Below are 52186 nucleotides of genomic sequence, written 5' to 3' on the forward strand. Positions count from 1 at the left end.
TCTGAGAGACGCATTTCGCCAATATCCGTTAACGGTTTCATATGAGTTCCTTGAATGCCATTTTCGGGGCCACCGATAGATAGCCCCTGAAATGACTATCAGGTAATAGTCACGGTATGGATTGCTGCAAAGTTTCCATCTTCGGTATTCACGACAATTTGCGCGGATCCTGATGCCACGCGATTTACCGTTACAACATTACCAGCTTTGGTGGCAGTTGCTTTCGCCGGGTCAGTGCTGGAAACAGTAAATTCTTTATTTGTCGCGCCAGTCGGAGCCACAGTAACTGTAAATGTACTGGTTCCAGCCGCCGCGCCAGTACTGGTTGCAGGAGTCAACGTTACCCCTGTCACCGCCACCACATTGTTCTCGGAAACTTCTACCGTACTTGCATCGGCAACCTTGAACTCAGTAGAGAAAGTTACGATGTCGTTTGTGCCGCCATCTGAGCTAAGGGCGTTGATGATCATGTAACCAATAAAGGTTACCGGGCCAAAGCTCATACGCACCCAAAGAGATGGCTGGCGCGCAGCTTTGATTTCATCGGTGAAATACTTGATGAACTTGCCAACGCCGTACTGATCTAGCTTGTCCTGCTTGCGAACTTCGCCTTCGAAACTAAGGGTAAAGTCAGCATTGGTGACGATATTCTCAACGAAGCCCTGCGTATCATCGGCCTCACTTGTTACTGAGTTTGGTGACATATCAAAAGACTTTGAGGTCCCAGCGGCCAGCGCTTGCCATTCACTCTCAAGTGGTACTGTGTCAGCGCAACCATCGGCAACCTCAAGCACAATAGCCCGGCCGAATAGTTTGCTGTTGTCGGTTTGGCAGATAGCCATAAACGTCATTCCTCTTTCTTTAGGCAATAAAAAACCCGCACTATGCGGGTCTGTTTGTTAAACCATCGCTATCTGCCATGGTTTTCGTGATATCCGTACTTAATTTCAGCAAGTTTCCTGGCTGATAAGGCATCCTCTAGTGTTTGATATTGACCTAGGTTCACCTTTTTTACGCCGTCACTAATGAATGCGTAATATTTACCATTATCTTTTCGCTTATGAACCCCAACGAAGCCACTGGTATTGTTGTTATATTTTTTCGCATTCCGGGTATTTTCTTCGTTGCTTACGATGCGTAGGTTTTCAATCCTATTATCAGATCTTTCACCGTTAATATGGTCAACGAACCCATTAGGTTGAACCCCATGGTGTATCGCCCACACAAGGCGATGGACAATGTATACTTTACCCATCAACCTGGTGAGGAGGTATTTCCGATCGTTTAGGGAGCCAACATTTTTACCCGCATTGTCACGATTGAAGTTAACGTAAGCTGCTTTGCTTTTGAAGTGATGTTCTGGCCTATGCTTCCACAGCATAACGCCGGATTCTGCTTCATATAAAAAGCATTCACGCAAAAATTCAATGGGTAATTCTTTATTCTTATCAATTTCCATTACAACCTCGTCAAAGTTGCTCGTCGTTTGATGGGTGTGGCAACCCGGCGACGAAACCGGGCTTTCGGGGATCAGCCTAGCCACTGGTTAATTATACAGATTATTCCCCGTATAAACACGCAAAGAGTAGGCTGTAAACCACTCGACCCTCAGCGGAAAGCATTGGCCTTGGAAAGCCACCCACATTTTCGATATGACCGATGCAGTCATTAGGCATTGGGTTATCCTGGACAAATGAAAGTATGAGGTTAGCAATTTCATCAGCCACAGAATCACTATCCTTGGGACCAATAACATCAACCTTGACCATGTATTCAGAGCCAAGATCCTTTCTAATTGCCGAACCACCTGAAGGGCTAAACACTACGAATGCCGCCTTTGGTTGCTTGGTGTCCCTCCAGTATCTTGGTTGAGTAATTACGGTTGCTGGCAAGACCTGAGTTACCATCATGTCTCGCACCCTTTCGTACATTAAAGGTGTCATAGCGACATTTCCTGAATGATTGCCTTCCTTACCTCGTTTTCACTGTCTTTGGCAGGCCAGTACAGGAATTTAGGATTCCCATTCGGCCCCCAGATAACACCGCGAGAGCCTGGCGTTTCTCCGCGACCAACGGGACGGTCTGTTTGGGTGTTCAGGTATTTCCCAGGAGCTTCGTGGACAGCAGCGGCATAAGCAACTGAGTAGCCAACCCTCCCGAGAACCACCCCCCCCTTTGCCTCCACCTCACGGAATTGAGAGTTAACAAGGGTGGAAGTATCGCGTGGCACTTCTTTGGCAGAAGCAGCGCCAATGATGAACAGTGCAGAGTAAATTGCTCTTACCGACTTCTTGCTTTGAATGTTGTCGATGAGTTTATTGAGGTTCTGCTGAGCTTCTCGAATCCCCCTGACTTTAGCCACCATAGTTACACCCCGGTAATTATCGCGTAATCATCTGCAATTCTGTCGAACGTATCGGCATAGCGAATGACTTGCATGATTTCATCAGCTCCGGCGTTTAATGGGTCTGGGTCAACACTGGTTCCGATGAGAATGTAATCGCCTGTGGTGGCGTCAGCGTACTCGCTCCAAATCGTGTTCTTAGCGACTATCTCAGCGCCGATGCTGCCAATGCGCTTGCTTAGACTACCTTCGTAGTCGCATAGAATCGCGACCGGTGCCGAGTATCCGAGGTTGTCACCGCTTTCGCTGTAACCAAGCGTTTTCCAGAATGTGGCCGCCGCTGTATAACTCCAATTAGCTGCTGCTGACATCAACCCTCCCTCCAACTAACCACTACCGCGCCCGTAGCGCGAATGGTCACGCAGTTGATAACCCACTCACCGTTAGATTTCAGATAGCCGGTTGTTTCCCGGCCGGTATCCGTTTTCACCCATACTCGAGCGAATGGCTTCGGCAGGCTTTCGTTTATGGGCTTCCACATCAGCAGTCACCCACAACCATAAACAGCCCCACCGAGTTACCCACGCTAATCGGCAACTCGCCAGTGCATCCGCTGGTATCCAGTTGAGCCAGTGAATCACGCAGCCAGACAGTGCCGTCCTCGCCGTAATCAAACGAGCGTGACGCGCCAGAAGGTGCGCCCTGCGATTTGATGCGACGAGCACCGGATGATGTCGCCATGAGAGCCGCCGCATACATCAGGATGAGCTTTGACGTGCAATCGTCATAGCCAGCACCTTCGAGACACGGAATGATTTTGTTTACCAGGCAGAGAATAGGAGTCAGCAGAGCATCAGGAATGGCATACCCAAGCTCAGCGAGGAAGCCTTTTACATCATCTGCCGTGATTGGGTCAGCCATGGTTATTTCACCTTCTTCTTGAGCTCGGCGATCTGGTTTTGCGCTTCAGTCAGGTCAGCTTGCAGTTTCTGATTGTCATCCGTCAGTTCTGAAACCTTCCCGGTCGCTTCAGTCAGGTCAGCTTGCAGCTTTCCCAACTCATCAGGAGTAGCCACCTCAAAGGTGCGTGCTGCCAATGGCTTCGCTTTACCAGCTAACCACAGTGGAAGCTTCTCACCTTCGTAGATGTCGCCTTTCTTCAGATCGTGGCTATCGTGAGTCAGTAGCCACTGTTGTTTTTTATCAGTCATATATATTCCTGTCAGGTTGCCAGAATGCCAGCGGTGCGAAGTTTTGCGAGCAGGCCATTGAAGTCCTGTTGCGTTGGGGCGGCTGCCGCATCGGTAACTGCGGTTTGCTGCAATACGCCACCACGCTCTGTTGCAGTAGGGATTTTATTGCCAGCCATTGCGGTAGCTCCGGTGGTGCCGATAGCTACAGCGCCAATGGCTGTGCGAGCGGCGGCGGCATCAGCAGCGGTAAGCACTGATTTGCCAACGGTAGTGGCGTCGGTGATTTGGTCGCTCGTTACAGTGCCACTGCCACCGGCTGGCTCAGTGAACTGACCTCGCTCATCGAGATATTTCTTAGCCATCATTTGCCTCATTACGGGGCCGAAGCCCCATCGGTTAGGATTTGGTGGTCTGCACGTAGCCAGCCTGGCCAGTTGCGTCGAATTTCAGTTCGACAGCAGCAGCGGCAATGACGGTGAACACGTAATCATCTTCAGGGTTCTGGCGAACCTTCGGACGAACGGTCATCGGCATGCCATTCAGCACCTGAACAACATCAGGACGCTTGCACACGCCGAGGATTTCGTTAGCTGGCACTTTTGATGCAGGGATGATTGCGGCAATGCCTGGGATTTCCATCAGAGCAGCAAGGATCTTCTTCGGATACGTCGCCACATACTCAGTTGAGGATGCGTAGAACCAGTCTGAGTAATTCAGATAGATGGTTACTGGCGAGTAGAAGTTCTTGGCATGCAGGGCAGCGATGGTTTTCTTAATCGCATCAGTCCACGCGGCGCCATCGGCACCATTCAGATCGACACCATGCGTTGCGGTGGCACGATTAGGTGCATTACGCAGGCCCGTGAGCGTAGCGCCACCAACGTTGATATTTGCGTCACCATTCAGTGCGATATCTTCCAGCTTCTCAGCCACTTTGCGCATGTGGTTGTAGCGCGCTGCGGAGTCCAGAGAATAACCTTCGCTCTGCGCGGCTAACATCTGGCGCCAGCCGAAAGAGAACTCGCTGTCGATGATCGGCAGTGGCGTACCGTGGTAATCGATGACCGGCGCGTCATTTTTGGCTTTTCCGCGACCATCCAGGCTGATATTCACATCACCAGAGTCGGATACCGTCTGGAAGTAGTGAATAAGTTTGCCGAGGTTCATCGGGCGGCTGTTAGTTGCTGCGAGGTCAGAGAACACCGCCAGCACATCTTTCTGCACCAAAATGGCATCACGATCCCACTCACCCCAAACATCTTTAGGCAGAGTTGAGGCGTTACCAGCCAGCGCATTACCAGCCATCACAGCGCCAGCCACTTCGCTTAAATCGAAGCCATTCATCTGCGCCATGCGGCGATGCTGAGCATCCCAGTTTCGGCGCGAATTGAGGATGAACGCCTGTTGTTCTTTCGTAAAACGTAACATTGATTATTCCTTATGCTTTGGCGTATGGAGTAGAGAGGATCACCACATCGCCGAAACCTTCAGCAGCCAATGTGCGACCTGCTTTTTCGTCGAAGGTAGCAATAACCTGGTTGCCAGTTGCGGCAGCCTTGAACACACCGCCAGCACCAATAGTGATTTCCTGACCAACGGTGTAAGCCGCAGCCGCCAGGCGAACGTTGTATTCCTGCTCGCCTTCAACGCGATAGGCCACGCCAGTTTCGTTTGCTGCGTATGCGGTATCGATGGTCTGACCGGAGAAGCGACGGTTGCCGAGAATTAACCAGCGGCCTGTTGCGTCGGTTGATGCAGCCAACTTTCCAGAGGCAATCTTGACGGCGATGCCTGGTGTTGACGCAGCTGTTACTGGCAGGTTGATGGTTTCCGGTTCACGCTCTACCGGCCCACGATAAATGACGTTAGCCACCATTATTTGTTCTCCTCAATTGCGGCGTTCATGTCGTAGTCTTTCCAGGTGTCGCTTTCAGCGTTAGCCTGGAATTGACTGTTCAGGCCAATGCTTGTCTGGCACTGAGCGAACATGTCATTCAGTGCGTCGCCAGTCAGCGAGTTGATCGCCGATTCAGTCATGAACGGGAACTTCGCTTTCACAGCCTGACGTTTTTCACCAAGCTCTTTGTTGGCATTACTCTGCAACTGCTCTTGCAAAGGTTTCACTGCAGCGTTTACGGCGGTAGTGATCATGTCCTGCAATTGCTGATTGGTTGCAGGTTCGGCTTTCACTTTGGGCTTGCCGGTTGCCGGGTCGATTTCCTCATCGCCTGCAGCGGGTTTCTTCGCTTGTTGGTTGAAGGCATCCCAGACCTGATCGTCGGTCAGCCCGTCGGTTTTAACGCCAGCGGCATTGAGCGCGGCGATCATCTTTTCTTTCATCGGGTTTAATTCTCCGTTAGTAATGACTTCGTACTCAGTTGGTTTGCGCACGACTTCAACCGCATCTCCGACAAGCGTTACTTCGCTGTCATCAATGAGGTATTTCTGCTGGAAGAGTTTTGCCCCTTCCTCGTAAATGAATTTGTCAGGCCAGACGCTGACGATGTAACGCCAGATATCGCTGCCTTGTGGCGCGCGAATGGCATCGCAGAGCATTCGGTGGACTTCATCGAATGAAGCGCCTGAGTTGTGGAAGAGATAGAACTTGGCCTTATTGAAAAGGCCATCTTTCATGCTGTTCGCGGCATCGATCAGGTTCACCGACTCAACATCGCTGCTGGTTCCGTCTGCGTTAACAAACATCCCCACGCCTTCATCTGGCGTACCGGCTCCAGGCTCATCAAGCAGAATGGCTACGTGGTCAAATTGCATGTTGTGGGCGATATGCGTGTGCTTTTTGCCCTTCGACTCGCCTGACTTCTGCTCTTTGTTCAGCAGCAGGCCGGTTGATACGTGAATTGGCTCGGCGTTATTACCGGCGATCATGTCATCAAGGCGCTGAATCAGGCGCTTGCCGCCTGGCTTTGAATCAGCAACGGACTTGTTAACGTAAACGTCCATCACGACTTTATCGCCAGCCTTACTGACGTTCTGAGCCCAGGCACCTACGTGATATTCATTCACCGCGCGCGGGTCGTTAGCGCTGACGTAATTGCCGTCTACTTTCGGATGAGACAGAGGCATAAGCTTCCGTTCCATCGTTGCGTAGCTGTTGTTAATCTCCTCAGCCGGGTACAAAACGCTGTTCATCACAATGTCATCGACGATCGGAACCGCACCACGAATGACGTAGTGTTCCTGCCCGTTGATAGTGGTCGTTGAGATGTTTGAAGCGTTGATGGCCAAGGATTTCACATGAATGCTCGACAGCTTCATGCTGAGTCCTCATTGGTGGATTTCAGGCAATAAAAAAGGCCGCTATTTGCGACCTGTGTAGATTAAGTTGATGGTTTCCAATCCTCTCGCTCTTTAGCGAGTTTTTCAGATAGCCCTTCGTTGTAGAGATTGCCGTCATCATCAAGCAGGCAAGGGACATTGGCGCAGAAGCAATTGTATGAGTTGCCACCCTGAGAGTAGAAGTCTGCAACCTCTTCCGTTGAGTACGTTTTGCCATGCCTTGCCCGGTGCCACGCCCTTGTTGTCGGCTTTAAAGCTGATAACCAGAGAATTGCCGTGTTCAGACCAAGCCGATCCTTTGCCCAATCCGTTTCATTGCGCTGCGCCTGCCTTAAGGCACCAACTTGCTCTGACTGGGCGATGGTTTTTGCTTTGGACATCGATACATCTAATCGCTTACTAATGATGGATGCGGTTTCTCTCGGGTTAACACCTCTGCCAATCGAATCAGCAATCACATTAGCCAGGTCAACACGGGCAGCATCGCTTATGCCCTTCCAGTCGCTGTACGTGGACACGAAAGCCGATGCGACCTGATTCTGGTATGCCGGGGTGCTTAAAAGCTGCTGTAGCGTCGTTTGGCTGGCGTAGATTGGTGACTGCACCGAAAGGTTTGTGAAAGCGTTCAGTGTGCCGCGCTGATATTCCTCGGCGACGTAATCAAACGCCCACAGGTTCTGGCTGCCACCCTCGAGCAAGTGGTCATCCAGTATCGTCTGCACCACCTGCAACAGGTCGGCTAACTGCACCGCTGTCATGTCGTAGATAAACGTGCCAGCGTTCACCTGGTAGAGCGTGTCAGGCTGATTACCATTGCGAGCAAGGATATAACCGTACATCGAATTACTGGCCCGTTCGCGCCCGGTTAAACGCATATCGAATAACTGCTTCAGCGCGACCTTGATGTCGTAGTAGCGCTGCTCGATGTCTCGGTACATCCGGTTTACTGCGCGGTAGGATTGAGTCGGGTCAGCTTTGTTGCGCGGTATTATCGGGCTGCCGGGTTTCGGTTGGTTGTTCAATTGGCTTACCTGTCAGCGGGTCGATGTTCTTCGCCGATTCATCAGCGCCCTTTGGCTTCTCTGCCTCTGGCAATGGGTCATAACCGCCAACTTCGCGGATCTCATCCTCAGTGAATGCCGGAGTTCCGTAAGCTGATTGGGTGTCCTTCGCAACCGTCGCCATGTCTTTCATGTTGGCAATCTTCTCTTTCTCACCCGGAGCCAGAAGATCAGCCCATGAGACTGTAACCTCTTCGCCCGCTGGCGGCTCGATGATGCCAATTTGCCAGAAGCGGGTTAGTAGCTCAGTGATGCGGTCAGTGAGGAAGCCATTGCGACGACCGTTACGGCGAATCGCCCAATCTGTTTTGTCCTCATCACTCGCCAGGCGTCCGGTCTGCTGACCAAACAGGATAGTGAATGGCATCTGAACCGATGCGGCCAGTTCGTTTGCGGTGACTGTCCATGTTGGCGCGGGGTCGCCTGGGGTTACTGACAGAACATTCAGACGCCCTGCCTGCATCACTGCTGCTGCGTCAGTGCCACGGTTAAGCCGAGTGAACTTGTCATTCATCGCCTCGCCAAGGTCTGCATATCCAGCTTTCTTAGCCTGAGCATCAAGGGTTCCGATGTCGGTTTCCTTGTCGAACTCAGCGGCCATTTGTCGGCTGGCATTCTTCAGGAACCCTTCGGCACCGCCACCTGAGATTTTTTCGAGGTCGAGCAGCTTGTTATATCCAGACTCAAGCAGCGGGATACCAGACAGTGCACTCTCATCCTCCGCGCCTTCACAGAAGATGATCACCCGACTCGGATGCACAGGCTCACCGCGCGTTGGGCCAACAAATTTGTTATCACCGACAGGCATCTCGTTGAAGTTGAACATTTTAGGCTGTCCAAAATCATCAGATAACCGGTCATTCTCCCACTCGGCGACGGTCAACTGTTGTTCCCATACCGGAATGAGCTTAACCAGGGCTTTATCTTTCAGGCTTTTTACGAGCGCCGTGTTAATCGGCTTGTCCCATGTCTGATTGTCCCGAACCTGAATCAAAAGTGCAGAGTAGCGACCAACCATATTTCGGCGGTCAGCATCCTTCACCTTTGCCCAGTGTTTTTTCATCAGCCTGGTGACATTTTTTTCCCATGCCGTTGTCTCGCGGGCCTCGTTTGCCTCTTCACCTTCAACGATAACCGGCAAGTCCTGCCAGCAACCATCAAGCAGGCGATGCACAACTGCAAAGCCAGCGGCATTGCGGCGGTAAATCCGGTAGAAGTCATTGAACTCTATCTGCTGCGGGTAACCGAACTCCTGATAAAGCATTGGCCGCTTGGTGTTACCAGACATTCCGGTAATGGCCTGAATGTAGCTGTTTCGCCGCATTTCGGTGGCGAGGCTATTCACAGCCATTTCCAGGCTGTTGTTTTGTTCGCTCACGGCGATTACTCCTTAGAAATAGAATGCCCCGACCTGCTTCCGGTTGTTCTTGGCTACAGCGAAGTAGCGGAACCCATCAGAGCCGTGCGATGTTTTGTCGTGAAGCGGTTTGTCTTTCCAGCATCCGCGCTTGTCGTCCCACTCTTTTCGATAAGCTTCGAGGTGGGATATGCCTTCAGCGCACTTATCTTCATCGAATACGCACCTGGGTAAGACTTCGCGCACCGACTCAATGCCGGTATCAACGCCAGTTTTAGGCACAACCTTGAATGTCATCGAGTAAACCTGACCGTCAATTTCGTAACCTTCCCGCGCTAACTCTTTGCGGGATTTAGCATCCGATCCGAACTCACGGTTTTCGATGTCATGCGGCCCCCAGTGCTCACCGTATTCATAGCCACGGTCTTTCAGCACCTTCATATAATGGCGCAGGCCTTCACCTGAGTTTTCGTAGTAGTCGATGACGTGGAACTCTTCACCAACCTCTCGCACGAACCAGATAGCCGTTGAGTCACCCACGCCGATATCCCAGAACGTGTGAACCGGTAGATGTGAGTTATCAGGCAAGGTGCCAATGCGTTTGTTGGTGTAGAGCCAACGGAATTGTTTGGCGTAATACGCGCCTTCAACTGACTGCTGGAATGCCTCGGCGGGGATAGTCGGATATTCCCGCTTCATATCATCGCCGAGTGTTTTCTCTTTGGCGTAGTACCAGGCCTTTTGGCGCTCGTTGAGAGTTACACCTTGCTTGGCTTCCATCTCCGCAAAGTAATCAACCAGGCGCTGCGGTAATGGCTCTACCGGGTCAATTGCATACTGCGGATTCTTCCACCAGGAGAAGAAAAAGAATTTCCAGTCGAGCGCGGACAACCGCTTGCCTTGCAACTGAGCTTTCTCAGCCGTCTGGCAGTAATCGAAGAAGTAACCGGCGCGACCTTCTGCCGTGCTCTCGATAGTGGCAAAGCATCCGGTTGATACCGCTTCAAACGCACCAGTGACAATCTCACGTGCTTTGTCTGGATACTTAGCGCATATCTTGCCGAACTCTGAAACGTGCAGGTAACGCAGCGTACCGCCACGGAATGACGTGCTTACGTAGAGTGATCCGCCCTTCTTGAATACCAGCTCGCCCGCCGAGTCATTGCTTGCCGGGTTAGCGGCTTTGATTTCATCGGGCAGGTTGTCGTATGCGTACTTCACCTTTTCACGAAACAGGCGCTTTGCGTCGTTCAGCGTGTGGGCTATCAGTGCGCACTTGGCAGACTCGAACAGCGCCGCATCCAACTGGATAATGCACACCTCAGTCGTGAAACCGAGCTGGCGAGCTTTAAGGATGATATTGCGAGTGTGGATACCTTCGAAGTATTCGCGCTGCTCAGGCGTCATCCTGAAGCGTATCGGCTTGCCTTCTTTGTCGGTGATCCAGTAGAGATTATTTAATCGGAAATCTTTATCGCTCAGTAGCGCAAGATGCTCTGCTTTCATGCTCGCGAACCCTCTTACACTCTCTGGACACAACATCGCGAGAGCGTCCGGTTTCCTTTTCTATTTGCCTATAGCTCATCCCTGACTCCCGCATTTTTAGCCATAGCGAAACCTCTTCATTGATGAAAGACGTTCTGGCAGCAACTGATGCTTTCACCCCATTTATTGAAACAGGCCTGCCGCATAATGCTTTGCTAATGTTCTGCCTGGTTTTATCTGAAACAGGAGGCATAAATCGACCAGTAAGTCTTTCTGAATGAGCCAATCTCTGCTCTTTAGACCACTCATTCTTTTTCCTTGTCCCTTTCGCGATGGCTTCACGTTGAGACAGTGACCTTGCCAACCTTTCTTCACGACCCTGAACCCTGCCAGTGTTAGCTTTTGCAGCTGCGAGGGCTGAGTCTGAAACATCTACCGCATTAAGAAGCCCTGGGCCGACTCGCCAGATATGAAATTGCTCCCGGCACAACATAAAATTCAAATCATCGACAATTTCAATAACCTCGAAGACGAATGACTCCTCTCCGTATTTATCGAAGCAGCGTTGAAAATGACGAGAGTGATGCTTCCCATTTCTTAACAGGTGGAGGTGCTCACTGCGCCTTTGCTTTTCCGATCTCACAGTTGAACCGACATAACGCTTACCATTTTCGGTGCAAGTGAATTGATAAATCTTACCGGTTCTCATTAAGCCCCCTGAGACAATGAATCCATCAGGTCAGAAAGCTTGCCAACCACGTTATCTGTTTCTGGCCCGCCAATGTCATATGCCTGGCGCTCAAGCCCGATCAGGTTCTTCAGCGTGTCGGATAAGTCTTTCATCGACTTAACTCGGCCCGGCATGCTGATAACTTTGTTGTACAGGTCATTAAGCTTATCCATGCCTTTGTCGTCTTCCCGGCGCAGTAGCTCGCCAAGTTGCTCCAATGCGGCAACATCAGTGCATTCAGCCTCAAGCTCTGCAAGCAAAGAATTGGCAATGTTACGCGCGCGACGAATATCGCCACGATGTTCCATGCGGACGTTGGCAATGACTTCGGCGTTAGCCTCAATCAGTATCCGTTCGTTGGTAGCCGTTTCAGTGGATACCTTGCTGGATACCTCGCGTTTGGATACCAGCGCGTCAGCCTTGGCTTTTATCTTCGCCTTGAGGTCACGTTCCCATCCATCACGCTTTGCTCGCTTATTCACAGCGCCGTGAGTGATGCCATGTAACGAGGCAATTTCTCTTATGGACATCAAGCCAGCCCGGTAAGCCGATTCGATGGCCTCCCAATCTGGTTTTGCCATAACTGTTATCCCTTGGTTTCTTCTTCCACTACCGACTCAACTTTTCTGAGCATTGGCATCCGATGGCATGATGGGAAAAAGTTGAGAGCGCATACGCCATCAAACTCGACCACTCTCCCGCAGGTTAAGCACCTGTAGGTTGTCTTACTCATCGGTCTTCTCTTCCACCACCGGTACGAAGTGGAATTGCTCAACACTCTCTGGCTTGAAGAATCGCCACTCGCCATTGTCCTGCGCTAACGCTACGAAGCCGTTAACCAGTTCAGGTTGCTTGCGCGTCATCTTTCCGGTGAATGTTTCTTTGTTGGTAGTGGTGATAGTGATTTGGTATATGTCGGACATTTGGTAGTCCTCTGGTTGTCATTATCGAAGCCACTGCTCGAATGGCTTCTGTAATGGCTAACGATAATCACGATAATATTCGCCGTGATATTTCTCTCGATACTCGTTAGCTACTAACTCTGCAAGCTCAAGATCCTGAAATGTTCCAAGGTATGCTTTCTTGTTGCCAACGCCATATTGCACATACCACTTCCTGGACGCCTTATGCCAACAAACACCTCTCACGCCAGAGGTATTCCTGGCTGGCATTTTGATGTTGTACTGATTTTTAGCGCTGGTTGTTTCTCGAAGATTCTCGATGTGATTATCATCACGAACGCCATTTATATGATCTATTTCGATAGGCCAAATGTTGTGATGCAGAAAATATATCAGGCGGTGAGCCCTAAACTTCTCACCGCAAATAGAAACATCTATATATCCATCTTGGCGCATCCAGCCAGCTTTCTTGCCCGCCTTTTTCCCATTAATCCAACCGAGCTGCCCAAGGTCATTATCGTAATAATACCTGGATAATATTTCCGCTCTTGTTGGAAGCCATGCGCGGTCAGACTTATTAGCCATTGCGTTATACCTTTTAGAAAGATGAGCCTGTTCGCACAGAAAAGCCGCCCCGAGATGGTCGCCACCATATACGGCAGTTCTCAGGCTCAGCTTTCTGAAAGACTCGGGAGTGTTATGCGCTGCGACGCGCGGAGGTTATTGAAGGGTTGATTCCAGTTTCATTCTGCCATGGCACTGGTTGCCACCATGAGCGCTCAAACCCTGCTGGTTGCTACAGCAGGAAAACACGCGGCATTACTCGTTACGTGGAATACAGCACACTCGTCAGAGGGAGTCCTCAATGGAGGCTGAGTCGTCGTTAATGCTGTCACGGGTTTACGTGGAGACGAGGCGGCTCACACGGTGATTAAGGCATTAAAAAAGGCCGCCGATTGGCGACCTGATTATGTGATGACATTATTTTATGGTGATGAAATTGCCGTTAACTGTAGTGCAGTATTCAAGCGCATCCTCATCAATAAAACTTGGCCGATTTGCCGTCATTGATGGCTCGCCATGCCCGGGAGCGGAGGTATTTGGTGTCATCATAACTATGAGCCTGATGCCACCGAACTCAGCACGGAAGCCATTGGTTATATCAACCACGTCACCCGCATCGTTTATCCAATCGCCAAATGGAAAGTAGACATCCTTCCACTTTACTTTCATTCCCGGCAAAGGCTTAACCTTTTCCTTGGGAATATTCAGTTCGCTCTTGGCGTTACGCCAATCACCTAAATTCATGACTGCCTCGCCTATTTAGCAGGAGTCCAATTACCCCACACCGGCGGCTTGTCGGCAACATCGTAATAATGCTCAATAGCCTTCATTGCGGCATCAGTGCATTCCTCGCAGTGCGACGGATGAAGATGGTTGCCTTTTGAATCCATCGAGCATGAACATCCCTTGCGCCACTCCTCAATTACTTTGAGTGGGTGCATGGGCGTTTTTAATTCGCGCATTTCCATAACAACCTCGTCTTAGTTGCTCGTCAGATAATGAATGGCAGGCGGTGACGATGCCGCTTTTCGGGAGCTACCCTAGCCACTCATTGATTATACCATGTTCGATTGTCGCAGGTTTGTGGTGCTTCACAGCATGACTTCCCCACTTCTCGTCTTTCCGAGCCGCCAAGATTGGATCACTCTCCTTGCGGGGCTACACAATCTGGTTCCTTGTCGGAGGATTCATTTCACATCTGTAATGGAATCGTATGACCGTTCACACGCCAGGCCATTTACTCGCCATTCGTCAGCAGTTGCTGCCAGTTGCTGATTTCTTTCGACAGATTTGCTGAGCACGTCGGCAAGCAATACTCCGGAGTTGGCCCTTGTCGCGCTTGCGTTGGCAATTGCGGAAAGCTTGCTGGTTTCACTTGCTGCGAACTGACGCCGGATGTTTGCGATGGTGAGCTGCAACTTGTCAGCAGCAGACCGAGCGTTAGCAGCATCAAGCCGCGCTTTGTCGAGTTGAGTTTGTGCATCGGCTGTTACCTGGTTGATTTGGTTCTGGCGGCGCTGCTCTTCGGTGCGCTCTTGCTCTTGTCGCCCGGCTAACTCAAGGAGGTCTTTAGCGTCACGCTTGGCCCATTCAAGTTTCCAGTCACGATTAGAGTCGAACTTTCCCGACTCGTAGCTGTTGTGATGAACGCCCCATAGCAGAAGGCCAGCCAGCAAAATTAATGCAATCGGCTTCCAGTTATCTTTCAGGATTGAGGGGATCATGCCACCACCCCGCCAGCCTCTTTGAACTTGCCGATCAGGTCACCAAGTTTGTGTTCGCGCTGGCCATAGCCGGCACCAGGCAGTGACGCCCAGATGTTTGAGCATTTCTGAATTGCCGCTGCAATGTTCCCAGCATCAATATCAGGCAGGGCTTTGCGCTCTTTAATCTGCTGCAATGCGACCGCATCCTGACTCGCAGGAGAGAAGTCTTTCAGGCCGAGTTGTTTGCGATATGCATCCCAGTAACGGGAGAGCAATTGATATCGACCAGCTGCCGTTGATTTGATACCGAGCCGCGGCAGGTCAATGAGCTTTCGAGGATGGTCGGCGTAGCCACTAAACAGTGAGCCACCAACAATCACGTTGTATCCGTTGTCGCTTCCCTTGATGCGACTTGTGCCTTCCGACCAGGCCAGCATATCCAGAAAAGCTTTACGGTTGTTGTTGGTTGGCATTTGCTGCTCCGGCTTTATTCAGAAGACGCGACTCCAGCGCTTTAATCAGTGTCGAACCAGACCAGCCCGCTAATCCGCAGATTGCCCCAGTCACTTCCATTGGCCATTTGTAATGCATTGCCGCAAGCATCATTAGCGAACCAGCAAACAGCGAGATGATTAGCTGCAGTGCTAACATCACCCAGCTAAATCTGGCGCCATTAATGACCCGGTAGGCATAACTGGCCATAGCTCCCAATAACGTCATGAGAGTTGCCAGTAGCAGCGCAAACAGGTCGGGATTATTTCCAGGCATACGCATATCTCTCACCTCGCTATCGTAAGCAGGTGCTGTCTGTGTAATCGGGAAAGCGCCATCCATGCCACGGCACGTTATCTATGAGTGATATTGGTTGCTGGATGGTTGGCGCTAAATAAGAAAGGCCGCCGATTGGCAGCCCTTAAATATCGTACGTTAATGTTTTCATATAGTTACTGCATGGTACCCTCATGAATGAAGGAACCAGAAAAGAGGCTTTGAAGCTACGCAACCGCCAAGAAGCTCACTCCAAAGCCCCTCCACCGCACTCACCACAACTGAAAGAGCATTCCCATCTTTATGGTGGATTCACAGAGCGATAGGCCTATCACTTGGAATGCTCTTACATGATGTGCAGAAACGAAAAAGCCCCGCATCAGCGAGGCCTCTTTTAAATCCACCGTAACAATCAGACGGATTTGTAGTGTTAGGATGAAGATTAGTCTTTTTTTCCGCGATATACAATGGTTAATTTCTACCAAAATCCATATCAGTAGAAATAACTTATCAGTTTGTGACTTTTGACAGCATTAAGTCAGCAATGGCCTCTTCTTTGTGGCATTCGCTAACAAGCATCTCAAAGAATGGCTGCACGTGGTCATAGGCAAATGTTTTCTTCACGTCCCATGCCGTTTGGATTGCCTCCAGAACGGTTGAAAACTTTAGCCTGCGGTAACCACGCCCGGAGCACTTGTCGCAATCTTCCCAGACAGGAATGCCACCGAGTGCTTCAGTCTTATCCTTGTTCACCACTTTTCCTTTCCCGTGGCACCGGCATGAGTTACTAACCACCTTCTTGCCGCCGCATGGTTTGCAGAGAGCGCGAACCACCTCCCGCTTAGGCTTGAGATCGTTACCAGGCATTGGCTTATCGAATCGCACAAGCTTCACATCGGATAGCTGCGTCATCTTCCCCATTGCCGCTTTCATGGTGAAAACTTCGGCCACTATGAATCCTTCCCCAGAGCAGCATTCGCATTGACGAACACTAGCCGCGCTGCGTGAATAATCCTGATAGGCAAAAGTTGCGAGTATTTGCAGAACCCTTTGCTTAATATCTTCATCAAGTTCTGAGATTGTCCGACATTGCCCTGCAAGGCGTTGTGCGATTTCATAAAGTCCCTCTACTGCTTTATCTGGTGCGCTGATGCCAATCTTCGCCAGATACAAATCCAGACCGATGCCGCTTTTAAGTCCTGCAAGACCTAATGCGGCCATCACTTCACTAATGCTCAATGCGTCAGAAGCTGTTGCCCTGGGTGCATCGGTGATGTGTGGGGATTTTGGTGCGAAGTATTTTCCGATCGCTTCAAGTCTCATGCTTCCCCCTGCAACTGGCGTAATGTGAGATTCCCGCAGAACACGGCGCCGGTATCGATGTAGTTTTGATTCCAGTATTTGAGCGGATTCTTTGCCGGGGTATGCCCGAAGATAAACTCGTCTGCACCGGCTATCTGGCTGCCGATCCCGTCCCATGCATTGCTGACTCGCTCACGATTCCATATGACCTGCTCGTCGTTAACCGGCTTGCCAAACTCATATTCGTTGTGCGGATAGTCGGCGTGACAGATGACAATTTTCTGACTTCCGGTTTGTAGTTCGATAATGAGCGGGAGGTTATCGACTTTTTTAATGAGGGTTTTCGCCTGGTGGCTCTTGTCGGCATCAAGATAGTAAAACCAGTCGCCGCCATTGTGCATCCAAAGAGATTCGCGCCAATTATGGAGGACTGCATCAATCATCATCTGCTCATGATTGCCGCGAACAGCCTTAAACCATGGGAAGTTGATGAGGTCCAGGCATTCGATGTTTTCGGATCCACGGTCGACGAGGTCGCCAACGGAGATAAGCAAGTCTTGCGTGGTATCGAATCCGATTCCATCCAGCTTGTTCATCAGTAGCGTGTAGCAGCCGTGAAGGTCGCCAACTACCCAGATATTTCGATAAGCGGAACCGTCTATTCGCTGATAGATTTCTTTCACAGTCTTGCCCTCCGGCGCTGTTTCGCTTTACGGCGCTCTGCTGCTTTGCCGGTGTGACGGCTATTGGTGAGCGGGTATGAGTAGCAAGGTGTTCGCATCGGCTCGGCAATTGGCGTTGGCTGCCAGAGTTGTGCCATCAATGCTGCGCTTATTGCTATTAAGGCGCGTGTTTTCATGCTGCATGCTCCATTGTTCGCTTGCGTAGTTTTTCGTAATGGCGAGCCCGGCGCGTGAAGATGGATTTCACACGTTTCAGGTAGTCGATATCGAACTTGCGTGGTTTGTTGTCGTGCTCAATGCGCTGTACGCGCTCTGGGCCGATTTTCTCGATGAGGTTGATACGGAATGGAATCAGGTTGCCGGATAGCTCCCTGTTGCATCTCACGCAGCCTGCGTGGATGTTGAAAACGTTAAATCTTAAATGTGCTGCCGAGCCTCTTGAGCGGTAATGACTTGCGTCTACTGCCCCACCTCTTACCCCGTAAACCAATGGCTTCCCGCATGCTATGCAAGGCTTACCGTAATCACGCCAGAAGATGAACCGGTTAACGGCTGCCTGAGCCTCTTTGTTCCAGTCGGATGCGGTCTTGAGTTTCTCCCGCCTGACTTTCAGATTGGCGCGTTCCGCTTTGTCTTGCCTGGCTTGCTCTTTTTGCTTGCCGTGGGATATGGCGCAAGGTATTGAGCAGGTTCTTTGGAGTGAGTTACGAGGGGTAAATTCTTTGGTGCAGATGGCGCATGTCTTGGGATTCGGTGGCTTTCGCCGTTCAGCCATGATAAATAACCTCCTAGATAATATGGGGATATAAAATGGCAACTTATAAGCAAATTCAGGAAGATATTAAGAGCTCACATGGTGTATCAGTGAAAACATGCCACATAGCTCATGTGAAACATGATCACAACCTGACAACCAGAACGGCCCCAAACAGAATTGATAGCAATTCCCGAGTTTACCCATGCCCTGATTCGTTCAAGATTTTGATTGAGGAATCGATGCGGAAATTTGGGATGATCCCTTAGTTTCTACATACGCCTTATGAGCGCATTCGTTACATGCGTAAACTTCGCCAGCCTGCAAAGGCCTTGTACACGCTGCGCAATATCCTGCTGCTGCGTTGCTGTTGCGCTCGTATCTGGCTGTTTATGTCGGGCTAAGCATCATCTTTCCTCTTCTGCTTGTTGTAGACAGCCCAGCTGATTGCATCGAGCTTCTTGCGTCCGACAGCGTCGATAAGGTGAATACCTTCGTGACAACTGTGATTGGCTTTCACATCATCTTCGAGTTGCTGCAACTGCTCGTATGTGTGGGTTGATAGCTTGATCCGGTTCCAGCCGAAGTTTCTGGGTAGCGTCGTCATGCTCTTGTCCTTCTCATGCGATCCCATTTAGCGCGCAACAGGACGTAAACGTAGTCATACGTTTTCACCTGGCTTTCGGTTGGGATTGGTTTGGGTTTGTTGCGGGAACGTTTGGTGGGTTTGAATATGGACGCGTCCATTACTGCGACTATGCTGCTCTTTCGCTGGCGCATTCCCCTCTCCCTGCTACTGCGGCACCGTATTCCATCAGCAGGTCACGCTCTACAAAACTGACATTGCAGACGCCCAGCATGTGCGGATTCCAGATCAGCAGCATTGAACCTTTGTTGTTCCCGCTCACTGGTTTGCCGGTATCAGCGCGGACAAACGAAAGTCGGCCGCCAGTGATAAACCGGATTTCACTGCATGTGCGTTTGGCCTCATTGAACCAGCCAACCGATGTATCTGCAGGAACCAGCATCACCGCGCCATGCTCGTCGCTATCTATCTGCGAGGCTTTTCTCACCCATGGAGTGATGTCGCTGTATGGTGGGTTAATCCAGATATAACCAGGCGGGAAATAAATATCCCATTCGGTTTCCAGAGCGCTCTGCTCTTCGGTCAGGTAAAGCGGATAAAGGTGGTTCGCGTCGCTGGCGGCTGCATCACCAACAAAGTGAAATTCTTTGTTTAGCGCGGCGGCTATTTCCGGTGGCGTTTGCCATAAATTGCGGATGTCGATCGGAGTGTTACTACCGGTGTAATCGCTCATGAATAGCGTCCCTCTGTGAATTTAATCCCCTGCCCAACTGCCCAGGCCGTGACATATTCGATAAGACTCGCCATGCGGCTGACGCTCATCTCTGCGCTGCTCTCGCGGATGTTTACGAACTCACCCTCAATGCCCGGCACAATCTCGGCCTGCTGCTTTGTGGCGACGGTGTGACCGCTGATAAGCAATACCTTCCACTGTTCAGGTTTCAGCTTCTTGCCGCACCATTCAGCCTGGCGAGCAATGTCACCTAATAGCGCGTGGAATTTTGCATTCTGGTCGAGGTTTCGTTTGTAGTCGGAGATGCGGATTGTTACGGGTCGATCTTTGTCAGTCAGGAGGGAGTTGATGATGTTTATTGCGTTCTGCCTGATTCGTTCGTCACGAAGCATTAGCGTTTGCTTCATCGCTATCTCCTTTAACGGTTATGCCAGCGGCGCGGAGAGTGACTTCGCAGTATTCGATTGCATCATCCCACACCGATTCTTCACCGTTGTCACAGTTGCACTTATCAAGCTCTACGACGATTGCAGCGCGGCTGGCTTGCCACCATTTCCATGCATCACGTGCAGCCAGAGAGTAATAATCAATATCAGGTTCTTCATCGGTGCCGTGGTTGTACATTTCCAGAAGCAAATCGAGGTGTTTATCGAAGCTGTACTGCTTGCGAAACTCAGCTTCAAACTGCGCCCTGCTGTCTTCAACCTTCAGTGGTGATGTGGTCATATATCCTCCATAAAAAAGGCCCGCGATTTGCGAGCCTGTTATTCGAGTCCGGTGATGCGACTAAAGAGCGCGGCAATCTTTGAAGTCGTCGAAAATCCTGTTCGCCCACGGATAAGCCACTGGAATGGTATCGTCAGCAAGTACAATGGAACGAACCACAGCCTGTTAAGTCGCTGCCAGAATTTGGCATCACGCGCACCCATCCACTTGGTGTTATCGACAACCTGATAAGCGAATTGCGATGGCTGCAAATCATGATCGGCATAAGTATCTGAATCACCATCACACAGAAAACGTGATATTTCTTTCCAGTTCTCGAAACCCTGCTCTTTGAGCTTCTTCTCAAGTTCATACCGATACAGAACTGGCACCCATCCACGCCTGTAAATCATGCTCTCACCCCACTCAATAATTGATTAATCCGATACCCGATCCAGTTGGCGCGGCACTCTTCGAATACTGAATTGCCCGGAGTTGGCTCAAGGAAGATTGATGGCTTTGCCGGCTCCTTGCCGAGCTTGTATGAACCGCGACCGTACATCACTGGCGGGCTGGACTTGTTAGCCGTGTAGGTTCTGATCCCCTTCTTACCCTGGGTGCAGATATTCCCGGCCTTCACCATTTTGGTAATGGCATCAGAAATGTTCTTCGTGTGACTACCCATAGCCTTAGCAACGTCAGCCATCTTGATGCCGGGGTTATCTTTGATGATTAACCAGAGCTGGTATGCGCGGGATAGTTCTTTGATTTCGGTGTTCATGATTGAAGTCCTTTCTTCAAGCCAAACTTAGACCGGATTTCTGCGAGCTTATCCAGCGCCTTGTCGTTACTGACCGGGATGCTCAGCTTCGGTATTTGCACGACCGGTGCCGGGATTGCTTCGCCAGCCTCGATACGCTTCGACATGGCTTTGAGTTCACTAGCGCAGCGCTTGCGCAGTTCCGGTTCTGTGAGGTTGAGAGATCGCATCTGGTTAAACAGTGCGGTCACCATCCAGAAACAGGCTGGTGATCCCCATGGATAGGCTTCTGCCGAACTGTAATAACCACGGTCACGGCTGTACTTCATGACCATGCGGTAAAGCTCATCCAGATCAGGTAAGCCGTTAGCCTTGATAATCCCCTGCTTGCACCATGCGATGAATTGCCCGGGCGAAGGCCAGAATGCCGACTCACTGGCTCGAGCATGCTGCATACCTGCAGATAGCTGCTCACGACTCCTGATACCGTTCTCGGCGAATGCGGCGATCCACTGACGCTTAGCCGCGGCTTCGTCTGCCGGATTGCGAAACACTGTCGATACCGCAGCCGGGAATACTTGCTTCAGGTTCTGAAAAAGCGCGTCTACCAGCTTCTCAGCGTTTTCGTTAACGATGCTCACTGGCTCAGGGTTAGCCCCTGCCATGCTTGCCAGCGCGCCGCCGTCACGGTTGGCGATAATGCTCGTCAGATTTCTCATATGAACTCCTGCCATGCTTCGCGTGTATTCCAGACTTCAGGCTTGGCAGGTGCCGCAGTGCGCGTACTTCTGCCAGGCTGATTCATCTGGGCCTTGAGCGTGTCCCATTTTTCACGAAGCTTTGCAGGGCTCATGACGTTGGTCTGCCAGAAGTGATCGGCATTCGCCCATTTGAATACTTCGCATATTTCTTGATGGCTTACCGCGAGAGCGTTTCGCATCAGGCGGATATCGTTTGACCAGGATGACCAGGTTGGCTCCTGCGCTGTAGGTGAGATTATTTGTACTTTCTTGAACATCCATTCCGCAGCCGTCAGGTCATCTGCATTACCCCATTTGTCACCCTTGGGGCTTTGCACTGCTGCGCCTGGTCTAACTACAGGAAGATTTTTAGGGGGCTTGTCAGAGGATTCGTTAGAATTCTCGGACGTAGTCTTTTTATTATTGTTATTACCTTCTTGTTCATGATGCGCGGCTTTATGCTCGGGTTTATGCGCGGGGTGTACCTCTGAGGCCGCGCCAGCACTGGCTTCGTTATGCTCGGGCTTATGCGCGGAGTTATGCGCGGGTAAATCGGGTATTTTTTCAGCATATTCGGAGTAATTCAGAACGGTTATTAGCGTCCCTTTTCTCCTTTCTGCATGAACTGAAATCATCCCTTCTTTCTCAAATACAGTAAGCATCCTTTCAACTGCATGGCGACTTGTTGGCTCCCCGTTTCTATCGCAGAGAGCCAGACCAAGATCAGCTGAGGTCGTTACCAGTTGTCCGGTTTCCAGTCGCCATGTATGCCCTTTAAAGTTGGCTACGAATGGTTGCCTGGCAGCGTCGAGCAGGATGTTCTCCCAGAGCGTCCTGAGATAGACATCCTTTGCCCATGGTTGCTTCTTGACGCTCCGGTACAACGGGATGTAACCATTCTTCTGGTTCTCCATCCTGTTGCTCCTGCGCTTTCGTGCAGCGTTAAAATCAAAGAGTTCAGCAGTAGACATCGCCTCCCCCTCCACTGTTTACACATCCAGTTATTCCTGGCATAATTTCTCCTGTGATTTGAGTCCATTGAATTGCACTAAGCGTCGAAGTGTTCCAAGCACTCCGGCGCTTTTTCTTTTGTCAGTAGCTTCTCTATCCGCAGCAAACTTTTCGCCACTTCTGATTCGGGCGACACCACATCCAGATAAGCCATTGCAAGACTCATCATCTGGAAGAAGCTGTGCCGCTGCTTTCCCGATGGTCGTTTCATCCTGCTAACGGCTGCATCGTCAAGTTCAAGAACTTTTGCTAATGCTCCCTGCCCACGCTCAGCTAGCTTGTTCAGTAACTGGCTTTCAATCTCTCTCGCTTTTTTGCGATAGCTTGCAATTTCCATGGTTTAAAATTTCCTTGTTGAATTAGTTAATTGCGTGACATTGCGGTGAGCTTGTCACTTTGGTTTTTCCCTGGTGTTCCGAGGGAGGTCAGATTGATAAAGAGCGGTGTTTCTTAACTTGCCTGGAGCAGTTGAGCTAAGTCAGGTCGAATGTCTTGAGCTTTAACTTTTCCACCGGTTGCTTTGACGATTTCCATTACGTAGCGGATCTCAATACCGCCGCCATGTAACCAGCGCCAAACTGTTGGCTGAGCAACACCGCAAAGAGATGCCAGCTTTTGCTGACTACCTGCGATGCTGACAGCGCGTTGAATAGCTTTATTAGTCATTTTTAATTCCTTTACGTATTACTCAAGATGGATAATAGCAATGAGTATTGATATTGGCAATAGCGAAACGCTTTTGACGAGCAATACGGCAACGTATAAATTTGGGGGTATGAAAATAGATACTCTCGCTGACCGCCTTAATTTGGCGATGGAAAGATCAGGAATGACCCAGGGCGCTTTAGCTAAAGCGTCTGGTGTTGCTCAACCTACGATTTGGCGTTTAGCTTCAGGAAACGCAAAGGGCTCTACTCGAATTGTAGATATTGCCAACGCTCTTGGTGTGCGCCCAGACTGGCTCTCATCAGGTGAAGGCTCAATGAGTGATGAAGGTCAAAAGCCCGTCGTTAAAGAAGCCAGGCCGCAAGAGGGTATCTTCCGCGTTGATGTTCTCGACATAAAAGTAAGTGCGGGACCTGGGACATACATGATTTCGGATGCTGTAGAAGTGCTGCACGCCATAGAATTCACAACGGAACACGCAAGATCACTGTTCGGTAACCGGCCTGATGGTGAAGTGAAGGTTATGACCGTAGATGGCGATAGCATGTCACCCACGCTTAACTCCGGTGACAGGTTGTTTTTTGATGTGTCTATGCGGCATTTCAAGACAGATGGAGTTTACGCATTTGTATTCGGTAGAACCTTCCATGTTAAACGCCTGCAAATGCAGGGGGATAAGTTAGCCGTTCTGTCTGACAATCCGACATATGAAAAATGGTATATCGCAGAGGATAACCAGGATCAGTTCTATGTGATGGGTAAAGCACTGATTCACGAATCAATAAAGTACAACAAGCTTTAGCAGTGGTATCGAGTAGGCTGGTAATGTGTTCTGATCTGCTCATGGCTACTAGAATTCCTACTAACTAAAAAAAATGGCATTCATATGAAAAAGTTAATGTTTGGCCCCATTGTGTTAGCTGCTGCGTTACTCTCCGGCTGCGCTACTGAAATGTCTGACCGGGCATCACACGTTCAGATTATTGATCAAGCACAAGCAAGCCAATATCAGTTTGTTGCCAACGTTACAGGCACCTCGTCACTCTCAGGGGTGAGCCGACAGACTGGGTACCAGAATGCAATTTACGAGGCTTTGGATAAGGCGGCCGGAATTGGGGCGCAATATGTTGTCATTGATCCGAAAAGCTCACCATCTTATTGGGCTACCGGCCAGGTAGTTCGCGCTACGGCTTATAAAAATAAATAGCTATAGATTCAATCCTTAGCGATATGCACACCAATAACCCGGTCCTTGAGCCGGGTTTTTTATTGCCCCACACTCCCCTATCTACGTAACGGCCTCCAGAAAATCCCCGCCATGAAGCCCAATTCCCGAACAAAAAACATTCCACATAGCAATTAGCATTGTATTTAAAAAAATAAATTCGCTTAGTTATCAATGAATAAATAGCAATTGCTATCAATTAATACCAATACGTATTGCTATTGATAATACTCATGGCTATTATTCTTCCATCAGCAGGAAGCTGAAACGCAACAAGGAACTGAGTTGCTGGCTCTTTAATAATTTAGCCCTGTGAATACACAGGAAAGAATGTTTAACCAAACAGGAGGTGCCGAAATGGTGCACTAAAGCGGTTAGACCGCAGCCGAAAGGCAATGCAGCAGTAATGATGCTGCCCTGAGTCACCAATGAGTGAGCCTGCTTAGCATCGGGTCAAGGTTCTAATTAAAAGTAGCTTCGGTAAAGCAGTGCGACAGCACCTCAAGGGCATGAGCGTGGCCACTCCGGGTAGTGGTGCAGTTGATTTACCCTGCCTCTGCAAATGGGGGTAGGCATAAATTCACTGAGGAATACCCATGAACAGAAATCAACGCCGTATGGCTGAGTACAACGCCAGAAAAGCAGCTCAGCAGATTGATGCAGGAAATTACGCAGGAAAGATTAACCGGGCATTCGCAAAACTGTCGGGCGCTTCATTGCCGAGAGTTGAGCAAGCTCTTCGCGCTCCAAACTGGCGTGAGCCTAAAGAAGAGTCAGGCGGTGCTTGTTTGCCACAGGTGGCGATGTATAGCGCTGGTCATCGTAAGTCAGAGAGCATTACAGCGAGGTGAAGGATGGAAACACTCGAACAGGCAATAGCCCGCCAAAAGGCGCAGGCCAAAGCGATCCGAAATAACCTCTCTGGCAGGTCATCACAGAAACCTCGCCTGAAGCCACGTAAGCAAGCCATCAAGGAAGCTAAGGCTCAGGTGCTTAACGAAGCCATTGACGCTATCAAGGATGATTTGAGAGCGATTAAAACGGAAGAGCAGCGCCGTGGTCACTACCGGGCAATCAGCAAGCTCTCACAGATTCGGGATGAGTTGTAAGCCTGGGGTTTACAACTGAACGTGTAAGTTATCGTTACAAGTTGGCTGCCAGTGTGCGGCCTTTTTTATGCGGATTGGGGTGGATCATGAGTGAGTTCAAAGGAACGCGGGGGCCGTGGTCAACAAAGTTGGTTTTACAGGCCGAAGTTGAAGGTGATTTGCACGTAATACATACAGGTTCGGCTGGCGGTAAGGGGTTTCACATCGCTTACGGAACCTCTTGGATTGACTCGCCTGATACAGCTGCTGAGGCGGCAGCAAATGCCAGGTTAATCGCAGCGGCACCTGATTTGCTGGCAGCACTAATCGACATGGTTTCCATCGTCAAAAAGAACACCTACCCGACACCCGACAAGCCAGATTCTGTTTGGGGCCGAATGGAAGTGGCTGAGTCCGCTATCAGCAAGGCTACAGGAGAATAGATATGGAGTGCGCATCTTGCGGCAGCCTGGTCATCTGGATGGGCCCATGGTCGAACCTGACGCACACCGAGTGTCAGGTATGTGGCGCCGTGAATAACCAGATTGTCGACGAACCAGTCGACGATGAAGAGGAAGAATAAACATGAAGCGATACCACGTTATCTGGTCGCATAACGGTGCAGAAGTTGGTCGTCGCACCTGTTACGACTGGAACGGTGCCAGACAATATGCAGAACAAAAACGCAAAGAAGGCTACAGCGTAGAAATTGAATAACCAGCTTCCGTATCTGCTTTCAGCTTTCCCTGAGAACAGATACTGAACCCTCGTTGTCCTTATTGCCCGCCACCGTGCGGGCTTCTTTTTGCCTGGAGAAAAGTATGAGCCTGAAAGAGTTAACACTCCGCAAGCAGCAACTGGAGTCGGATCGCACGGCGCTGCGTAAGCATTATGAGTCAGAAAGTAATCGTCTGGCATCTGAGTTGGTTAAGGTTTCTGAGCAGCTTAACTTCGTCAATGCTGGTCTGAACGAAGTAATGATTCAGCGCGGCAAGGAAATCGTGTACTTCGGAAAGTCCGAGAATAACAGCAAGCGAAAAGAATGCGTTACCGATGCGATTAGCGATTTGGCATCTGGATGTGAACGGCTAAAGACTCGGTATTTTGGCACTAAAAATTACGACCGCTGGAGCGATCAGCGCGAAGACCATGAGTATGGATATGGCCCACGTCATGGATGCATGGTCTTTAAGGTTGGGCTTACTACCGCAGCTCGATTAATGGTGAGCAACGGCACCATGAATGACCATGACATTGAATGCGCCATTTACTGCCTGATGAATATCGACCAAATCAACAAGCAAATTGAAGATGCCGAGGCCGCGTAACAGCGGCTTTTTTGTGCCCATCCCTGAGCGTCAACGCTGATGAATGAACACAAACCTAACAGGAGTCATCAAATGAATGCAGAACTCGCCAAGCCATCTTTTGAGTGGCTCGTCGGCAAAGGTAAAGACTACAGAGTGAAGGTGAAAGGTTGGAGTGATGGGGTTAACTGGTGCTGGAACGTGTATCTGCTTATCACCCCTGAGCACCAATATTTCGATAAAGAGGAAGCGTTTTTCTTTGACCTTCCCTTCCATGGTGGCGTGACATATGACCGCATAAATACAGTGGACTGGCCTGAATATCGTTATGAACACCAACGCCCATGCCGCTATCGAGAAATAGGTTCTGACTACGCACACTTGTACGACGCGTTTACCGAAGAAAGTCCTTATGACGGCATCCCATTCAAAGTTTTGAAAGACGCAAAAGAGCTTCTTTCACACCTTCAAGCTTTATAAAAATTCAAGGAGCACACCATGCAACAGTTCGCTATTGCAGGGGCGGCATCGGTTCGCCCTTTCGACGCGTTTAAATCAATTCAGCATCACCCATCTCACCGCCTGACATCTGCCAGCTTCACCCCGCCACCGAAGAAGAGCTGGCTGGATAAGCTGGTCGACATTCTTCGCCAGGAGGCTCGCCCATGAACATCAACCTCACCTGCTCTTACTTCACCACACGACAAAGCGCTCACGCAGGGAAGATGAAGATCATCGCTGAGGATGTCCAGTTAGATCAAGCCAATAACCCCGCTGAAATCCTTCTCCAGATGGACCAGAAAGAGATTATCGAATTCATGGAGGCTCAGGGTTACATGGTAATTGCAAAGCAGGAGAAAGCGGCATGAGTGCAGCAGAGCTATGGGATGAAAAGGCGTTTACCGAACTGATGCTCGATATGGTTGAGGATGAAATAACCGAGCAGGTCAATCTGGCTGCCGAGCGCGGCAATGAGCAGGTTAGCTGGCAAGAATTCGCGGGGAACTACCAATGACAGAGAAGAATGTTTACAAGGCGATCAGCGCAGTAGCCAAGGATATGTCTGAGCAAGGCATTAGCAAGGACAGACGCAACGCCCAGCAGGGTTTTAACTTTCGCGGTATCGATCAGGTATACAACGCGTTAGCGCCTGCACTTGTTAGGCATGGATTGCTCATCTTGCCCCGCATCACAGAACGCAGCGTAACAGAGCGAGTAACTCAAAAAGGCGGAGTGCTCTTCTACGTTGTCGTCAAAGCTGAGTTCGATTTCGTCAGCACTGAGGATGGAAGCATTCATACGGTTGTGACTTACGGCGAGGCGATGGACAGCGGGGACAAGGCCACCAACAAGGCCATGTCGATCGCCTACAAATACGCAGCATTCCAGGCGTTCTGCATTCCAACGGAAGAAACAGCGATTGATGCGGATGCGGAAGTCCACCAGGTGTCAACTCGCACACCGGATGAGGTGCTGAAAGACTTTACCGCTCAGGCATCGGCCTGTCAGAGCATGGATGAATTAAAGGGCATCTACAAACCGGCATGGAATGCGCTGGCGGCATCACCAGATCATCAGCAGAAATGCGTAGACGTATTCAAAACGCGCAACTCAGAACTAAAACAGGCGGCATAAATGGCAATTAACGTAATTACGGTATCAGGGAATGTTGGCAAGGATGCAGTGCTTCGCGTCACGCCAAACGGCAAGCACATCGCTTCATTCTCTCTGCCGGCTAAAAGTGGTTTTGGGGATAACGAGAAAACATCCTGGCTGAACTGCAAAATGTTCGGAACGATGGCTGAGAAGTTATCGGGCGCGGTATTGAAAGGCGCAAAGGTAACAGTATGCGGTGAGTTCGTTATTGAGGAATGGACTCGACAGGATGGCAGCCAGGCACAAACGCCGACAGTTTTGGTGCGGGATATTGACCTGCCGCCACGCGGTGGAACGCAGCCACAACAGCAAGCAACGCAGCAGGCCAGCCACTCACAGCCTCAGCAACAACGCCAGGCGCAAATGAGCGAACCTCCTATGGACTTCGATGACGATATACCTTTTGCACCGGTAACGCTTCCCTTCCCTCGTCACGCTATTCACTCGATTTAACCTAAACAGGACGCCGCTATGCCATCACCTCAACCTGGGGCGGATAACCCTCGTCAGTGCTCTGCTGGAAGTAAGTCGGAGGTGCTGGCGAATGTGTTTGCGTACCTGAATAAATCAATGGCTGGAGAGATTCAGCCGGAGTCGAAACAGCAGCGCATGGAGCGCCAGGCTGACTCGCTGGCAGATAGCCAGTTATGGCACGACAACTACCGCGCATCGTTCCTGCCAGCCTTCCAGATTGTCGGCCCTCACCTACCTCACAAATACACAGACGACCGTTCTCGCGTCCGCTTAGGTCGCTTCGGTCATCGCACTAGCGACTAAGGGGATTACCCATGCGAACCAATCAGTATGATCCTGACATCACGCCGGGAGACTTAGCCATACGCCGCAGACAGCGCCCAATGCCATCACGGAACGAGCTGATGAAGCGCTGCAGCTTTCCATCGGTGAACGAAAACCGGTTTCTGAATCGTCTTTTGCAAGGGAGTGGCAAGTGAAAATTGAAACTACTGAGGTGCTGTCTTTAACCATCACAGATGGTTGAAGGTCTCGATCCTGTCCGAGTGATGATTGAAAACTATGAGCCCGGAAAAGGCCGCATCACTATCACCTGCTATGGAAAGGCATGGACTGGTGCATGGTTTGCCATGGGTGGCGACACGGTGCAGGAGTTCATCAAGCGCGTTTCTAACCAATACCTGATTGGTTATTTCTCGCCGCAGATGTCCAGCACGGTTGATGACGATAACGACGCAAATATTGAGTTTGTTAAAGGCGAAATTATCAAGCTGCGACGCCAGCAGGAAATTACCTGGCATGAGGCGCAAGAGATGTGGAGCGAGGTCAGCGGCGCGGATGACGTTAAGGCGCTTTGCTGTGACTCTCGCCTTGGTAGCGCGCTGTTAAATCTACTGGGTGATGAGCCATGGTATGCCGGTTGGCCTTCTGTTCCAAATCACGAATATAAGTACCTCGAGCGCATAACCAATGCGGTACGCGAGGCTCTGAAAACTCTGGAGGCTGGCGCTACCCAGTGATGCCTCATGAACGCAACAGAGAGCAATGCAGTACGAGCCACTGCGCGTAAATGCTGGGGAGATGTTGAATCAGCATGGAAGAAAGAAGGCGCAAGGAATGCGCAAGAACGGAAAGAAATCTATCTCCGCATCCTCTGCAAGTACGAAACGAAATACCACCCTATCTATACCAGGCGGCAACTCATTTACTGGATGGGCGTCGCTAACGGAACTCTGGAGGATCGCCATTGAAACAGCGAGTAGACCGCCAAAAGCCGGTTATCGGCATCCATAAGCAGACAGGTGAGCAAGTCTATTTTCCGTCGCCATATTACGCGCCTGGATTTAAACGTGCAGGCATCAAGAAAGCCATCAGTGGTCGCGCTAAGTCACATCGCGGCTTCACATGGCGATACGCAACCAAATTCGAACGCGAGCAATTTGCTCAGCATTGAGGGATGAGAGATGAGCAATAACATTAAAACGCTGAACTATGACCCGGCGGACCCAGACAAGATGAAGCTACCTGCTGGGGCTAAATGCGGAGATTGCCGCCACATTTACCGTTGCAAAGCAATTTTCGGTCACGTCGAAACTGACACTTACTGCGACTGGTCACCATCTCGTTTTGTCGCTCAGGAGGCCAGCAATGGATAAGGGAATAGAAGCGCTGATTGCCAGAAAAGGAAATGCGGTTACAGGGAGTTACTACCTGGCTGAGTGTGGTGCCTGCGGAGAAATGTTTACCAGTGAGCGTATGACTGGCGGTGAGGCTATTGCCGATACGGGCGATTATGGCGATTGCTATTGCCCGCATTGCGATACTGATGACTCTGAAATCATAGATTGCGGCGCTGTTAATTCTGCCGTGGTCGAGGCCTGGAATTTTCAGCAGAAACATATTGATGCACTGATAGCGGCTCTGGAGCAGTCGAGGCTGCGAGGCGATGAGTGGAAGGAGAAGTGTAGTGAGGCTGTCGAGCATGGCGCTAATCGCATCGCAGAGCTGCAAGCCGCACCCAGCGGCATGATGCAGCTATCCAATGAACTGGCAGAGATGAAGCAAACTGTCTCCAGATTGCGTAGTGAGCGTGACTCGATGCTGCGTGACAGGCTCAATAATATGGAATCTCGTCCACTATGCGTTAAGTCCAATGACGCTATGCGTGAAGCTGCGCCGCTATGCGTTAAGTTGCCAGATTCAAGCAGCAAGGCATTCTGGAGTGGCATCGGCAAGACAGAGCAATTCCATCCAGAAACCTATAAGCGCTGGGTGAAAGAAGCCATTGAGCGTGCGGGTGATATTGCAGGAATTCAGGTTGAGGTGAAGTGAGATGGGAAACGCAAATCAAAAACGGCGGGCAATTAACCTAAAACTGACATACACAGAAGCGGTGCAGCTACTCCAAACCCTGAACTCTTTGGACAATGAGGATAATGAGGCGGTTAGCTCACTGCTACAAGAAGCCGCTAGAAAATTGCGGGAGGCACTATGACTACCAATCGCATGGGATTAGAGCAGACGCTGAGTGATGAGCAAGTGAAAGAGCTTGGCGAAACGCTGCGTTCTTGGCAGGACGGCTACGACCCAATAGACGACAAAGAACAATATCAGCTTTTCGCCAATACCATGACCGCTCTTAACGAGTTACTGGCGCGACGGGATGCGAGCAGGAAGCCGGTTGCTGATGTTGTTGCGTGGAACAAGCCAGGCGAAGAAAGAAAGTGTGATATTCGCTGGCGGCGTTTCAATGTAGCTCCGGGCCCATTGTTTGCAGCGCCTCCACTCCAGGCTGTGCCTACTGGATGGAAACTGGTACCGATCGAGCCAACAGAGAATATGGTAGTTGAAGGGTTTGAATCTGAACCGGACTCATTCTTTAGTAATTCGGATGAATGGGAGGCATACAAAGCTATGAGCGGATGCCAGCAGGCGGCGCATAAAGCCAAGTTATGCTGGGCTGCCATGATTGCCGCCGCGCCAAGTATCAAAAATGAACCATAAACACCAAATCACTCACCAATAAGCTCATATGTGAGCCATTACACGCGTAACGGTTTATACATGAGCCATTTCTATTAAATTTCATGATAAAAGACCATATATGACCTGCATCTGAGTGCGGTTTTTTATACGCCTGGAGAAAGCCATGAGCGAAATTATCCAACTGGTGCCTAACAAATGGGTATCTGAAGAATTGCTGATTACGATCACTGGATTGACACACAACGCCATAAAGATGGCCAGAGAGAAATCATGGCTTGAAGGAAAGGAGTACCGACATTACTCAGGTGACTGTCAGCCAAAAGACAACAGCCCTATTTTATACAACCGTCATGAAGTCGATAACTGGGTAGAGCGACAACGCCCGGCGATCCCCCGCAAGAAATCTGCTTAAATACCCTCACCTTTCAACAATGAGGAAGTATGCATGTCCAAATATCCAACTGGCGTGGAGAACCACGGCGGCACGCTGCGGCTGTGGTTTATCTACAAGGGGAAGAGAGTCAGGGAGTCGCTGGGCGTAGAGGATACGCCGAAGAACAGGAAGATAGCCGGGGAATTGCGTACGTCTATTGGGTTCGCAATAAAGACAGGGACGTTTAACTATGCCGCGCAGTTCCCGCAGTCTCCGAACCTGAAGAAGTTCGGCATCACCGGGCAGGACATTACGCTTGGCGTGATATCTGCGAAGTGGCTTGAGCTAAAGAGGATGGAAATAACAGAGAACGCATTCAGGCGCTACAAGTCATATATCAAAATTACCCAGGAGAATCTCGGGCCCGAACGGTTGCTTTCTTCTATATCACACGAAGATATTCTTACGCTAAGAATGGAGTTGCTTACCGGGTATCAGGTTAACGGAAAGCATCAGTTGAACCGGTCCGCCAAAAAGGGACGCACGGTAAGAACGGTAAACGTTTATCTGGCATGCCTGTCTGGAATGATGGAGTTTGCTGTCCATAACGGGTACATCGAAAAGAGCCCATTCACTGGAGTTGATCCGTTACGCAAGAGCAGACCTGAGCCCGACCCGCTGAGCAAGGATGAGTATAGACGCCTCCTTGATGCGGCACCGGCTGAACAGATACGTAACCTGTGGGTTCTGGCGGTCAATACTGGCTTGCGTCATGGGGAGATAAGCGCACTGGCATGGGAAGATATCGACACCAAAAACTTGACGATAACGATCCGTCGCAATCTGGCTATTAAGGACCACTTTACCCCACCGAAAACTGATTGCGGTAACCGGACCATAAATCTGACACTTCCAGCGATTCAGGCGCTGAAAAATCAGATGGCTTATACCCGCATGGGCAAGCAGCACAAGATAAAGGTTCATCTGCGAGAGTTTGGGAGAGCGCGCACAGATGAGTGCACCTTTGTATTTGTGCCAAAGCTTACCGCACGAAATGGGATCGGGGGAGACTGGTACGCGCCAGGGTCATTTGGTGCTACGTGGAATTTGATGTTGCAGCGTGCCGGTATTCGCCACCGGAAAGCATACGAGTCGAGACACACCTTTGCGTGCTGGGCATTAAGCGCGGGGGCCAACCCGAACTTTATCGCAGCACAAATGGGCCACACTTCGGCGCAGATGGTTTACAACGTTTACGGGAAATGGATGAGTGATAACAACGGCGATCAGATGAGCATTATGAACGCTAATTTTAGTGAAGATGTCCCACAGATGCCCCAGGCAATATCGCAGTAAGACAAAACTCCTTTAAAATCAATACGTCAATCAGCCCACTCAGGTTTGTTGAGTATATGATCTTGCCAATCACTGACTTCAGACTCTTTAACCGCGATGTGACGTACAGAAATGCGTTCGCCGTGCATGGCCGCTTTTGAGCCTGTTAACAACGGGTGCCATGTCGGTAAATCTTTACCTTCGGCCAACAGGCGATAAGCACACGAATGTGGCAACCATTCGAACGTCGGCAAATTATCACGCGTGAGCTTGATACAGTCTGGCTCGTATTCAAAACGGCGCTCGTAATTTTTGCACTGGCACGTTTTGATGTTTAGCTGTTTGCACGCGACGTTAGTGAAATAGATTTCATCGCTGTCTTCGTCCATCAGCTTATGCAGACAACACTGGCCACAGCCGTCACACAGTGATTCCCACTCCGTGTCGCTCATTTCGTCGAGTGTTTTACTCTGCCAAAAAGGTGCCTGTGTCATGTTGGTGCCCGCATTTGAAAAAACAAGCTGCACCTTATAAACGCTGTGGGATAAAGATGCAAGTGTTGCCGCCCCGAGGCGGCAATTTCATTATAGTACGCGGGTGGTCAAACTACGCCCGTCAAAGCTCAGTTCCAGGCTATCACCGCTTGCCAGTGGACCAACGCCTTCTGGCGTGCCGGTCAAAATCACATCACCAGCACGCAAGGTAAAGAAGCGGCTCATGTAGGCAATTAACGGCACAATTTTGTGGATCATGTCCGAAGTCGAACCTTGCTGGCGAATTTCGCCATTAATTTTCAGCGCAATCTCGGTGTTTTGCGGATCGGCTGCAAATTGAGCCGCCGGGATAAAACCCGAAATCGGGCAGGAATTATCGAAGCCCTTCGCTTTTTCCCACGGCTGCCCTGCTTTCTTTAGCTTGCCCTGCAGGTCACGTAATGTCAGATCCAGCGCGATACCGTAACCCGCGATGGCTTTTGCGACATGCTCTTCCGTCGCCTGTTTAAGCGTTGAGCCGATAAGAATCGCCAGTTCAACTTCATGGTGCACAGAGCCTAAACCCTGCGGTAGAGCAAGCGGCTGGCGAATATCGCACAGCGCGCTTTCCGGTTTGATAAATAAAACCGGTTCATCAGGTGTCGCACTGCCCATCTCTTTAATATGTTTTGCGTAGTTGCTACCTACACACACTACTTTGCTGACCGGAAAATCCAGCAGCGCGCCCTGCCAGTTATGATGCTGATACATGCCTTTCCTCTGCGTCGTTGTGTTAACTACTTTTGATACTAGAGAAAAAAACCACGGCTGAATACTGATGAGTATCAGTTATTGTGCGATAGCGTCAGCCATCGTCGCGATGCTTATCGCAAAGTAGTAAGAACGATTCCAGTGCATGATGGTGCGAAAGTTATTAAAGACGAGGTACGAGCGCCCCAGGTTGTCATCAGGTGTGATGACCCAGGACTTTTGCGAAGATGCAGGTAGCGTTACGCCATCTTTAAACACGATGCCTAACTTTTGCCATTGGCTCACCGTTTTCCCCTGTTCTGTTTTAGTGCCGGCAAGCGCGCTATCAAAACCTTCGGGTAAGGTGATTTCAGTTCCCCAAGTTTGCCACGCTTTCCAGCCTTCAGTTTCCAGGTAGTTAGCCGTTGATGCAAAAACATCACTGGTGTTTGTCCAGATATCTATTTTCCCGTCACCATCGCCATCAGCACCGTAGCGTAAATAAGAGCTTGGCATAAACTGGCTTTGCCCCATGGCGCCTGCCCAGGAACCTTTCAGCTCGTCTGGGGTGATATGGCCCTGGTCGAGAATTTTCAGGGATGCCATCAGTTCGTTAGTAAAGAACGCCTCACGCCGCCCTTCGAAGGCAAGCGTCGCCAGAGCAGAGACAATATCCTCTTTACCCTGTATCTCACCAAAATGGCTTTCCATCGCCCACAGCGCCACGATGTACTGGCTTTGTACGCCTGTGCGGGCAGTTATTGAATTTAACTCGTTTTGGTGCTGCTGATACTGAGCGCGGGCTTGCTCTATTTTTTCCGGCGATGTGACACGAGCCAGGTACTCATCGAGCATGATTTTCTTTTCAAGTTGGTTCTGGTCGGATTTTATGACCCGATCAACAAAATGGATGTTGGCAAATGCACTGTTGATGGTGCTTTCGCTGATGCCTTTGCTCCTGGCTTGCGCTTTGAGGGTTTCTACATAGGCGGGAAATTCAGCCGGATCACGCCCCTGCTGCGCAAGGGTTGCAGGTGCAGGTTTGGTTTCGGGCACGGTTGTAACTGGTGTGTTAACAAGGGATTGAGTTTGCGCACCGATTGATGCAGCTGAATAACTGGTAAGCATAAAGGCGATGGTTGTTAAACAAATTGCTGGAGTCTTCATCATTTTTCCCGCGGTTATTTGTTCTAAATATCATCTGCCTTTATGCTCAGGAAAGATTTGGCACAAGTCCTAAACTTATTTTTTCGGACTATTTTCGAGATGCATTTTTAACAAGCTTTCTGGCGGTGGCGGCAGTTGTAAATAATAGCCCACATCTTTGAGCGCTTGTTTTACTTTATCAAAATCTGCGTTCGCCAGTTTTTTACTCCCATCAAGCGGTAATACCATTGCCAATTGTGGGGTACCAAAGCCGCTCATTAATTCTTCAGGGACGCGAGAGAAATCGTCTTTTTTTTCGACATAAAGATAAGTCTGGTCACGTTTACTACTTCTGTAGATCACACAAAACATTTTTTTTACTCTTTTTTCGCCAGATGGTGGCTTGCCTGAATATACCTGTGACTATAACATGCCAGATGTACTTCGGAATATCGTCCCACATCGGTGGGGATTAAAACTGAATTGAGTAAGGCCAGGATGTCAAACACGCCAATCGAGTTAAAAGGCAGCAGTTTTACCTTATCAGTGCTTCATTTACATGATGCGCAACCCGAGGTGATCCTCCAGGCCCTTCAGGAAAAAGTATCCCAGGCACCCGCCTTTCTGAAAAATGCACCCGTGGTGGTGAATGTTTCCAGCCTCGACGGTTCAGTTAATTGGAAGAAAGTGCAACAAGCAGTGGTTTCTTCCGGTTTACGAGTAGTCGGTATCAGTGGTTGTAAAGACGAAGCGCTGAAAAAAGAAATTGAGCGCGCCGGCTTGCCGCTATTGACTGAAGGTAAAGAAAAAAATACCAGAGTTAAGGCCGCACCCGTAGAGGTTGCGGTGCCTGTTGAGCCCGTTGCCAACCCGATCACAAAAACGCGTTTGATTGATACCCCGGTTCGTTCCGGTCAGCGTATTTATGCGCCAAACTGTGATTTGATTATCACCAATCACGTCAGTGCCGGTGCAGAACTTATAGCTGATGGTAATATTCATGTTTACGGCATGATGCGTGGCCGTGCTCTGGCGGGCGCCAGTGGCGATCGTGATGCACAAATATTCTGTACAAATCTTGCTGCTGAGTTGGTTTCAATAGCGGGTGAATACTGGCTGAGTGAGCAAATACCAGCTGATTATTATGGGAAAGCGGCGCGCCTGAGTCTGGCGAGTGGAGCTCTCTCCGTTCAATCTTTGAATTAAGCCCTTTTAACAAGGAATTCCTTTATGGCACGCATTATTGTTGTTACATCGGGTAAAGGGGGCGTCGGTAAGACCACGTCCAGCGCGGCCATCGCTACGGGTTTGGCCCAGAAGGGAAGAAAAACCGTCGTCATCGATTTTGATATTGGCCTGCGTAACCTGGACTTGATTATGGGTTGCGAGCGTCGCGTAGTATACGATTTTGTAAACGTTATCCAGGGTGATGCCACATTAAATCAGGCATTGATCAGAGATAAACGCACCGAGCAACTCTATATTCTCCCGGCATCACAGACTCGCGATAAAGACGCCCTCACCCGTGAAGGTGTTGCGAAGGTGCTTGAAGACCTGAAAAATATGGACTTCGAGTTTATCGTTTGTGATTCCCCTGCGGGTATCGAAACGGGCGCATTAATGGCGCTCTATTTCGCTGATGAAGCGGTTATTACCACTAACCCTGAAGTATCATCAGTACGCGATTCCGACCGTATTCTCGGTATTCTTTCTTCTAAATCTCGCCGTGCAGAAAACGGTGAAGCGCCGATTAAAGAACACCTGCTGTTAACACGTTACAACCCTGGCCGTGTTAACCGCGGCGACATGCTGAGCATGGAAGATGTGCTGGAAATCCTGCGCATTCCACTGGTCGGGGTTATTCCTGAAGATCAATCTGTTTTGCGTGCTTCAAACCAGGGTGAGCCGGTCATTCTTGACCAGGAGGCTGACGCAGGTAAAGCTTACGCAGATACTGTTGAGCGCCTGCTTGGCGAAGAACGCCCTTTCCGCTTCATTGAAGAAGAGAAGAAAGGCTTCCTCAAACGCCTGTTCGGAGGATAAGTTATGGCATTACTAGACTTTTTTCTCTCACGGAAAAAGAACACCGCCAACATTGCAAAAGAACGCCTGCAAATCATCGTTGCAGAACGGCGCCGTGGAGATAGTGAACCGCATTATTTACCGCAGCTGAAACGCGATATTCTGGAAGTGATTTGCAAATATGTCAAAATCGATCCGGAGATGTTGACCGTCGTTCTCGATCAAAAAGATGACGATATTTCTGTTCTGGAGCTCAACGTAACGTTGCCAGAAACTCAGGAAGCAACAACCAAATCTGCGTAATCTAACTTCTCGAAATAAGCCCGCAGAATGAATTCTGCGGGCTTATTTATTTTTACTTTCTGACAACTTTCTTAATACAGACTAGTCTTAAAGGTTAATGGATATATTCCATTATTATCGGCTCAATCCCTGTAATTATTCACAGTAACCTTCAATCTATACCCATGCCCGGTATATTAAAAATCTGCCAACAACATTTTTAAAGCCTCACCCATTACACGACCACGCCAGCCACTGATTAATTCAGGTAGTGTAGTCCGGGTTTTTAATTGCCAGTGCCAATTCAACAACTGGTTAATTTGTCGGCGTGAAGCCAGCAACTCAACACTTAAACCGCAAGTTTCACTCACCTGCAGGACCTGCGCCTTTATTGCTTTAAATACGCGGCGATATCCCGGCATATCAACCAGGTTGCTCAATGGTTCAGGCAGTTCGTCGTCGGACAATGCCTGGGCTTCGACCACCATAGCCAGAAGTGCTTTGCCGTGGAAACGAATTTCGCTACCGCTCAGACCAAGGTGTTCAAGCTCACCTAAAGACCCTGGCATATAACGTGCGACTTGCCAGAGGTGTTCTTCACGCACCACGAAGTTAACCGCCATATCACGCTCACGCGCTTTACGCAGACGCCAGGATGCCAGTTTCTTCAGGCAGGCCAGCTGACGCGTTCTTAGCTGCCATGCGTTGCCGATTTCACGCCAGGCTTCTTCCGGGTCGAGAACATCCTGGCGGCGGGAAGCCATCAGGTTGCATTCGTCCAGAGCCGCTTCCATCCAGCCCGCTGCTTCCGTCTCTTCCATCAACTTGTGCGCAATCGGCAGCAGATAGAGCACATCTGCGGCAGCATAATCACACTGGCGCTCAGTCAGTGGGCGTGCCAGCCAGTCGGTGCGTGATTCGCTTTTATCCAGTGCAATACCGGTAAACGACTCAACAATCGTGGCAAAGCCGCAGGAGAGTGGGCGCCCGCTAAAGGCGGCCAGAATCTGTGTGTCGATAAACGGGTCGGGCAGCATGCCAAACGCATTGAGGAACACTTCCAGGTCTTCACTGCCTGCATGCAGGAACTTAATCACCGCAGTGTCTTGCAACAGTGCTTTGAACGGTGACCAGTCAGAAATGGTGAGTGGGTCGATAAGCGACGCTGTTTCACCGTCGTACAGCTGGATCAAACCCAGTTGCGGGTAGTAGGTCCGCGTACGAACAAATTCAGTATCCAGCGCAATGGCTGGAAATTGGCGCGCAGCCTCACAAACGGTTGCAAGGCCTTCGTCGGTAGTAATCATTTGGTAAGTCAAATTCAGTTCTCTTAGGTTTGCGCCCATAAAAAACGCCGGCGAACCGGCGTTAAGGCGACTGACTCGGAGCTCAGGCGTTATTGTTGCCTTTACTGACCGATTCGTCACGTAGTTCTCGTCGTAATATTTTGCCAACGTTCGATTTCGGCAGTTCATCGCGAAACTCAACGAGTTTAGGCACTTTGTAACCCGTAAGATGGCGGCGACAGAAAACAATCAGCGCTTCTTCGCTGAGTGTGGCATCCTTTTTCACGACGAAGATTTTCACCGCTTCACCGGATGCCCCGTTCGGAACGCCCACCGCCGCGACTTCAAGTACGCCAGCATGCTGCATGACCACGTCTTCAATTTCGTTCGGATAGACGTTAAAGCCAGACACCAGGATCATATCTTTCTTGCGATCGACGATGCGCATAAAGCCTTCATCGTCCATAACAGCGATATCACCGGTACGCAGCCAGCCGTCTTGCATAATTTCATCGGTTGCATCCGGGCGCTGCCAGTAACCCAGCATCACCTGCGGGCCTTTCACGCACAGTTCACCCGGTTCGCCAGCAGGGACTTCCTCACCTTCATCATCAATGAGTTTCACTTCTGTGGAAGGCACCGGCAAGCCGATACTACCGCTGTGGTAATCCATGTCATGCGGGTTTGCGCTGACTAATGGCGCACACTCGGTCAGACCGTAGCCTTCGAGCAAGAAGCGGCCGGTCAACTTTTCCCAACGTTCAGCAACAGCGTGTTGCACTGGCATCCCACCACCCGCGGAAAGATGCAGGCTCGAGAAGTCGAGCTGCTGGAATTCTTTGTTGTTTAACAACGCATTGAACAGTGTGTTTACACCGGTCATGGCGGTAAACGGATATTTTGCAAGTTCCTTCACCAGTCCCGGAATATCACGCGGGTTAGTGATCAGCAGGTTCTGGCCACCAAGCTCAATAAATAACAGGCAGTTCATGGTTAACGCAAAGATGTGATAGAGCGGCAACGCCGTCACCACCAGCTCTTTGCGTTCGTACAACAGCGGGCTATATGCGGCCCTGACTTGTTCAAGGTTCGCCAGCATGTTGCGGTGCGTCAGCATCGCCCCTTTCGCCACACCCGTTGTACCGCCGGTATATTGTAAAAATGCCAGATCGGCATTGAGGATTTCAGGCTTGATATACTGAAGGCGATACCCGTGTTGCAGGGCGCTACGGAACGAGATGGCATCTGGCAGGTGATATTTCGGCACCAGACGCTTGATGTACTTCACAACGAAGTTAACCAGAGTCCCTTTTGCCGCAGAAAGCTGGTCGCCCATACGGGTCAGGATAACGTGCTTAACCTGGGTCTTTTCGACCACTTTTTCGAGGGTATGAGCAAAGTTTGAAACAATCACAATCGCGCTGGCGCCGCTATCATTGAGCTGATGTTCAAGCTCACGCGGTGTGTACAGTGGGTTAACGTTCACCACCACCATGCCCGCACGCAGTATACCAAACAGCGCGACCGGGTACTGCAACAGGTTCGGCATCATCAACGCAACACGGTCGCCCTTTTGCAGGCCCAGACCTTGTTGTAAATAAGCAGCAAACGCACGGCTCCGCTCTTCCAGTTTACGGAACGTCATCACTTCGCCCATGTTCATAAACGCAGGCTGATCGGCATAACGTGCCGTCGCTTGCTCAAACATATCAACCAGGGACTGATAACGGTCAGGATTTATCTCAGCCGAAACATCGGCTGGGTAGCGGTTAAGCCAAACCTTCTTCAAGGATCCACCTCTGAATTTAATATTCGTCGTCATCACAACCCCAATAAATAAACATGCCGTTAACATAATATTAACTCAGCGTACCAGTTTATTAATTAGACTGATTTAAGGTTGCGAAGCGCATCACTAATTATTTTTATTCCGTGATAAAACGAAGAGACAGCGGACCAGCCGCTGCCTCTTCGTTTCGGTAAAGCAAATTGTTACTCAGTGACGATAGTCTGCACCTGTGCAGGGCCTGGATTATACCATCCACCACCCCACATGCCGCCATAACCGTAACGGCCACGATAAGGATACGGCCCGCCCCAGAACCACGGGTCGATAGGTTGTGGTGGCATCACCACTTGTTGCGTGACGCGCCAGCGTTTATAGCCATTCACCTGCATGACCATAAACTTGTACGCCGTCTCACCGACTTTGCCATCCACTACACCGGTGATTGGGCCAACGACAGTGACCAATTGGCCACGGAAATCGACCGGATCAAGGAAACCATTCACATCGGCGTAAATACGCCCTCTTGAAGGCTCACCCAATTGCGGACGCGCACCGTCATCGAGACTTACCGTGGCGATTTCCAAACGAGTTTTACCTTGTCGGTTATCAATATTCACCACTCGGCCGCCAAAGCGCGCTTCCTGGCCGACGTAAAGCTGCGGCGCATTCATCACTCGCGCTAAATCTTGTTGAGGCATGGCGCTGGTGCCTTTAATGGCATCAGGTATGGTAACGCAGCCACTGAGCAAGAGCACCGCAGCGGTTGCCAATAATCGCGTAACAATCCTGACATTTAAAGCAACCATACCTATCTCCTTAACGCTGTTTCACTGCAAATATTAGTGGGGTATAGCACTACTCTCTGCCAGGAAGCTTCTTCCATGTCACTTCATTACGCAGATAAACCGGCTCGGCATTTTCTACCGCCACCGTACGCCCGGCATTCAGTGCCTGAATGGCCAATGGCAACATATCTTCAGCCGCAGGCAAGGTGACTTCACCATCTCGAATGACCAGCTCGCTACCCTGTGCCATGTCCGGCCAGGCCTGCCAGCCAGTGCCGACTGTAAACCACTCACCCTGAAGATGTTTCAACCGCTCAGCAACCGCTTCAGGTTTTAACACTGCTTCAGTTTCTTCGCCGTGCCAGACACCGTGTTCATCACGCTGATATTCAGCCCAATAAACTTCGCCCATGCGCGCGTCAATCGCAGCCAGAACACGCGTTGCGCCCGTCATGCGCCATGCGCCTTGCGCCATAGTGGCCAGTGTAGATACGCCAATCATCGGCAATTCAGCACCCAGTGCCAGTCCTTGCGCAATACCAATGCCTATGCGCACGCCGGTAAAACTACCAGGACCACGGCCATAAGCAAGGGCGTTCAATGCGGTCAGACCAACGCCTCCCTCATTGAGGATATCGCGGACAAGCGGCAATATGCGTTGAGTATGTTCACGTGGGCAGAGTTCGAAACGGGCACAGGAAGTCCCCTCGTTATACAGGGCAACCGAACAAGCTTCTGTCGCGGTGTCGATGGCTAAAATTCGCATGATTTGCCAACCTCTGGCGGGAAATTAGGGTCAAAAATCGGCGCGCATCATACCATAGCCTGGCACAAATTACTGCGCCGGACGGAAGTTAAGGAACTCGACTGCCCGATTTATATCCCGCGTGCGCGGTGTCGGCGGCAGGCTATTGAGGAACACGGCACCATATGGACGCATCACAAGGCGGTTATCGCAAATAACCAACACGCCACGGTCGTCAACATCACGAATGAGACGGCCAACACCTTGTTTTAAGGTGATTACGGCGTCAGGGAGCTGGACGTCTTCGAACGGGTCACCGCCACGCAGGCGGCAATCTTCCATACGTGCTTTTAATAAAGGATCGTCTGGCGAGGTAAACGGCAGTTTGTCGATGATCACCAGGGAGAGCGCATCACCACGCACGTCGACACCTTCCCAGAAACTGCTGGTTGCCACCAGCAAGGCATTACCCGCATCAACAAACTGCTGCAACAACTGCCCTTTGCTGGTTTCACCTTGCAGCAATACGGGCAATGTCATGGTGGCTCGGAACTGCTCCGCCAGATCTCGCATCATGGAGTGTGAAGTACACAACATGAAGCAACGACCATTGTTGGCTTCAATTAACGGCTTGAGCATTTTTGCCAGATGCTTGCCCGCAGAAGGCTGGCCCGGCGTTGGCAAGCCGCGTGGCACACACAGTAACGCCTGGCTGGCATAATCAAATGGGCTTGCCAGCAGCAACGTTTGCGCATTGGCAATGCCCAGACGCTCGGTAAAGTGGCTGAGGTTGTCGTTTACCGAAAGGGTTGCTGACGTGAAGATCCAGGTGCCGGCTTTTTGGTTGATCACTTCCTGGAATTTATCGGCAACCGACAGCGGTGTGAGCGCCAGCGTAAAGTTGCGCGAATTGCACTCATACCAGTAGCTGTAACCTGGCGTGTCGACATCTTTCAGGCGTTTGATACGCCCGCGCAAAATCACGGTGCGTTCAAAGGCGGCGTCCAGTAATGCAGAGCGGCCAAGAGAGAGTTTTGCCACGTCGTAGCAAAGTTCGAGCGCGTCATCGAGCAGCAACAGCGCACGTTGTATCGACGGTTCCGCCAGCAATTCACGCAAGTTACCGCGATAGCCGGGATCACCCATTTGCAGGCGGAAATCCTGGGTGCTTTGCGCAAGTCGGTCAGCGCTTTTTTGTAATTGCTGAGAATCGCGCACTTCGGTGCGATAGGCGATGGAGATATCTTTCGCGATATCAAGCAGCTGGCGGCTGGAAACTGACTGGCCGAAATACTGGCTGGCGATATCCGGGATTTGGTGTGCTTCATCGAAAATCATCACCTCAGCCTCGGGAATCAACTCGCCGAAACCGCCCTCTTTCACCACCATATCGGCCAAAAAGAGATGATGGTTCACCACCACCACATCGGAGTCCATGGCTTTTTTACGCGCTTTGACGACAAAACAGTCTTTGTAGAGCGGGCAGTCCTGGCCGAGACAGTTATCGTTAGTGCTGGTAACCATCGGCCAGACGGTTGAGTCTTCCGCAATGCTGGTGCAGGTGCTGATATCACCATCAACGGTTTCAATCGCCCAGCCGCGCAGTTTGACAATCTCGCTTAAGGTTTGAACTTGCAGATCACCGCCCGCAAGTGACTGTTGTTCTAAGCGCTCAAGGCACAAATAGTTGGAGCGCCCTTTCAGGAGTGCCAGTCGCCCTTTGAAATCAAGCGCCCTGGCAACCGTTGGCAAGTCGCGGGAAAACAGCTGATCCTGCAACGCCTTTGAGCCGGTTGAGATGATGACTTTTTTGCCTGAACGCAGAGCCGGAGCCAGATATGCGTAGGTTTTACCGGTACCTGTCCCCGCTTCCACCACCAACTCACGACCGGAGTCGATAGCTTTGGTGACGGCTTCAGCCATCTGGCGTTGCGGTTCACGCGGTTTAAAACCTTTTATCGCCGTGGCGAGTTGACCGTCTGCTGCAAAATCGTCTGTCACAATACCCCCTGGTGTATGGCCGCGATTATGTCAGCCTGAGCGGTGTTAATCCAGCAAGCCTGTGGAAGCTAACTGCGGATTGTGGCAGTCTGTGCCACGATATATGTGAGCTGAAAAGGAAACACTGATGAGTATTGTGCGTATAAAACCGGAAGCACGTTGGTCTGATGCAGTTATCCATAACAACACCTTGTATTACACCGGCGTGCCAGAAAACCTAGATGCGGATGCCTACGAGCAAACCGCGAATACCCTTACGCAAATCGACACAGTGCTTCTCGAGCAAGGCAGCGATAAGAGTAAGATCCTTGATGCTACTATTTTCCTGCCAGAGAGCGCCGATTTTGCAGCGATGAATAAAGCATGGGATGAGTGGGTAGTCGCGGGTCATGCGCCGGTGCGTTGCACCGTGCAGGCAAAATTAATGAACCCGCGCTACAAAGTAGAAATTAAGATTATCGCGGCAGTGTGAAACTACGCGGGCGATGGCCCGCGTTACTTATCGTCGTCGTTTTCTTCGTAATGATCGACGTAGTGTTCTTCTTCGTCATCATTAGCGTTTTCGTCTTCGCTTTCTGCGTTGCCGACATCGTCGTCTTCAAATCGAATGGCGACCATTTCACCCGTATGGTTGGCACGAATCTCGGCGGCCACTAAAGTAATAGCTTCACCACTGCTCATGCCTTTTGACATCAGTTCCTGAATACGCTCAACTGCTTTTTGCTGTTGCTCGTGGGATAATGAGGGTAATCCTGAAATCATTTTCGACTCCTGTTACATTGCCTGGGTTAATTATTTCACGCTGCTGGCAGGGTTTCCAGAGGGGCCTTTGCGATAAGCAGGATGATCTGTCTCTTTTTTAGTTGTGGTTTATGACGTTGCAAACTCTCACTTTTCGAACTTTGCCGTGGCTCCCGGATGCCGTCCAACAGACTTTCAAAGCGCTTGCCGAGCAACCATGGGCAATGCTCCTGCATTCCGGCTTTGCTGAACACCCACATAATCGCTTTGATATTCTGGTAGCAGAACCGTGCGCCACGCTTGTCACCCGTGGCACTGAAACGGCAATCTGTGTCGAGGGAGTCAGTTCGACTCATCACAGCGACCCTCTGCAACTGTTGCAGCAAACACTGGACAGTTTTGGCCACCAGCCCGCCACACACCCTGAGTTACCGTTCTTAGGTGGCGCGTTGGGTTTGTTTGGTTATGACCTTGGTCGCCATTTCGAAAAGTTGCCAGAAAAAGCGCAAGCCGACCTCAAGACACCGGACATGGCAATTGGCATTTATGACTGGGCTTTGATTGCCGACCACCAACGCCAGCAACTGACATTACTCAGTTGGGGGGATATCGACGCCCGCCAGCGTTATCTCGAAATACTGGCAGCGGATAGACCGCGTGCACCATTCCGCCTGACAAGCGCGTGGCAGTCAAATATGACCCGCGAGCAGTATGGACTTAAATTCCGTCAGGTACAGGAATATCTTAAAAGTGGCGATTGCTACCAGGTGAACCTCGCGCAGCGCTTTAACGCCCGTTACGAAGGCGACGAGTGGCAAGCCTTCGAGCGTTTGAATGCTGCTAATCGCGCACCGTTTAGTGCGTTTATTCGTTTACCTGAAAGCGTAATTTTAAGTCTGTCTCCTGAACGCTTCGTTTTGCTGGAAGGCAAAAATATTCAGACGCGCCCGATCAAAGGCACATTACCGCGCCTCGAAGACCCGATTGCTGATGCGCTGCAAGCCAAAAAGCTCGCCAACTCGCCAAAAGACCGCGCCGAAAACCTGATGATTGTTGATTTGCTGCGTAATGACATTGGCAGGGTCGCCGTACCGGGAAGCGTCAAAGTACCCGAGCTATTTGTGGTCGAGCCATTCCCGGCCGTTCATCACCTGGTGAGCACCATTACCGCGCAACTTCCGCCACACCTTGAAGCGACCGATTTACTGCGTGCCTGCTTCCCTGGCGGGTCGATTACCGGCGCGCCGAAAGTCCGGGCGATGGAAGTGATTGAAGAACTCGAACCACAGCGACGCAATGCCTGGTGTGGGAGCATTGGCTACCTGAGTTTCTGCGGCAATATGGACACCAGCATAACGATCAGGACACTCACGGCCGAAGGCGGCAAACTATACTGCTCAGCAGGCGGCGGTATTGTGGCCGACAGTGTTGAATCTGCGGAATATCAGGAAACTTTTGATAAAGTTAACCGTATTCTGCCGCAATTAGAGAACTGATGTGATGTCTGGTACGACCCTGGCCATGAATGATTTTTTGTCGCGTTTTCAGCTGTTACAACCTTCTGCAACCCGCATCAGTGGCAATAAACGCCAGGCCGCGGTGCTGATCCCCATCGTGCGCCGCCCTCAACCAGGGTTACTGCTCACCCAGCGTTCAGCCATGCTCCGTAAACATGCCGGGCAAGTTGCCTTTCCTGGCGGCGCCGTTGATGACAGCGATGAGTCTTTAATTGCCGCAGCCCTACGCGAAGCCTGGGAAGAAGTGGCGATTCCCCCTGACAGCGTCAACGTGATTGGCACGTTGCCGCCGGTTGATAGCGTGACAGGCTTTCAGGTCACGCCCGTCGTCGGCATCATTCCGCCAGACTTGCCGTATCACGCCTGCGAAGATGAAGTCGCCGCGGTCTTTGAAATGCCGCTGATGGAAGCGCTTACGCTGGGTCGCTACCACCCTCTGGATATTCACCGCCGCGGTAACGCCCATCGGGTCTGGCTTTCCTGGTATCAGCACTACTTTGTCTGGGGAATGACAGCCGGAATTATCCGTGAATTAGCTTTACAGATAAGTGTGGAACCCTGATCACTCTTTAATCCTGCAAAAACAACTATATTTAGCAGAGTGTCTCGCTGAGGTTTTATTCCCTTATTTGCATCATGGGTAAAAGAAATGGTGAATGACTCTGGACTGATCCCCCGACAACCGCATTCGCAGGCCGGATTAGTCAAGCTATAGTTAACCATTAGTTTAATTCATGTGAATAGTTTACTACAGTGAGCAATAAATTTTTAAACTAGCTGACTGCGATTTTGCAGCAGCAAATTTTATTTATCTGGTGCCTTGGAAGGAGTTTTGTGTGATTAGCATATTCGACATGTTCAAAGTCGGCATTGGGCCATCCAGTTCCCATACCGTCGGTCCGATGAAGGCCGGTAAGTTGTTTGTCGATGATCTGGTCGAAAAAGGATTACTGGAAACCACGACGCGTATCGCTGTCGATGTTTACGGTTCCCTGTCGCTGACAGGTAAAGGGCACCATACCGACATCGCTATCATTATGGGTCTTGCAGGTAACGAACCCGCGACCGTTGATATTGATTCAATCCCGGCGTTTATCCGTGATGTAGAAACCCGCAGCCGCTTGTGGCTGGCCCAGGGTCGCCATGAAGTCGATTTCCCGAAAGACTCTGGCATGTGTTTCCGTAATGATAATTTGTCGCTACATGAGAACGGCATGACCATTCATGCGTTCAGCGGCGATCAAGAGATCTACACCAAAACCTATTATTCCATCGGCGGTGGTTTTATCGTTGATGAAGAGCATTTCGGCAAAGAAGCGACCGACGAAATCGTCGTGCCTTACTCGTTCAACTCTGCCGAAGAGATGCTTAAGCACTGCAAAGAAACGGGCATGTCGCTGTCTGGCGTGATCATGCAAAACGAACTGGCTTTGCATAGCCGTAAAGAGATTGAAGAGTACTTTGCCAACGTGTGGCAAACCATGCGTGCATGTATTGATCGTGGCGTGAATACCGAAGGTGTTCTGCCTGGCCCATTGCGTGTGCCGCGCCGTGCATCGGCATTGCGCCGCATGCTGGTTTCCAGCGATAAACTGTCAAACGACCCAATGATCGTGGTCGATTGGGTGAATATGTTTGCGCTGGCGGTTAACGAAGAAAACGCGGCGGGTGGCCGAGTCGTTACAGCACCAACTAACGGTGCTTGCGGTATCGTTCCGGCGGTGCTTGCTTACTATGACCACTTTATCGAATCAGTTAGCCCGGATACTTACATCCGCTACTTCCTGGCTTCCGGTGCCATCGGCGCGTTGTATAAAATGAATGCGTCCATTTCGGGTGCTGAAGTCGGCTGCCAGGGTGAAGTCGGTGTGGCTTGTTCGATGGCTGCCGCAGGCCTTGCTGAAATTTTAGGTGCAAGTCCGGAGCAAGTTTGCGTTGCTGCTGAAATCGGCATGGAACACAACCTTGGTTTAACCTGTGACCCGGTTGCCGGCCAGGTTCAGGTGCCGTGTATCGAACGTAACGCCATCGCTTCCGTGAAGGCTATTAACGCCACACGTATGGCGATGCGCCGTACCAGCGAACCACGCGTATCTCTCGATAAGGTTATTGAAACCATGTACGAGACAGGCAAAGACATGAACTCCAAATACCGCGAAACTTCACGCGGTGGCTTGGCTATCAAGGTGCAGTGCGACTAATCCCCTTCTGGCCCTCTGTTAGAGGGCCAACTTACCACGGGTAATTCTGGCACTGCTGTCGCAGCGCTAACAAAAATTGCCGTGCAGTGGCGGTCAGATCCGATTTTTGCGACCAGATAACGCAGTATTGCGCCGAAGGAAGTGTATTGATTGGCAACACGGTCAGTCGGTCTTGCAGAAATAGCGGCGTGCTCATGGCTCTGGCGACAATCGTCAAATAATCCGTGTGCAATACCATATTCAGTCCGCAGATCACCGAGTCGGTGCGAATAGGCTCCTCATGCATTTGCCCGTAAAACTCATTCAGCTCATCCTGCAACTGCTGGTAATAGCCGACGTTAGCTTCCGGTAGTAACCATTTTGCCCGGCGCAAATCTGTCAGCGACGTTGCTTGAGCAAGGGGATGACCACTCCTGGCAATCACACAAAATGGCGCGCTGAATAACGGCTCGACAATGACATCTTCCGGGACTTTTGCCGGGTTGATAGTCCCTATCGCCAGATCCAACTCCCCTTGTTGAAGCAGTGGCAAAAGTGTTGCCAGTTGCCCTTCTTTGATATGCAAACTTGCCTGCGGCAAACGTGTTTTAAAACTATCAGCAACGGACGGGAAAACGGTCAGCGCAATCAACGATGAAAAACCAATACTCAGCTTCCCCTGCGAGAAGTGGTTAATTTGCTCCACTTCTTCGGCGGCCCGCTGTAACTCTTCGAGGATCCATTCCGCACGCCGGGAAAATGCCTCCCCCGCCTCGGTTAAGGTGATGCCTTCATTACCGCGCAAAAAAAGTTGGGCTGATAAAGTTTGCTCCAGCTCTCGTAACGTCCTGCTCACTGCCGGTTGAGATTGCCCCATTACCCTTGCAGCCCCACGGATGCTGCGGCTACGAACCACTTGTCTGAAGACATGTAATTGCTGCATTTTCGGTAAATACTTCATGTGCACCCCTATCAATAAAAAGCATCACCCCAAACAAAATTGCATCTTCTGCCGGATTACCCGCACTGCTTATATATCTATCAAAGTTCGCTGTCAGAACACTAAATCCGGCGGAGCGAGTCGCTCCCTGGAACGGAATTCCGCATAAGGGTCCGCACGATGAAAAAAAATCACTCCTTGATGATTTTCCTGTTATTTCTGGGCTATGTCATTGTCTATATAGATAAAACGGTGATGGGCTTCGCATTATTGCCTATCGAAAAAGAGTTTGGTGTCTCTACCCAACAGCTGGGGTACATCACCGGCATTTTCTTCCTCTCCTATTCACTGTTTCAGATACCCGCAGGCTGGCTAAATGACCGCATTGGCTTTCGCAGCATGCTGGTTGCCTCGCTGTGCCTGCTCGGCGGGTTCGCGCTCTGCTTCGGTTTGCTGGGGTTAAGTTTTGGCATGTTGATCGCCTTCCGCTTCCTGTCAGGAATTGGTCACTCAGGGTATCCATGTTCCTGCGCCAAAGCGGTGGTCAGTAACTTTAGCGTGGAAAAACGGACATTCGCCCAGTCTATCCTGCTCTCCTCGGCCGGTCTTGCCATGACTATTGGCCCGATGGTGGCCGTCAGCGCATTAACAAACATCGGCTGGCGCGGTTCCTTTGCCGGACTTGGTTTGATGGCGTGCGCCGTTGCCGTGGTTATTTTTATGCTGGTGAGCAAACCCCAGCCTGTTTCCAAAACCAGTGCTGCGGTCAATTACCGATCTCTACTGAAAAACCCAACCGTTCTGCTGCTGTTTGTTTCAATTTTCTGCATCAATATCCCCAGTTATGGGCTGATGGCCTGGCTACCTAAATTTTTGGTGCAGCAGCGTCATATGCCGCTGGAAACTTCAGGACTGGTGATTGCCGCAGGTGGACTGGGTATCTGGATTTCATCGCTTGGAACCGGCTGGCTGGTCGGTAAGTATTTTCAGGGGCGTGAGCCGTTAGTGATTGTGGCCTGCTCACTAGCCAGTGCACTGTGCATTTTCACCATTTACCACATGCCCTCACCTGTTAGCGCCAGCGTGTTCTTGTTCCTCGGACAGGTTTTCTTGATGGGCAGTTTTGTTACGGTTTTCACTTTGCCGATGAAACGCCTGCCGGTCGAAACCATGGGGGCTGCGATTGGCCTGATTAACACCGGCGGTACGCTGGGCGGTTTCGTTTCCCCTATCGTGATGGGCTATCTGATTGGCACAAGCCAGGACTACTACACCACGTTTATCTTCCTTTCCTTGTCGATGATCTGCGCAGCGCTGGCCGTCTTGCCATTGATGGCAAAGAAACCCGCCCTGAACACTGTGACCGAATAACGGAGCCATTATGACTTTCAATATTGATATTCTGACCGAAGAAGTTGCCCACGACGTGTCTCGCTGGCGCCAGCATATTCATGCCAATCCGGATCTCTCTTTTCAGGAGCAAGCCACGGCTGATTATATCGCCGCACAGTTAGCCGGTTTTGGGCCGCTCGAATTGCGCCGCTTAACGCCGAACAGCGTTGTGGCTGAGTTGAAGGGGAAATATCCTGGCCCCGTGTGGGCATTGCGGGCGGATATTGACGCCTTGCCGATTCAGGAAGAGAGCGGCGAAACCTTCTCTTCATGCAAACCCGGCGTGATGCATGCCTGCGGGCATGATGCTCATGCCGCGATGTTAATGGGTGCCGCAAAAGTGCTGT

At 50.6% G+C, this 52186-nt stretch carries 82 protein-coding genes (2 of these 82 running past the window's edge); 32 read left to right on the plus strand and 50 right to left on the minus strand.

The window, feature by feature from the left end:
* The 39 genes from M975_RS09400 to M975_RS09585 form a co-directional block, all read right to left on the minus strand.
* On the minus strand, window positions 1–41 hold the 5' end (the start) of the coding sequence (locus M975_RS09400) for a DUF6246 family protein (protein WP_064558954.1). It extends 646 nt beyond the left edge of the window; only the first 41 of its 687 coding nucleotides appear in the window; it begins with the start codon at window positions 39–41; its stop codon lies beyond the left edge, outside the window.
* Between the two features lie 57 nt (window positions 42–98).
* Window positions 99–842, minus strand: coding sequence for an Ig-like domain-containing protein (locus M975_RS09405; RefSeq protein ID WP_064558955.1), 744 nt, complete (start codon window positions 840–842; stop codon window positions 99–101).
* Between the two features lie 68 nt (window positions 843–910).
* Entirely contained in the window at window positions 911–1459 is a 549-nt protein-coding gene (locus M975_RS09410; protein ID WP_064558956.1) for an HNH endonuclease, read from the minus strand.
* A gap of 100 nt (window positions 1460–1559) precedes the next feature.
* Window positions 1560–1943, minus strand: a complete 384-nt coding sequence (locus M975_RS09415) for a phage tail termination protein (protein ID WP_064558957.1) — start codon at window positions 1941–1943, stop codon at window positions 1560–1562.
* On the minus strand, window positions 1940–2365 hold the full coding sequence (locus tag M975_RS09420; protein WP_064558958.1) for a hypothetical protein: 426 nt from the start codon (window positions 2363–2365) through the stop codon (window positions 1940–1942). The genes M975_RS09415 and M975_RS09420 overlap by 4 nt, the downstream gene beginning before the upstream one ends.
* Window positions 2366–2367: 2 nt before the next feature.
* Complete coding sequence (locus M975_RS09425) at window positions 2368–2715, minus strand: hypothetical protein (RefSeq protein ID WP_064558959.1); 348 nt, start codon at window positions 2713–2715, stop codon at window positions 2368–2370.
* 169 nt (window positions 2716–2884) lie between these two features.
* Window positions 2885–3265: a DUF7370 family protein gene (locus M975_RS09435; protein ID WP_064558961.1), complete on the minus strand. Its 381-nt coding sequence runs from the start codon at window positions 3263–3265 to the stop codon at window positions 2885–2887.
* 2 nt (window positions 3266–3267) lie between these two features.
* Window positions 3268–3555: a hypothetical protein gene (locus tag M975_RS09440; RefSeq protein WP_064558962.1), complete on the minus strand. Its 288-nt coding sequence runs from the start codon at window positions 3553–3555 to the stop codon at window positions 3268–3270.
* An 11-nt stretch (window positions 3556–3566) separates the two neighbouring features.
* A complete protein-coding gene (locus M975_RS09445; RefSeq protein ID WP_064558963.1) occupies window positions 3567–3899 on the minus strand; it encodes a hypothetical protein in 333 nt (110 codons plus the stop codon).
* 34 nt (window positions 3900–3933) lie between these two features.
* A complete protein-coding gene (locus M975_RS09450) occupies window positions 3934–4965 on the minus strand; it encodes a major capsid protein (RefSeq protein WP_064558964.1) in 1032 nt (343 codons plus the stop codon).
* Between the two features lie 10 nt (window positions 4966–4975).
* Entirely contained in the window at window positions 4976–5413 is a 438-nt protein-coding gene (locus M975_RS09455) for a hypothetical protein (RefSeq protein ID WP_245164383.1), read from the minus strand.
* Window positions 5413–6813 carry a DUF2213 domain-containing protein gene (locus tag M975_RS09460; RefSeq protein ID WP_064558965.1) on the minus strand — a complete coding sequence of 467 codons (1401 nt, stop codon included), beginning with the start codon at window positions 6811–6813 and terminating at the stop codon, window positions 5413–5415. The genes M975_RS09455 and M975_RS09460 overlap by 1 nt, the downstream gene beginning before the upstream one ends.
* A gap of 62 nt (window positions 6814–6875) precedes the next feature.
* Entirely contained in the window at window positions 6876–7772 is an 897-nt protein-coding gene (locus M975_RS09465) for a phage minor head protein (RefSeq protein ID WP_064558966.1), read from the minus strand.
* A gap of 31 nt (window positions 7773–7803) precedes the next feature.
* Window positions 7804–9273: a DUF1073 domain-containing protein gene (locus M975_RS09470; RefSeq protein WP_064558967.1), complete on the minus strand. Its 1470-nt coding sequence runs from the start codon at window positions 9271–9273 to the stop codon at window positions 7804–7806.
* A gap of 12 nt (window positions 9274–9285) precedes the next feature.
* Window positions 9286–10758, minus strand: a complete 1473-nt coding sequence (locus M975_RS09475) for a terminase large subunit (RefSeq protein ID WP_064558968.1) — start codon at window positions 10756–10758, stop codon at window positions 9286–9288.
* Window positions 10724–11446 (minus strand): GIY-YIG nuclease family protein, encoded by a 723-nt coding sequence (locus M975_RS09480; RefSeq protein ID WP_064558969.1) that lies wholly within the window; start codon window positions 11444–11446, stop codon window positions 10724–10726. Before M975_RS09480 ends, M975_RS09475 begins: the two co-directional genes overlap by 35 nt.
* On the minus strand, window positions 11446–12048 hold the full coding sequence (locus M975_RS09485; RefSeq protein WP_064558970.1) for a hypothetical protein: 603 nt from the start codon (window positions 12046–12048) through the stop codon (window positions 11446–11448). Before M975_RS09485 ends, M975_RS09480 begins: the two co-directional genes overlap by 1 nt.
* A gap of 144 nt (window positions 12049–12192) precedes the next feature.
* Window positions 12193–12390 (minus strand): hypothetical protein, encoded by a 198-nt coding sequence (locus M975_RS09490; protein WP_064558971.1) that lies wholly within the window; start codon window positions 12388–12390, stop codon window positions 12193–12195.
* A gap of 57 nt (window positions 12391–12447) precedes the next feature.
* On the minus strand, window positions 12448–12954 hold the full coding sequence (locus M975_RS09495) for an HNH endonuclease (protein WP_064558972.1): 507 nt from the start codon (window positions 12952–12954) through the stop codon (window positions 12448–12450).
* A gap of 396 nt (window positions 12955–13350) precedes the next feature.
* Window positions 13351–13677: a hypothetical protein gene (locus M975_RS09500; protein ID WP_064558973.1), complete on the minus strand. Its 327-nt coding sequence runs from the start codon at window positions 13675–13677 to the stop codon at window positions 13351–13353.
* Window positions 13678–13688: 11 nt separating this feature from the next.
* Entirely contained in the window at window positions 13689–13901 is a 213-nt protein-coding gene (locus M975_RS22920; RefSeq protein ID WP_157093358.1) for a hypothetical protein, read from the minus strand.
* A gap of 219 nt (window positions 13902–14120) precedes the next feature.
* Entirely contained in the window at window positions 14121–14657 is a 537-nt protein-coding gene (locus M975_RS09505; RefSeq protein WP_064558974.1) for a DUF2514 domain-containing protein, read from the minus strand.
* Complete coding sequence (locus tag M975_RS09510; protein WP_064558975.1) at window positions 14654–15112, minus strand: glycoside hydrolase family 24 protein; 459 nt, start codon at window positions 15110–15112, stop codon at window positions 14654–14656. Before M975_RS09510 ends, M975_RS09505 begins: the two co-directional genes overlap by 4 nt.
* Window positions 15090–15413, minus strand: coding sequence for a phage holin family protein (locus tag M975_RS09515; RefSeq protein ID WP_064558976.1), 324 nt, complete (start codon window positions 15411–15413; stop codon window positions 15090–15092). Before M975_RS09515 ends, M975_RS09510 begins: the two co-directional genes overlap by 23 nt.
* A 504-nt stretch (window positions 15414–15917) precedes the next feature.
* Complete coding sequence (locus tag M975_RS09520) at window positions 15918–16730, minus strand: antitermination protein Q (protein WP_064558977.1); 813 nt, start codon at window positions 16728–16730, stop codon at window positions 15918–15920.
* Complete coding sequence (locus tag M975_RS09525; RefSeq protein WP_064558978.1) at window positions 16727–17392, minus strand: metallophosphoesterase; 666 nt, start codon at window positions 17390–17392, stop codon at window positions 16727–16729. Before M975_RS09525 ends, M975_RS09520 begins: the two co-directional genes overlap by 4 nt.
* On the minus strand, window positions 17389–17568 hold the full coding sequence (locus tag M975_RS09530) for a hypothetical protein (RefSeq protein ID WP_064558979.1): 180 nt from the start codon (window positions 17566–17568) through the stop codon (window positions 17389–17391). Before M975_RS09530 ends, M975_RS09525 begins: the two co-directional genes overlap by 4 nt.
* Complete coding sequence (locus M975_RS09535; RefSeq protein WP_064558980.1) at window positions 17565–18167, minus strand: recombination protein NinG; 603 nt, start codon at window positions 18165–18167, stop codon at window positions 17565–17567. The genes M975_RS09530 and M975_RS09535 overlap by 4 nt, the downstream gene beginning before the upstream one ends.
* Window positions 18168–18546: 379 nt before the next feature.
* The gene (locus M975_RS09540; protein ID WP_064558981.1) at window positions 18547–18753 is read right to left on the minus strand and encodes a hypothetical protein; all 207 of its coding nucleotides are present in this window, start codon (window positions 18751–18753) and stop codon (window positions 18547–18549) included.
* The gene (locus tag M975_RS22305; protein ID WP_074388349.1) at window positions 18750–18926 is read right to left on the minus strand and encodes a NinE family protein; all 177 of its coding nucleotides are present in this window, start codon (window positions 18924–18926) and stop codon (window positions 18750–18752) included. Before M975_RS22305 ends, M975_RS09540 begins: the two co-directional genes overlap by 4 nt.
* Window positions 18902–19465, minus strand: a complete 564-nt coding sequence (locus tag M975_RS09545) for a phage N-6-adenine-methyltransferase (RefSeq protein WP_064558982.1) — start codon at window positions 19463–19465, stop codon at window positions 18902–18904. The genes M975_RS22305 and M975_RS09545 overlap by 25 nt, the downstream gene beginning before the upstream one ends.
* Window positions 19462–19872, minus strand: a complete 411-nt coding sequence (locus tag M975_RS09550; protein WP_064558983.1) for a recombination protein NinB — start codon at window positions 19870–19872, stop codon at window positions 19462–19464. The genes M975_RS09545 and M975_RS09550 overlap by 4 nt, the downstream gene beginning before the upstream one ends.
* Window positions 19847–20191 (minus strand): phiTE_015 family protein, encoded by a 345-nt coding sequence (locus M975_RS09555; RefSeq protein ID WP_064558984.1) that lies wholly within the window; start codon window positions 20189–20191, stop codon window positions 19847–19849. The genes M975_RS09550 and M975_RS09555 overlap by 26 nt, the downstream gene beginning before the upstream one ends.
* 38 nt (window positions 20192–20229) lie before the next feature.
* Complete coding sequence (locus M975_RS09560) at window positions 20230–20583, minus strand: hypothetical protein (RefSeq protein WP_064558985.1); 354 nt, start codon at window positions 20581–20583, stop codon at window positions 20230–20232.
* The gene (locus tag M975_RS09565) at window positions 20580–20951 is read right to left on the minus strand and encodes an HMG-box domain-containing protein (protein WP_064558986.1); all 372 of its coding nucleotides are present in this window, start codon (window positions 20949–20951) and stop codon (window positions 20580–20582) included. Before M975_RS09565 ends, M975_RS09560 begins: the two co-directional genes overlap by 4 nt.
* Window positions 20948–21649, minus strand: a complete 702-nt coding sequence (locus M975_RS09570) for a replication protein P (protein WP_064558987.1) — start codon at window positions 21647–21649, stop codon at window positions 20948–20950. The genes M975_RS09565 and M975_RS09570 overlap by 4 nt, the downstream gene beginning before the upstream one ends.
* On the minus strand, window positions 21646–22641 hold the full coding sequence (locus M975_RS09575) for a replication protein (RefSeq protein ID WP_245164385.1): 996 nt from the start codon (window positions 22639–22641) through the stop codon (window positions 21646–21648). Before M975_RS09575 ends, M975_RS09570 begins: the two co-directional genes overlap by 4 nt.
* 77 nt (window positions 22642–22718) lie before the next feature.
* Complete coding sequence (locus tag M975_RS09580; RefSeq protein ID WP_064558989.1) at window positions 22719–23018, minus strand: CII family transcriptional regulator; 300 nt, start codon at window positions 23016–23018, stop codon at window positions 22719–22721.
* 113 nt (window positions 23019–23131) lie between these two features.
* Window positions 23132–23347, minus strand: coding sequence for a transcriptional regulator (locus tag M975_RS09585; RefSeq protein WP_064558990.1), 216 nt, complete (start codon window positions 23345–23347; stop codon window positions 23132–23134).
* A 109-nt stretch (window positions 23348–23456) separates the two neighbouring features.
* On the opposite strand from M975_RS09585, the gene M975_RS09590 reads away from it, so the two are divergent.
* From M975_RS09590 to M975_RS09680, 23 genes are all read left to right on the plus strand, one after another.
* Window positions 23457–24149, plus strand: a complete 693-nt coding sequence (locus tag M975_RS09590) for an XRE family transcriptional regulator (protein ID WP_064559195.1) — start codon at window positions 23457–23459, stop codon at window positions 24147–24149.
* Between the two features lie 84 nt (window positions 24150–24233).
* Window positions 24234–24554, plus strand: a complete 321-nt coding sequence (locus M975_RS09595; protein WP_064558991.1) for a hypothetical protein — start codon at window positions 24234–24236, stop codon at window positions 24552–24554.
* Window positions 24555–25168: 614 nt separating this feature from the next.
* Window positions 25169–25423 carry a transcriptional antitermination N peptide gene (locus M975_RS09600; protein ID WP_064558992.1) on the plus strand — a complete coding sequence of 85 codons (255 nt, stop codon included), beginning with the start codon at window positions 25169–25171 and terminating at the stop codon, window positions 25421–25423.
* 3 nt (window positions 25424–25426) lie between these two features.
* The gene (locus M975_RS09605; protein ID WP_245164387.1) at window positions 25427–25681 is read left to right on the plus strand and encodes a hypothetical protein; all 255 of its coding nucleotides are present in this window, start codon (window positions 25427–25429) and stop codon (window positions 25679–25681) included.
* An 86-nt stretch (window positions 25682–25767) separates the two neighbouring features.
* A complete protein-coding gene (locus tag M975_RS09610) occupies window positions 25768–26103 on the plus strand; it encodes a hypothetical protein (RefSeq protein ID WP_064558993.1) in 336 nt (111 codons plus the stop codon).
* 2 nt (window positions 26104–26105) lie between these two features.
* Window positions 26106–26243, plus strand: coding sequence for a hypothetical protein (locus tag M975_RS22930; RefSeq protein WP_157093359.1), 138 nt, complete (start codon window positions 26106–26108; stop codon window positions 26241–26243).
* Window positions 26244–26245: 2 nt separating this feature from the next.
* Window positions 26246–26377, plus strand: a complete 132-nt coding sequence (locus M975_RS23500; protein ID WP_280643785.1) for a hypothetical protein — start codon at window positions 26246–26248, stop codon at window positions 26375–26377.
* Window positions 26378–26481: 104 nt separating this feature from the next.
* The gene (locus M975_RS09615; RefSeq protein ID WP_064558994.1) at window positions 26482–26988 is read left to right on the plus strand and encodes a hypothetical protein; all 507 of its coding nucleotides are present in this window, start codon (window positions 26482–26484) and stop codon (window positions 26986–26988) included.
* Window positions 26989–27060: 72 nt separating this feature from the next.
* Complete coding sequence (locus M975_RS09620) at window positions 27061–27447, plus strand: hypothetical protein (RefSeq protein WP_064558995.1); 387 nt, start codon at window positions 27061–27063, stop codon at window positions 27445–27447.
* A gap of 18 nt (window positions 27448–27465) precedes the next feature.
* Window positions 27466–27636 carry a hypothetical protein gene (locus tag M975_RS23115; RefSeq protein ID WP_167350536.1) on the plus strand — a complete coding sequence of 57 codons (171 nt, stop codon included), beginning with the start codon at window positions 27466–27468 and terminating at the stop codon, window positions 27634–27636.
* Window positions 27633–27836 (plus strand): hypothetical protein, encoded by a 204-nt coding sequence (locus tag M975_RS09625; protein WP_064558996.1) that lies wholly within the window; start codon window positions 27633–27635, stop codon window positions 27834–27836. The genes M975_RS23115 and M975_RS09625 overlap by 4 nt, the downstream gene beginning before the upstream one ends.
* Window positions 27833–27982: a hypothetical protein gene (locus M975_RS23120; protein ID WP_167350537.1), complete on the plus strand. Its 150-nt coding sequence runs from the start codon at window positions 27833–27835 to the stop codon at window positions 27980–27982. The genes M975_RS09625 and M975_RS23120 overlap by 4 nt, the downstream gene beginning before the upstream one ends.
* A complete protein-coding gene (locus M975_RS09630; protein WP_064558997.1) occupies window positions 27979–28602 on the plus strand; it encodes an ERF family protein in 624 nt (207 codons plus the stop codon). Before M975_RS23120 ends, M975_RS09630 begins: the two co-directional genes overlap by 4 nt.
* The gene (locus tag M975_RS09635) at window positions 28603–29076 is read left to right on the plus strand and encodes a single-stranded DNA-binding protein (RefSeq protein WP_064558998.1); all 474 of its coding nucleotides are present in this window, start codon (window positions 28603–28605) and stop codon (window positions 29074–29076) included.
* A gap of 18 nt (window positions 29077–29094) precedes the next feature.
* Window positions 29095–29400 carry a hypothetical protein gene (locus M975_RS09640; protein ID WP_064558999.1) on the plus strand — a complete coding sequence of 102 codons (306 nt, stop codon included), beginning with the start codon at window positions 29095–29097 and terminating at the stop codon, window positions 29398–29400.
* Between the two features lie 11 nt (window positions 29401–29411).
* Window positions 29412–29576 carry a DUF2737 family protein gene (locus M975_RS22310; protein WP_074388350.1) on the plus strand — a complete coding sequence of 55 codons (165 nt, stop codon included), beginning with the start codon at window positions 29412–29414 and terminating at the stop codon, window positions 29574–29576.
* Window positions 29577–29645: 69 nt separating this feature from the next.
* Entirely contained in the window at window positions 29646–30116 is a 471-nt protein-coding gene (locus tag M975_RS09645; RefSeq protein WP_245164388.1) for a phiTE_072 family protein, read from the plus strand.
* 227 nt (window positions 30117–30343) lie between these two features.
* On the plus strand, window positions 30344–30550 hold the full coding sequence (locus M975_RS09655; protein WP_064559001.1) for a hypothetical protein: 207 nt from the start codon (window positions 30344–30346) through the stop codon (window positions 30548–30550).
* A gap of 22 nt (window positions 30551–30572) precedes the next feature.
* Window positions 30573–30752 carry a hypothetical protein gene (locus M975_RS09660; protein ID WP_064559197.1) on the plus strand — a complete coding sequence of 60 codons (180 nt, stop codon included), beginning with the start codon at window positions 30573–30575 and terminating at the stop codon, window positions 30750–30752.
* The gene (locus tag M975_RS23375) at window positions 30745–31428 is read left to right on the plus strand and encodes a hypothetical protein (RefSeq protein WP_064559002.1); all 684 of its coding nucleotides are present in this window, start codon (window positions 30745–30747) and stop codon (window positions 31426–31428) included. Before M975_RS09660 ends, M975_RS23375 begins: the two co-directional genes overlap by 8 nt.
* Before the next feature lie 159 nt (window positions 31429–31587).
* Window positions 31588–32100, plus strand: coding sequence for a hypothetical protein (locus tag M975_RS23195; protein WP_064559003.1), 513 nt, complete (start codon window positions 31588–31590; stop codon window positions 32098–32100).
* A gap of 145 nt (window positions 32101–32245) precedes the next feature.
* Window positions 32246–32494: an excisionase family protein gene (xisR, locus tag M975_RS09675; RefSeq protein WP_064559004.1), complete on the plus strand. Its 249-nt coding sequence runs from the start codon at window positions 32246–32248 to the stop codon at window positions 32492–32494.
* A 33-nt stretch (window positions 32495–32527) separates the two neighbouring features.
* Window positions 32528–33811, plus strand: a complete 1284-nt coding sequence (locus tag M975_RS09680; protein ID WP_064559005.1) for a site-specific integrase — start codon at window positions 32528–32530, stop codon at window positions 33809–33811.
* Window positions 33812–33837: 26 nt separating this feature from the next.
* On the opposite strand, the gene M975_RS09685 is transcribed toward M975_RS09680, so the two are convergent.
* The 4 genes from M975_RS09685 to M975_RS09700 form a co-directional block, all read right to left on the minus strand.
* Complete coding sequence (locus M975_RS09685) at window positions 33838–34284, minus strand: YcgN family cysteine cluster protein (RefSeq protein ID WP_064559006.1); 447 nt, start codon at window positions 34282–34284, stop codon at window positions 33838–33840.
* A gap of 90 nt (window positions 34285–34374) precedes the next feature.
* The gene (locus M975_RS09690) at window positions 34375–35034 is read right to left on the minus strand and encodes a fumarylacetoacetate hydrolase family protein (RefSeq protein ID WP_064559007.1); all 660 of its coding nucleotides are present in this window, start codon (window positions 35032–35034) and stop codon (window positions 34375–34377) included.
* A gap of 78 nt (window positions 35035–35112) precedes the next feature.
* Complete coding sequence (locus M975_RS09695; RefSeq protein ID WP_083967873.1) at window positions 35113–36180, minus strand: lytic murein transglycosylase; 1068 nt, start codon at window positions 36178–36180, stop codon at window positions 35113–35115.
* Window positions 36181–36255: 75 nt separating this feature from the next.
* Window positions 36256–36531: a YcgL domain-containing protein gene (locus M975_RS09700; protein ID WP_064559009.1), complete on the minus strand. Its 276-nt coding sequence runs from the start codon at window positions 36529–36531 to the stop codon at window positions 36256–36258.
* 126 nt (window positions 36532–36657) lie between these two features.
* Between M975_RS09700 and minC the strand changes: the two genes are divergently transcribed.
* From minC to minE, 3 genes are read left to right on the plus strand one after another with little or no spacing between them, the layout of a single operon-like run.
* Window positions 36658–37365: a septum site-determining protein MinC gene (gene minC / locus M975_RS09705; protein WP_064559010.1), complete on the plus strand. Its 708-nt coding sequence runs from the start codon at window positions 36658–36660 to the stop codon at window positions 37363–37365.
* Window positions 37366–37389: 24 nt separating this feature from the next.
* On the plus strand, window positions 37390–38202 hold the full coding sequence (gene minD / locus M975_RS09710; RefSeq protein WP_064559011.1) for a septum site-determining protein MinD: 813 nt from the start codon (window positions 37390–37392) through the stop codon (window positions 38200–38202).
* Window positions 38203–38205: 3 nt separating this feature from the next.
* Window positions 38206–38484, plus strand: coding sequence for a cell division topological specificity factor MinE (minE, locus tag M975_RS09715; RefSeq protein WP_034455225.1), 279 nt, complete (start codon window positions 38206–38208; stop codon window positions 38482–38484).
* Between the two features lie 176 nt (window positions 38485–38660).
* On the opposite strand, the gene rnd is transcribed toward minE, so the two are convergent.
* The 5 genes from rnd to yoaA form a co-directional block, all read right to left on the minus strand.
* On the minus strand, window positions 38661–39782 hold the full coding sequence (rnd, locus tag M975_RS09720) for a ribonuclease D (protein ID WP_245164400.1): 1122 nt from the start codon (window positions 39780–39782) through the stop codon (window positions 38661–38663).
* Window positions 39783–39852: 70 nt separating this feature from the next.
* Complete coding sequence (fadD, locus tag M975_RS09725; protein WP_157093360.1) at window positions 39853–41538, minus strand: long-chain-fatty-acid--CoA ligase FadD; 1686 nt, start codon at window positions 41536–41538, stop codon at window positions 39853–39855.
* A gap of 203 nt (window positions 41539–41741) precedes the next feature.
* The gene (locus M975_RS09730) at window positions 41742–42344 is read right to left on the minus strand and encodes a Slp family lipoprotein (protein ID WP_064559014.1); all 603 of its coding nucleotides are present in this window, start codon (window positions 42342–42344) and stop codon (window positions 41742–41744) included.
* 49 nt (window positions 42345–42393) lie between these two features.
* Entirely contained in the window at window positions 42394–43089 is a 696-nt protein-coding gene (gene tsaB / locus M975_RS09735; RefSeq protein WP_064559015.1) for a tRNA (adenosine(37)-N6)-threonylcarbamoyltransferase complex dimerization subunit type 1 TsaB, read from the minus strand.
* 69 nt (window positions 43090–43158) lie between these two features.
* A complete protein-coding gene (gene yoaA / locus M975_RS09740) occupies window positions 43159–45069 on the minus strand; it encodes a DNA repair helicase YoaA (RefSeq protein WP_064559016.1) in 1911 nt (636 codons plus the stop codon).
* A 127-nt stretch (window positions 45070–45196) separates the two neighbouring features.
* On the opposite strand from yoaA, the gene M975_RS09745 reads away from it, so the two are divergent.
* Entirely contained in the window at window positions 45197–45541 is a 345-nt protein-coding gene (locus M975_RS09745) for a RidA family protein (RefSeq protein ID WP_064559017.1), read from the plus strand.
* Window positions 45542–45564: 23 nt separating this feature from the next.
* Here the strand turns inward: M975_RS09745 and M975_RS09750 are convergent, their stop codons facing one another.
* Window positions 45565–45831, minus strand: coding sequence for a YoaH family protein (locus M975_RS09750; RefSeq protein ID WP_064559018.1), 267 nt, complete (start codon window positions 45829–45831; stop codon window positions 45565–45567).
* Between the two features lie 110 nt (window positions 45832–45941).
* Between M975_RS09750 and pabB the strand changes: the two genes are divergently transcribed.
* The 3 genes from pabB to sdaA all read left to right on the plus strand — a co-directional run bounded on the left by pabB (window position 45942) and on the right by sdaA (window position 49528).
* Window positions 45942–47306, plus strand: coding sequence for an aminodeoxychorismate synthase component 1 (pabB, locus tag M975_RS09755; protein WP_064559019.1), 1365 nt, complete (start codon window positions 45942–45944; stop codon window positions 47304–47306).
* A 4-nt stretch (window positions 47307–47310) separates the two neighbouring features.
* On the plus strand, window positions 47311–47889 hold the full coding sequence (locus M975_RS09760; protein ID WP_064559020.1) for a CoA pyrophosphatase: 579 nt from the start codon (window positions 47311–47313) through the stop codon (window positions 47887–47889).
* Window positions 47890–48163: 274 nt separating this feature from the next.
* Window positions 48164–49528 carry an L-serine ammonia-lyase gene (gene sdaA / locus M975_RS09765; protein ID WP_064559021.1) on the plus strand — a complete coding sequence of 455 codons (1365 nt, stop codon included), beginning with the start codon at window positions 48164–48166 and terminating at the stop codon, window positions 49526–49528.
* Window positions 49529–49559: 31 nt separating this feature from the next.
* Here the strand turns inward: sdaA and M975_RS09770 are convergent, their stop codons facing one another.
* Window positions 49560–50468, minus strand: coding sequence for a LysR substrate-binding domain-containing protein (locus M975_RS09770; protein WP_064559022.1), 909 nt, complete (start codon window positions 50466–50468; stop codon window positions 49560–49562).
* A 159-nt stretch (window positions 50469–50627) separates the two neighbouring features.
* Here M975_RS09770 and M975_RS09775 point away from each other — a divergent pair, with 159 nt between their 5' ends.
* On the plus strand, window positions 50628–51818 hold the full coding sequence (locus tag M975_RS09775; protein WP_064559023.1) for an MFS transporter: 1191 nt from the start codon (window positions 50628–50630) through the stop codon (window positions 51816–51818).
* 10 nt (window positions 51819–51828) lie between these two features.
* On the plus strand, window positions 51829–52186 hold the 5' portion of the coding sequence (locus M975_RS09780) for an amidohydrolase (protein WP_064559024.1). 818 nt of this gene lie beyond the right edge of the window; 358 of the gene's 1176 nt are visible here — the first part of the coding sequence; it begins with the start codon at window positions 51829–51831; the stop codon falls past the right edge of the window.

Origin of the sequence: Buttiauxella brennerae ATCC 51605 (assembly GCF_001654925.1) — a bacterium.
GTDB classification, from domain to species: domain Bacteria; phylum Pseudomonadota; class Gammaproteobacteria; order Enterobacterales; family Enterobacteriaceae; genus Buttiauxella; species Buttiauxella brennerae.

Excerpts from the sequence above, each read along its gene's own strand:
- M975_RS09405 (WP_064558955.1), bottom strand. The coding sequence starts at position 842 with ATGGCTATCTGCCAAACCGACAACAGCAAACTATTCGGCCGGGCTATT.
- M975_RS09410 (WP_064558956.1), bottom strand. The coding sequence starts at position 1,459 with ATGGAAATTGATAAGAATAAAGAATTACCCATTGAATTTTTGCGTGAA.
- M975_RS09415 (WP_064558957.1), bottom strand. The coding sequence starts at position 1,943 with ATGACACCTTTAATGTACGAAAGGGTGCGAGACATGATGGTAACTCAG.
- M975_RS09420 (WP_064558958.1), bottom strand. The coding sequence starts at position 2,365 with ATGGTGGCTAAAGTCAGGGGGATTCGAGAAGCTCAGCAGAACCTCAAT.
- M975_RS09425 (WP_064558959.1), bottom strand. The coding sequence starts at position 2,715 with ATGTCAGCAGCAGCTAATTGGAGTTATACAGCGGCGGCCACATTCTGG.
- M975_RS09435 (WP_064558961.1), bottom strand. The coding sequence starts at position 3,265 with ATGGCTGACCCAATCACGGCAGATGATGTAAAAGGCTTCCTCGCTGAG.
- M975_RS09440 (WP_064558962.1), bottom strand. The coding sequence starts at position 3,555 with ATGACTGATAAAAAACAACAGTGGCTACTGACTCACGATAGCCACGAT.
- M975_RS09445 (WP_064558963.1), bottom strand. The coding sequence starts at position 3,899 with ATGGCTAAGAAATATCTCGATGAGCGAGGTCAGTTCACTGAGCCAGCC.
- M975_RS09450 (WP_064558964.1), bottom strand. The coding sequence starts at position 4,965 with ATGTTACGTTTTACGAAAGAACAACAGGCGTTCATCCTCAATTCGCGC.
- M975_RS09455 (WP_245164383.1), bottom strand. The coding sequence starts at position 5,413 with ATGGTGGCTAACGTCATTTATCGTGGGCCGGTAGAGCGTGAACCGGAA.
- M975_RS09460 (WP_064558965.1), bottom strand. The coding sequence starts at position 6,813 with ATGAAGCTGTCGAGCATTCATGTGAAATCCTTGGCCATCAACGCTTCA.
- M975_RS09465 (WP_064558966.1), bottom strand. The coding sequence starts at position 7,772 with ATGTACCGAGACATCGAGCAGCGCTACTACGACATCAAGGTCGCGCTG.
- M975_RS09475 (WP_064558968.1), bottom strand. The coding sequence starts at position 10,758 with ATGAAAGCAGAGCATCTTGCGCTACTGAGCGATAAAGATTTCCGATTA.
- M975_RS09480 (WP_064558969.1), bottom strand. The coding sequence starts at position 11,446 with ATGAGAACCGGTAAGATTTATCAATTCACTTGCACCGAAAATGGTAAG.
- M975_RS09485 (WP_064558970.1), bottom strand. The coding sequence starts at position 12,048 with ATGGCAAAACCAGATTGGGAGGCCATCGAATCGGCTTACCGGGCTGGC.
- M975_RS09490 (WP_064558971.1), bottom strand. The coding sequence starts at position 12,390 with ATGTCCGACATATACCAAATCACTATCACCACTACCAACAAAGAAACA.
- M975_RS09495 (WP_064558972.1), bottom strand. The coding sequence starts at position 12,954 with ATGGCTAATAAGTCTGACCGCGCATGGCTTCCAACAAGAGCGGAAATA.
- M975_RS09500 (WP_064558973.1), bottom strand. The coding sequence starts at position 13,677 with ATGAATTTAGGTGATTGGCGTAACGCCAAGAGCGAACTGAATATTCCC.
- M975_RS22920 (WP_157093358.1), bottom strand. The coding sequence starts at position 13,901 with ATGGAAATGCGCGAATTAAAAACGCCCATGCACCCACTCAAAGTAATT.
- M975_RS09505 (WP_064558974.1), bottom strand. The coding sequence starts at position 14,657 with ATGATCCCCTCAATCCTGAAAGATAACTGGAAGCCGATTGCATTAATT.
- M975_RS09510 (WP_064558975.1), bottom strand. The coding sequence starts at position 15,112 with ATGCCAACCAACAACAACCGTAAAGCTTTTCTGGATATGCTGGCCTGG.
- M975_RS09515 (WP_064558976.1), bottom strand. The coding sequence starts at position 15,413 with ATGCGTATGCCTGGAAATAATCCCGACCTGTTTGCGCTGCTACTGGCA.
- M975_RS09520 (WP_064558977.1), bottom strand. The coding sequence starts at position 16,730 with ATGAGACTTGAAGCGATCGGAAAATACTTCGCACCAAAATCCCCACAC.
- M975_RS09530 (WP_064558979.1), bottom strand. The coding sequence starts at position 17,568 with ATGAAAACACGCGCCTTAATAGCAATAAGCGCAGCATTGATGGCACAA.
- M975_RS09535 (WP_064558980.1), bottom strand. The coding sequence starts at position 18,167 with ATGGCTGAACGGCGAAAGCCACCGAATCCCAAGACATGCGCCATCTGC.
- M975_RS09540 (WP_064558981.1), bottom strand. The coding sequence starts at position 18,753 with ATGACGACGCTACCCAGAAACTTCGGCTGGAACCGGATCAAGCTATCA.
- M975_RS22305 (WP_074388349.1), bottom strand. The coding sequence starts at position 18,926 with ATGCGCCAGCGAAAGAGCAGCATAGTCGCAGTAATGGACGCGTCCATA.
- M975_RS09545 (WP_064558982.1), bottom strand. The coding sequence starts at position 19,465 with ATGAGCGATTACACCGGTAGTAACACTCCGATCGACATCCGCAATTTA.
- M975_RS09550 (WP_064558983.1), bottom strand. The coding sequence starts at position 19,872 with ATGAAGCAAACGCTAATGCTTCGTGACGAACGAATCAGGCAGAACGCA.
- M975_RS09555 (WP_064558984.1), bottom strand. The coding sequence starts at position 20,191 with ATGACCACATCACCACTGAAGGTTGAAGACAGCAGGGCGCAGTTTGAA.
- M975_RS09560 (WP_064558985.1), bottom strand. The coding sequence starts at position 20,583 with ATGATTTACAGGCGTGGATGGGTGCCAGTTCTGTATCGGTATGAACTT.
- M975_RS09565 (WP_064558986.1), bottom strand. The coding sequence starts at position 20,951 with ATGAACACCGAAATCAAAGAACTATCCCGCGCATACCAGCTCTGGTTA.
- M975_RS09570 (WP_064558987.1), bottom strand. The coding sequence starts at position 21,649 with ATGAGAAATCTGACGAGCATTATCGCCAACCGTGACGGCGGCGCGCTG.
- M975_RS09575 (WP_245164385.1), bottom strand. The coding sequence starts at position 22,641 with ATGTCTACTGCTGAACTCTTTGATTTTAACGCTGCACGAAAGCGCAGG.
- M975_RS09580 (WP_064558989.1), bottom strand. The coding sequence starts at position 23,018 with ATGGAAATTGCAAGCTATCGCAAAAAAGCGAGAGAGATTGAAAGCCAG.
- M975_RS09585 (WP_064558990.1), bottom strand. The coding sequence starts at position 23,347 with ATGACTAATAAAGCTATTCAACGCGCTGTCAGCATCGCAGGTAGTCAG.
- M975_RS09590 (WP_064559195.1), top strand. The coding sequence starts at position 23,457 with ATGAAAATAGATACTCTCGCTGACCGCCTTAATTTGGCGATGGAAAGA.
- M975_RS09595 (WP_064558991.1), top strand. The coding sequence starts at position 24,234 with ATGAAAAAGTTAATGTTTGGCCCCATTGTGTTAGCTGCTGCGTTACTC.
- M975_RS09600 (WP_064558992.1), top strand. The coding sequence starts at position 25,169 with ATGAACAGAAATCAACGCCGTATGGCTGAGTACAACGCCAGAAAAGCA.
- M975_RS09605 (WP_245164387.1), top strand. The coding sequence starts at position 25,427 with ATGGAAACACTCGAACAGGCAATAGCCCGCCAAAAGGCGCAGGCCAAA.
- M975_RS09610 (WP_064558993.1), top strand. The coding sequence starts at position 25,768 with ATGAGTGAGTTCAAAGGAACGCGGGGGCCGTGGTCAACAAAGTTGGTT.
- M975_RS22930 (WP_157093359.1), top strand. The coding sequence starts at position 26,106 with ATGGAGTGCGCATCTTGCGGCAGCCTGGTCATCTGGATGGGCCCATGG.
- M975_RS23500 (WP_280643785.1), top strand. The coding sequence starts at position 26,246 with ATGAAGCGATACCACGTTATCTGGTCGCATAACGGTGCAGAAGTTGGT.
- M975_RS09615 (WP_064558994.1), top strand. The coding sequence starts at position 26,482 with ATGAGCCTGAAAGAGTTAACACTCCGCAAGCAGCAACTGGAGTCGGAT.
- M975_RS09620 (WP_064558995.1), top strand. The coding sequence starts at position 27,061 with ATGAATGCAGAACTCGCCAAGCCATCTTTTGAGTGGCTCGTCGGCAAA.
- M975_RS23115 (WP_167350536.1), top strand. The coding sequence starts at position 27,466 with ATGCAACAGTTCGCTATTGCAGGGGCGGCATCGGTTCGCCCTTTCGAC.
- M975_RS09625 (WP_064558996.1), top strand. The coding sequence starts at position 27,633 with ATGAACATCAACCTCACCTGCTCTTACTTCACCACACGACAAAGCGCT.
- M975_RS23120 (WP_167350537.1), top strand. The coding sequence starts at position 27,833 with ATGAGTGCAGCAGAGCTATGGGATGAAAAGGCGTTTACCGAACTGATG.
- M975_RS09630 (WP_064558997.1), top strand. The coding sequence starts at position 27,979 with ATGACAGAGAAGAATGTTTACAAGGCGATCAGCGCAGTAGCCAAGGAT.
- M975_RS09635 (WP_064558998.1), top strand. The coding sequence starts at position 28,603 with ATGGCAATTAACGTAATTACGGTATCAGGGAATGTTGGCAAGGATGCA.
- M975_RS09640 (WP_064558999.1), top strand. The coding sequence starts at position 29,095 with ATGCCATCACCTCAACCTGGGGCGGATAACCCTCGTCAGTGCTCTGCT.
- M975_RS22310 (WP_074388350.1), top strand. The coding sequence starts at position 29,412 with ATGCGAACCAATCAGTATGATCCTGACATCACGCCGGGAGACTTAGCC.
- M975_RS09645 (WP_245164388.1), top strand. The coding sequence starts at position 29,646 with ATGATTGAAAACTATGAGCCCGGAAAAGGCCGCATCACTATCACCTGC.
- M975_RS23375 (WP_064559002.1), top strand. The coding sequence starts at position 30,745 with ATGGATAAGGGAATAGAAGCGCTGATTGCCAGAAAAGGAAATGCGGTT.
- M975_RS23195 (WP_064559003.1), top strand. The coding sequence starts at position 31,588 with ATGACTACCAATCGCATGGGATTAGAGCAGACGCTGAGTGATGAGCAA.
- xisR (WP_064559004.1), top strand. The coding sequence starts at position 32,246 with ATGAGCGAAATTATCCAACTGGTGCCTAACAAATGGGTATCTGAAGAA.
- M975_RS09680 (WP_064559005.1), top strand. The coding sequence starts at position 32,528 with ATGTCCAAATATCCAACTGGCGTGGAGAACCACGGCGGCACGCTGCGG.
- M975_RS09685 (WP_064559006.1), bottom strand. The coding sequence starts at position 34,284 with ATGACACAGGCACCTTTTTGGCAGAGTAAAACACTCGACGAAATGAGC.
- M975_RS09690 (WP_064559007.1), bottom strand. The coding sequence starts at position 35,034 with ATGTATCAGCATCATAACTGGCAGGGCGCGCTGCTGGATTTTCCGGTC.
- M975_RS09695 (WP_083967873.1), bottom strand. The coding sequence starts at position 36,180 with ATGAAGACTCCAGCAATTTGTTTAACAACCATCGCCTTTATGCTTACC.
- M975_RS09700 (WP_064559009.1), bottom strand. The coding sequence starts at position 36,531 with ATGTTTTGTGTGATCTACAGAAGTAGTAAACGTGACCAGACTTATCTT.
- minC (WP_064559010.1), top strand. The coding sequence starts at position 36,658 with ATGTCAAACACGCCAATCGAGTTAAAAGGCAGCAGTTTTACCTTATCA.
- minD (WP_064559011.1), top strand. The coding sequence starts at position 37,390 with ATGGCACGCATTATTGTTGTTACATCGGGTAAAGGGGGCGTCGGTAAG.
- minE (WP_034455225.1), top strand. The coding sequence starts at position 38,206 with ATGGCATTACTAGACTTTTTTCTCTCACGGAAAAAGAACACCGCCAAC.
- M975_RS09730 (WP_064559014.1), bottom strand. The coding sequence starts at position 42,344 with ATGGTTGCTTTAAATGTCAGGATTGTTACGCGATTATTGGCAACCGCT.
- tsaB (WP_064559015.1), bottom strand. The coding sequence starts at position 43,089 with ATGCGAATTTTAGCCATCGACACCGCGACAGAAGCTTGTTCGGTTGCC.
- M975_RS09745 (WP_064559017.1), top strand. The coding sequence starts at position 45,197 with ATGAGTATTGTGCGTATAAAACCGGAAGCACGTTGGTCTGATGCAGTT.
- M975_RS09750 (WP_064559018.1), bottom strand. The coding sequence starts at position 45,831 with ATGATTTCAGGATTACCCTCATTATCCCACGAGCAACAGCAAAAAGCA.
- pabB (WP_064559019.1), top strand. The coding sequence starts at position 45,942 with ATGACGTTGCAAACTCTCACTTTTCGAACTTTGCCGTGGCTCCCGGAT.
- M975_RS09760 (WP_064559020.1), top strand. The coding sequence starts at position 47,311 with ATGTCTGGTACGACCCTGGCCATGAATGATTTTTTGTCGCGTTTTCAG.
- M975_RS09770 (WP_064559022.1), bottom strand. The coding sequence starts at position 50,468 with ATGAAGTATTTACCGAAAATGCAGCAATTACATGTCTTCAGACAAGTG.
- M975_RS09775 (WP_064559023.1), top strand. The coding sequence starts at position 50,628 with ATGAAAAAAAATCACTCCTTGATGATTTTCCTGTTATTTCTGGGCTAT.